The organism is Sinisalibacter lacisalsi (genome assembly GCF_014640115.1).
In the GTDB taxonomy this organism is placed as follows: Bacteria; Pseudomonadota; Alphaproteobacteria; order Rhodobacterales; family Rhodobacteraceae; genus Sinisalibacter; species Sinisalibacter lacisalsi.
On the sequence record NZ_BMGI01000002.1, the window covers coordinates 224384 to 280616 of the forward strand.

Below are 56233 nucleotides of genomic sequence, written 5' to 3' on the forward strand. Positions count from 1 at the left end.
AACAACTGAGACGGCGCTTGCCGCCGAGGTGCTTCACCTGCGGATCGGCGCCGACGTGGCGGCACCCTATTACGGCACCGCGCCGTTGAAGCGGGCGCAGCTCACGGCCGGGTTGCTCCAGGCGGTCGAATCTGCCCTGTCGGAGATCTTCGAGATGGCACCGCTCGGCACGTCCGTTGTGCCGTTTCCCGAAAGCCCTGAAACCGATATGGACGAGCTCGCCCGTGGATTCCGCGGCCGGCGCGGTCGGATTGTGCTTCGCGAAAGCGTCAACGTGACAGCGGCGGGCGGCCCGGCGCCCCAGGCGGATTGGCGGGGCAACGACCTCACGCCGGACCTTCAACGGGCGATGACCAAGGAAACGCTCGACGCGGCTCGCAACGCGATCTCGATGGCCTTCGGTGTTTTGCCTGGTCTGGCGTCCCCCGCCACCACGGGACCGCTCGTGCGCGAGGCACAGCGGCACCTTGCGCAATGGACGCTTCAGCCGATCGCTGCGCTTCTCACCGAAGAGGCGACGCTCAAGCTCGGCTCCGAAGTGAAGATCGACCTGCTGCGCCCGCTTCAAGCCTACGACGCCGGCGGACGGGCGCGGGCGCTCTCGAACGTGATCGGGGCGCTTGCAGCGGCGAAGGGCGCCGGGATCGACCCGGCCGATGTGCAGAAGGCTCTGAGCCTGGTCGACTGGAATACTGGCGAATAGCGAACTGGCAGGCTGGCGCCAGGGTTTGAGATCCCCCGAAGCCAGCCCCGTTACTCGGCGAGTGGGCAAACCCCGAGGGGCTGCGGTCCGACCAGTAAGGGTAGGACGCGGCGGCCAGAGCACGGGCTGGATAGCCCAGGGCCGGGCGGTGGATACTGCCCGGCCGTCGCCCGCCTCTTACAGCGGTCACTTGTGAGGGAGCTTCTTTTCGGCCAATTGGGCATGTTCGGCGGCGAGATCGGAGATCAATTGCCTTTGACGGATAGCATCGAAGAGCAGCTGCCTGAGGTCAATTAGCCGTTGTTCAAGTCGTTTCCCAGACAGTTTGTCGATACCAGTCTTTGCCTTTTCCAGATCCTTATTACAGACCGCAATTTCAACGCGGACCTTATCGAGTCGCATCTCCTTGCCTTGACGGGCGCCAGATTCGAGCATCCCGAGGGCAGCGTATAGCGCATTCCAATTCGCAAGCACCTCAATCCGCTTCGCCTCCAAGCCGTGCAATGCATCTTCAACTTGCAAGACAAGGAGATTCGCGTCGCGGCGCCGGTTACGCTTATCCGTGGCGGCGCTATTCAAAAAGCTGGCTACGGAAATGAAGAGAGCCAGGACGGAAACCGTCGATGTGATTATCTGAGCGGTACTCATCGGCTCCCCCGGTTCCGTTGCACTCTGCATGAAATCAGTAGATCGCCTTTAGCGCAATGAACATCAAAGATGTGCTTCGCTATTAGGGATAAGGTGTCAAATAGACTTGAATTTGTATTCGATATCGCGTATTGAAAAGAAAGTCATTCTATCGGGGGTCTCCATGAAGCCGAGTGAATTCGTGAGCAAGATGGCGCAAGTCCTTGGAATCGAAGAAACTGAACTCACCACCGTGAGCAAGGCGCTTGCGGCCGCTGGGCTTCGGCGCCGTGGTCAAGGTCGCTATCCTCCCCCGATCACGCCGCGCGAAGGACTGCGCATTCTCATTGGCGTTATGGCGGCAAGACGGCTTGTTCGGGCGGCCGATGACGTGGCCCAGATCGAGCGCTTCCGTACTCACACTTCGTTCATCGAGGTCGATGGCGACGAAGTAGTGCTGCCCGATCTCGTCGGACTCACGGTTGATGATCTTGATGGAATGACCTTGATCGACGCCCTCGAACGGATCTCGCGCCAACTCGCTGATGCTACGAGCGCTGACGTTGAGGTACGCTTGATGGTGGGCGCTGGATTGCCTGCCACGGTGGTCATCGAGGGCTTCGGAGCGAGCGTAAGCATGATATTCACGGGCACGAGAGACAATGAGTCGATCGCCGGTGACATGAGGCGGGTCGCTGAGGTTGGCACGCGCACGCTGCGGTTTATCGGCGACATGACGCGCGAGGCGTGATGGCACGGCAACGCGGCATACTCGGTGATCGGCCCCCCTCATATGTCAGTAAGGCCACGCTGGCGGCTGAACTGGATATTTCCGAGACGACCGTTGACACGCTGGTGCAGCGCGGCGTCCTGCCAAAACCTGTCAAGGTGGGTGGTTCCGTCCGCTGGAGTTGGGCGCAGGTCGATGCCTCTCTCGCTGCGGCCAATACCGCGCCTGAGGCAGACCCGTTCATGAAGGGGGTGTCGAATGTCTCCTAAGGTATCGCTTCCGCGGCACGTTCATGTCGTCGTCTCCAGAGGGCGGGAGTATTACTATTTCCAGACTGGGCGCGGCACTCCGCACGCGGGTGAGCGTATCCGCCTTCCGAACGATCCGACTTCGCCAGAATTTTGGAATGCAATACGGCAGGCGCAGGGATTGGCCGGGCCGGTCACGACCGACACCATCGGCGCACTGATAGACGCCTACGAAGCTGCATGGCCCGGCCTGCCTCGCAAGCTGTCCACGGGCACGCAAACCCAATACCGCCGGCACCTCAAGCACGTCCGCACCGCTTGGGGTGATCTGCAAGCGGCCAGCCTGCGCCCGTCGCACGTTCTGGCCTTGATCGAGAAGATCGGCGCGGATCGACCGGGCACTGCGAACAACACACTGGACGCGCTGCGCGCCATGTGCCGTTGGGCCATGGGACCGCGTGAGATGCTGGATCGGGATCCGACACAGGGTGTTCCGCACTTCGATAAGGGTGAAGGGCACAAGCCCTGGACGCCCGAACAGTTGAAGATCGCTGACGAGCATTTCACCGGCACTCTGCGCCGTGCCTACTTGCTGGGCCGATGGACCGGCCAGCGGATCAGCGACGTTGTGCGGCTGGGATGGACCGATGTTGACGAGGGCGGTTTCAATCTGCCTCAAAAGAAAACCGGTGTGCAGCCATGGTGTCCGATTTTCCCCGAACTGGAAGCCGAGATGCGCGGTTGGGAGAAGCGACCCGGCCCGTTTCTGTTGCAAGAGACCGGCAAGAATGCAGGGAAACCTGTCACCACGAACCAGATGTGGAAGATATTCGACAAGGCCCGAGAGGCGCACCCGGAGCTTGAGGGCGCAGTCTGGCACGGACTTCGGGCTAACGCCGTGATCCGCCTTCGGCAGTCTGGATACACGGGCCAACAGATATCCGACATGGTCGGAATGTCGGTCGAGATGATCGAACGCTATAGCCGATACGCAGATCGCAAGGCGGGGGGGCAGGCGGTCCTGCGCGACCTACGGGAACGCAAGCAGGACAAAACTGTAAAACGCTGCAAAACTGGAAAATGAAAGGGATTACAAATCAGATGCTTAGCGCCCGAAAAATTAAGTGCAGGCTTCTGTTGCCAGGTGCCTGCGAACCCCGCCTTACGCGGCTAGGCGCAAGGGCTTAAGTTTCGGTTTTTCGTACCGCTTACGCGGCAAGAGCAACCGGAGCACGATTGTCGTTGGCAATTATGCTTTACGGACCGATAACGGTGGTACCTCACCGGGACAAAGCATACCCTTTTACACGTTCGTCGATCCTGTTTCGGCCCCATGTCCCGCCAACGCCGGGTGTTTGGTGGAGCCGCCGGGTACCGCCCCCGGGTCCGATCCGCTTATTACGAGCGCGTTTATGTCCATAGTCGGTTGCCCGACAGGAACTATATAGGGCCGCCACCGGCGGCTGTGAAGGGGGCGCGGGCGAAATCCGTACGGATTTCGGGGCGATTTCCGTATGGAAATCGGAGCGTTTTCCGTACGGAAAACGTCATCGGTCGCGCGCCGGAGCGATCGGCTGGATCGGGGCGTGGTTGCAGAAGATGATGACCTGGCCGGAGTTCTCGAACGCGCGGTAGCCGCGTCGCGTCAGTTCGGCGGTGAACCTGTCCCAGCCGGCGAAACGCTCAATGTCGCGCACCTTGCGGCGGATCACCAGCCCGTCCCGCGCCGCCTGCGACGAGAACAGCTCGCGCAGCCACAGGTCGGGGTCGCGCAGGGTCGGCACGATCGGGCGGTCGAAGTCGAGCGGCATCTGATCCATCTCATCAAGCTGCCATTGAGATGGTTAACCGGTGGTAAACGGGGTTCAATTCCCGCGCCGCGCGTCCTATCACGGGCGAAACCGCAGGGAGGCGATCATGTTCAAGGCACTCATTCTGGAACAGGGCGACGACGGGCTGGCCGAGGCCGGCATTCAGGAGATCGGCGAGGATCGCTTGCCCGAGGGCGAGGTGACCGTGGCGGTGGAATATTCCACCGTAAACTACAAGGACGGGCTCTGCCTCTCGCCCAAGGGCGGCGGGCTGGTGCGCAGCTATCCCCATGTCGGCGGGATCGACTTCGCCGGCACCGTCGAGGCCTCCGACGATCCACGTTACGAGCCCGGCGACAAGGTCGTGCTCACAGGCTGGCGCGTCGGCGAGGTGCATTGGGGCGGCTACGCCCAGAAGGCCAGGGTGAAGGCCGACTGGCTGGTGCCCCTTCCGGAGGGGCTGTCCACCCGCGCGGCGATGGCGGTGGGCACCGCCGGGTTCACCGCGATGCTGGCGGTCATGGCCCTGGAAGACCACGGGCTCAGCCCCGACAAGGGCGAGGTTCTGGTCACCGGCGCGGCCGGCGGTGTCGGCTCCGTGGCGACCGCGATCCTGGCCCGTCTTGGCTACGAGGTTGCCGGCGTGACCGGGCGGCCGGAGCAGGCGGATTACCTCAAGGGCCTCGGCGCCACGCGGATCGTGCCGCGCGAGGAGCTGGCCGAAACCGTCAAGCGCCCGCTCGAGAGTGAGACCTGGGCGGGCTGCGTCGATGCCGTGGGCGGCGCGATGCTCGCGCGCGTGCTGGGGCAGATGAAATACGGCGCCTCCGTCGCCGCCGTGGGGCTTGCGGGCGGCGCGGCCTTGCCCGCCACGGTGGTGCCGTTCCTGTTGCGCGGGGTGAACCTGCTGGGGATCGATTCGGTGATGCAGCCCTACGAGTCGCGCCAGCGCGCCTGGGCCCGGATCGCGCGCGATCTGCCGATGGACAAGCTCGAGGCGATGATCCAGCCCGCCACGCTGGCCGATCTGCCCCGCCTCGGCGCCGATATTCTCAAGGGTCAGGTCAAGGGCCGGGTGGTGGTGGACGTGAACGCCTGAGCCGGACCGGATGTCGTTTTCGGGCCGCGTAGCGACGCGGCCCTTTGCATTTCCGGTAACATTGCCGTTACGCTCATCGTCAGGGTGGACGTGATGCGGATTCCCCGCATCACCCCCCAAGGCCAAAACGACGCGAGGGCACCGCGCCCCGAGCGACGCTGCGGCGTCTGCTTGGTCCGGGTCACCTCGCGCGAGACGGGAGGGATCATGTTCAAACATCTCATGGTGCCGGTCGATCTGGCGCATACCGAAAGCCTCGGTCATGCGCTCGACACCGCCGCCGACCTTGCCGCGCATTGGGGCGCGAAGGTGACTTACGTGGGCGTGGGCACCACGACGCCGGGCAAACTGGCGCACAACCCCAAGGAATTCGCGGAAAAACTCAAGGCCTTCGCCAAGGCGCAGGCCGTCGCTCACGCGATCGAAGCCGATGCCCATGCGACCATCGCCCACGATCCGACCACGGATGTCGACGACGTGCTGCTGCACGCCATCGACGAGATCGGCGCCGACCTCGTGGTGATGCAAAGCCACCTGCCCGGTCTGCTCGATTATGTCTGGCCGTCGAACGGCGGCAAGATCGCCGGTCACGCCAAGGCCTCGGTTCTGGTGGTGCGCGGCTGATCCGCGCGTCCGCAACGATAACAACGTCATTCCAGGGAGACCGGTATGAGTGACACCGACAACCAGGGCATTCCCGAACCAGAGGGACGTGCCGATATCATCGAGACCGATTACGAGATCGGTCAGGACAATCTAGAAACCAAGCTCGGTCCGTTCCGGATCGACATCCACAACCCCGTGTTCGCGATCTCCGGGATCGCCGTGATCCTGTTCGTCGCCATCGCGCTGATCTGGCCGGAAGGCGCACGCGATACCTTCCTGTCGATGCGCGACTTCGTGAAAAGCCAGTTCGACTGGTTTTTCCTGATGTCGGCCAATCTCTTCGTCATCTTCGCGCTGCTGCTGATCGTGTCCCCCTGGGGCTCGGTGCGGCTGGGTGGCACGGAGGCGACACCCGACTACAGCTACATTGCGTGGTTCTCGATGCTCTTCGCCGCCGGCATGGGCATCGGGCTGATGTTCTTCGGGGTGTTGGAACCGGTCTATTATTTCGGCACGCCGTGGGGCGATCAGCCTCTGGGCGGCGAACTCGGGATCGTCGATGGCGTCGTCGCCAGCGAGGCGGCCGTGGCCGAAGCCCGGCAGCGGGCGATGGCGGCCACGATCTTCCACTGGGGCCTGCACCCCTGGGCGATCTATGCCATCGTGGCGCTGGCGCTGGCTTTGTTCAGCTACAACAAGGGCCTGCCGCTCACCATCCGCTCGGCCTTCTACCCGATTCTCGGCGAACGGGTCTGGGGCGCCTGGGGCAACGCGATCGACACGATCGCCGCCTTCGCCACCCTGTTCGGTCTCGCCACCTCGCTCGGCATCGGCGCGACGCAGGTCGCCTCCGGTCTCACCGAGGTGTTCGGCTCGGGCGAGGCCGCGGACGGCACCCGCAACTTCCTCGGCTTCCTCTGGGGCAACGCGGATTCGAGCAGCGACAGCTCGTTGTTGCTGGTCCTGATCATCGCCTTCATCACCGCGATCGCGCTGGTCTCGGTGCTGCGCGGCCTCGATGGCGGGGTGAAGGTGCTGTCGGAGATCAACATGGGCTTCGCGGCGCTGCTGCTGGTGTTCGTGTTCCTCGTCGGCCCGTCGCTCGACATCATCGGCGATTTCTTCAAGGGGCTCATGGGCTATGCCCGCGATATCGTGCCGCTGTCGAACCCGGTCGGGCGTGAAGACACCGGCTTCCTGCATGGCTGGACCACCTTCTACTGGGCCTGGTGGATCTCCTGGTCACCCTTCGTGGGCATGTTCATCGCCCGCGTCAGCCGGGGCCGCACGGTGCGGGAATTCCTCATCGCCGTGCTGCTGGTGCCCTCGCTGGTCTGCGTGTTCTGGATGGCCACCTTTGGCGGCACCGCGATCAGCCAGGTGGTGGAAGGCGCGACCGAAAGCGGCGTTTTCCAGACCGTGATCGCCAATTACAGCCCCGAGCTTTCGCTCTTTGCGATGCTGGGTGAACTGCCGCTCGCCTCGATCACCTCGATGCTCGCCGTGGTTCTGGTGGTGGTGTTCTTCGTCACCTCGTCGGACTCCGGCAGCCTCGTGATCGACACGATCACCGCCGGCGGCAAGGTCGATGCGCCGGTCATCCAGCGGGTGTTCTGGTGCATCTTCGAGGGCGCCGTGGCCGCCGTGCTGCTCCTGGGCGCGGCCGGAACCGCGGGCCTCGACAGCCTGCAGGCGATGGTGATCTCCACGGGTCTGTTCTTCACCGTGGTGTTGCTGGTGATGTGCTTTTCGATCCTGAAGGGCCTGATCAGCGAGAAGCGCAGCCACTGAAGCCGCGCACAGGCGTGAATGACCCGGCCCCGGCGCGCAAGCGTCGGGGCCGGATGCCGTTGGGCAGGTGCTTGACGCCCCCGGGCTTTGGCGTGATCGTGCCGCCATGACATTGAACACGACATGGGTGCGGGGCCAGTTCCCCGCTTTCGCCGAGCCGTCCCTCGCGGGGCAGGCCTTTTTCGAAAACGCCGGCGGCAGCTATGCCTGCGGGCCGGTGATCGACCGGCTCACGCGGTTCTATCGCAGCCGCAAGGTGCAGCCCTACGCGCCTTACGAGGCCAGCCGGCTGGGCGGCGCCGAGATGGACGAGGCGCGCGCCCGGCTCGCCACCATGCTCGGGGTGGAGACCGACGAGCTTTCCTTCGGCCCCTCGACCACGCAGAACACCTATGTTCTGGCCCGTGCCTTCGCCGGGGCGATGCAGCCCGGCGAGGCGATCGTGGTGAGTAATCAGGATCACGAGGCCAATTCCGGCCCGTGGCGGCGGCTGGCGGAGGAGGGTATCGAGATCCGCGAATGGCGGATCGACCCCGACACCGGCCACCTCGACCCCGAGGCGCTGGAGCCGCTGCTCGACGAGAAGGTGCGGCTCGTGGTTTTCCCGCATGTCTCCAACGTGGTCGGCGAGGTCAACGACGTGGCCACGATCACCGCGATGGCCCAGTCGGCCGGCGCCTTCGTCTGCGTCGACGGGGTGAGCTACGCGCCGCACGGGCTGCCCGACGTGGGCGCGCTCGGCCCCGATATCTACCTGTTCTCGGCCTACAAGACCTACGGCCCCCACCAGGGGCTGATGGTGATCCGCCGCGCGCTTGGCGAGTGGCTGCCGAACCAGGCGCATCATTTCAACGCCGACGTGCTCTACAAACGCTTCACCCCGGCGGGGCCCGACCACGCGCAGGTGGCGGCGAGCGCGGGCATCGCCGACTACATCGAGGCGCTCTCGGCCCATCATGGCGGCCCGGCCCACGGCGCGGCGGCGGCGCGCCGCGCGCATGACCTGATGCGGGGGCACGAAACCGCGCTGCTCCAGCCGCTGCTCGATTACCTCTCGGCGCGCAACGATGTGCGCCTGCTCGGCCCCAACCGGGCCGAAATCCGCGCGCCGACGGTGGCGCTGGAACTGGCCGTGCCCGGTGCCGGTGTTGCCGCGGCGCTGGCGCTCGAAGGGATCATGGCGGGCGGCGGGGATTTCTACGCCGTGCGCCCGCTGGAAGCGATGGGGGTGGACCTCGACAAGGGCGTGCTGCGGCTCTCCTTCGTGCATTACACCAACGAGACCGAGGTGCAGCACCTCATCGCGGCGCTCGACAAGGCTTTGTGATCCAAGGCGAAACCTTCGGCGTATCGGGTGCATGACCGATACAGCACCGATCCTTCTGTGGTTGCGCCGCGATCTGCGGCTGGCCGACCACCCCGCCCTCGACGCCGCCGCCCGCAGCGGCCGGCCGGTGATCCCGGTGTTCATCCGCGACGACAGCGTCGACAACCTCGGCGCGGCGGCGAAGTTCCGTCTTGGCCTGTCGGTTGCGGCACTGGGCAAGGAACTGGCCGACCACGGCAGCCGGCTGGTGCTGCGCAGCGGCCCGGCGTCGGCGGTGCTCGACGCGCTGGTCGACGAGACCGGCGCCGGGGCGGTGCACTGGTCGCGGCTCTACGACCCCGAGGCCATCGTGCGCGACAGCGCGGTGAAGGCGGCGCTGAAGGCGCGCGGCGTGGCGGCCGAGAGCTTCCCCGGCCACGTGTTGTTCGAGCCGTGGACGGTGGAGACGGGGCAGGGCGGGCCCTACCGGGTCTATTCGCCGTTCTGGCGCGGGGTGCGCGGGCGCGAACCGGGGGAGCCACTTGCCCGCCCCGGTCGCCTGCCGGCGCCGGAGGCCTGGCCCGGGGGCGAACGGCTGGCCGACTGGCGGCTGGGCGCGGCGATGAACCGGGGGGCCGAGGTGGTCGCCGCCCATGCCCGCCCGGGCGAGGCCGCCGCCGCCGACCGGTTGGCGGAGTTCATCGAGGAGAAGGCGCAAGACTACAAGGCGAAGCGCGATTTTCCGGGAGTCGACGCCACCTCCAACCTGTCGGAAAATCTTACCTACGGTGAAATCAGCCCGCGGCAGATCTGGGCCGCTGGCCAGCGCGCGATGGAGGAGGGCAAGGCCGGGGCCGAGCATTTCCTGAAAGAGCTGGTCTGGCGCGAGTTCGCCTATCACCTGATGTTCCACACCCCCGGGATCCTCACCGGCAACTGGCGCCCGGAGTGGGACGCCTTCCCGTGGAACACCGACGAGGATGCGCCCGAGGTCGTGGCATGGAAACAGGGCCGCACCGGCGAGCCCTTTGTCGATGCCGCGATGCGCGAGATGCACGTGACCGGGCGGATGCACAACCGCGCCCGGATGATCGCCGCGAGCTACCTCACCAAGCACCTGATGACGCACTGGAAGATCGGGCGCGACTGGTTCGCGGACCATCTCACCGACTGGGACGTGGCAGCGAACGCCATGGGCTGGCAATGGGTGGCGGGCTCGGGGCCGGATGCCGCCCCCTATTTCCGGGTCTTCAACCCGGCGACGCAGCTGGAGAAGTTCGACCCCGCCGGCGCCTATCGCCGCGCCTGGATCGCCGAGGGGCAGGCCCGCCCGCCAGCCACTGCGCGCGCCTATTTCGACGCGGTGCCGCGGGCCTGGGGGCTTTCGCCCGAGATGGCCTACCCGGCACCGGTGGTCGACCTCGCGCAGGGCCGGGCGCGGGCGCTCGCGGCCTTTGATGCGCGGGCGAAATAACCCAAGCCCCCTTGCGCCCGGGGCGCGGGGGTTCGACAATGCCGGGCATGGCCCTCCTTCCGGGGGGCGTGACGACGGAGTGCGTTCATGCCCACGATGGCACGTCTCGTCGCCGCCCTGTTGCTGGCGGCGCTCGGCTGGTTCACCGCCGATCTCGTGAAGCCCTATCTGCCCGAGGCGCGGCCGGTTGGCCTGTTCTCGCCGATCTCGGCGGCGATCGGGTTCGGCGTTGGCTGGATCTTCACCGGCCGCAAGCTGCACGGCGGCGCCGGCTCGGCGGCGGGGATCGGGCTTTCCAGCGCGGCGCTGCTGGTGTTCTGGGTGATCTTCGTCTTCGCCGGATACGACATGCTGGAGCGCGCCCTGCGCAAATCCTACGACGGGCCGATGGAGGGGCTGGTGGATGTGTTCGCCATCGGGCTCGACCATGCCATCCTCGCCGCCCAGGTGGAGGTGATCGCGGTGCTGGTGCTGGGCGGGCTGGTGGTCGGCACGGTGACGCAATGGGTGGCGGCGAGGTTCCGGTGAGCGCACCATTGTTTCTTTATGGCACGCTGTGTCATGCGCCGCTGCGCGAGGTGGTGCTGGGGCTTGGCCACCTGGTGCGCGAGGCGGCGCTGCCGGGCTACCGGGTGCATTGGGCCGAGGGCGGCGATTACCCGGTGATCGTGCCGGGCGCGGGGCAAGCGACGGGGCTTCTCGTCGAGGGGCTCGACGCCGAGGCCCGGGCCCGGGCCGACCTGTTCGAACGCGGCTTCGGCTACGAACTGCGCGAGGTGTCGGTCGAGGTCGAGGGCGGCGGGGCGGTGGCGGCCCTCGCCTACATGCCCGAGGTGGAAATGGCGCCTGGCCCGGCCTGGGACCTCGCGTCATGGGTCGAGAACTGGGGCGCGATCTGGGTGGATGCGGCGCGCGAGGCGCTGGCCGGCGATCACGACGCCGCGGCGCTGGCCCGGCGCTGGCCGATGATGAAGCTGCGCGCCGCCACCCGCCTGCGCGCCGCCCGCGCCCCCGGCGCCGTCCTGCGCGCCGACCACACCGCGGCGCGCGATGTCGAGGTGATCCGCGCGCGCCACCCCTACACCGAGTATTTCGCCCTCGAAGACCACGACCTGCGGTTCCGCCGCTTCGACGGCACGATGAGCGCGCCGGTGCGCCGGGCGGGGTTCATCGGCGGCGACGCGGCGACGGTGCTGCCCTACGACCCCGAACTCGACGCGGTGCTGGTGGTGGAACAATTCCGCGCCGGCCCGTTCCTGCGCGGCGACCCCTGGCCCTGGACGCTGGAGCCGATCGCCGGGCGGATCGACCCCGGCGAGAGCGTCGACCAGGCGCTCCGGCGCGAGGCGCGCGAGGAGGCGGGGCTGAAGCTCGGCCGCCTGCACCACGTCGCCGACTACTACCCGACCCCCGGCGCGGTGAGCGAGTTCCTGTTCTCCTTCGTCGGCGAGGCCCGGCTTTCGGGCCGCGGCGGCGAGATCGGCGGGGCGGACCACGAGGACGAGGACATCCGCGCCCACGTGCTGCCGTTCGAAACCCTGATGCGGCTGATCTCCAGCGGCGAAGCCGGCACCGGCCCGCTTGTGCTCACGGCGTTCTGGCTGGCGGCGAACCGGGGGCGGTTGCGGGGGTAGGGGGTGCGCAGGGAGCAATGCGCAGTTATCGCCATCGCCTCTTCTTCCGCTCACGTTTGATTTTCCTGGGAAGGTTTTTAGCCGGACCGGGCGCAAATTTGGATTCTAAGCCTTGTCGTGCTTCGGCGGCGTCAGGGAATAATTCGATTAGACGATCAACCGCACCGACAAGCAAGCCGTTACAAAACTCGAGCACCATGCATAAGGCATCGCGGTCAAAGTCGTTCTCCAGCCCGGTCCCTCGGCCGTTGGGCTCAATTTGGTAAAACGTGAATGATAGAACGTGCGTGTATTGCGACAGGAAATTCCAGAAAAAATCAAAATCGGATTGGTTGATTTCCAGATTAGAGATTACTTCTTTCTGAGGGGTAATCATTAGCCATTTCCCGGCAAGAAGCTCTTTCTTGAGCTTTGGGTCCAAACTGGCGAAGTAACCGATCCCTTCAAGCCTAGCCTTAATCTCCGTTGCTTGCTTCTGAAAACCATCAATATCTTCGTCCGAAAGCACATGTGGCAGGATCTTGATCCGCTTCATGCAGTCATAAAGGTGCATCACTTGCACATAAGCTCTCTGGGTGTCCAAATCGTCGGGGGCGTCAGCAAGATAACGGAAAAGGAGGTAGCCCTCCAAAATTGAGCGCGCGTGTGAAGCGACTGTGGAGACGTCCCAAATATCAAATTCACGCCTGACCCAGCGCGATTTTGGTGCGGCACACATCATAGCTTGCGCATGCGCGCATACCCTTGTGAATACGTGGGTGGAATATCCGACGGCAGGGGCTTCAAATCGTTCCGCACACGCTTGACTTACGGCTATTGCTTCGCAGACTGCGGCGTCAAATGCTTGTAAGCGTTCCCTGTAGTCTTGAGCGCTAAACGTTCCACTTGGCTTTTCGTGCGTCTCAAGGCTAACGACCATCCACTTTCATCCAATTCTTGCTTTAATGTGCTCTGCACCGCAGAGGAGACGATTTGGCAATACTGATCAAGACTCTGTATTGAACCCTGCGAGCAGCATAGTCATACCAAAGACTCTCCGCGTGAACTCAAAGCTGACAGCCTCCTGCAACGCACATGCATTCGCTCTGGGGACCAGAGCGGTCATTGATTTCGCCATTGCGAACTTACAGATCGTCCTGGATCTTAGCAGTTCGAGACCTGCGCTGTGAAGGTCGACTATCGCTGGCTCAGATCAAGGGCTGAATGTCGCGTTTGGGCTGACAGTACGCTGTCCCCCCCCCCTCACGCGCGCGTTGCTTGAGTTCGCCCCGTGCCGGGCCTACACAGGGGAAAACCGGCGGAAAGGCAGTTCGATGACGATGGCAAGTGATCTCTCCCAGTTGATCGGCAACACGCCACTGGTGCGGCTGCGCGCGGCGTCGGAGGCGACGGGCTGCGAGATCTGGGGCAAGGCGGAGTTCATGAACCCCGGCCAGTCGGTGAAGGACCGCGCCGCGCTGTGGATCATCCGCGACGCCATCGCGCGGGGCGAGCTGGCGCCGGGCGGCACCATCGTCGAGGGCACCGCCGGCAACACCGGCATCGGGCTGGCGCTCGTCGGGGCGTCGATGGGGTTCAGGACCGTGATCGTGATCCCCGACACCCAGAGCCAGGAGAAGAAAGACATGATCCGGCTCGCGGGCGCCCAGCTTGTCGAGGTGCCGGCGCGGCCCTACCGCAACCCCAACAACTTCGTGCGCTATTCCGAGCGGCTGGCGAAGGAACTGGCGAAGACCGAGCCGAACGGCGCGATCTGGGCCAACCAGTTCGACAATGTCGCCAACCGGCAGGCCCATGTCGAGACCACCGGCCCGGAAATCTGGGAACAGACCGGCGGCAAGGTGGACGGCTTCATCTGCGCCGTGGGCTCGGGCGGCACGCTCGCGGGCGTGGCGATGGCGCTGCAGCCCAAGGGCGTGAAGATCGGCATCAGCGACCCGATGGGCGCGGGGCTCTACAGCTACTACACCACCGGCCAGATCGCCATGGAGGGCGGCTCGATCGCGGAAGGCATCGGCCAGGTGCGGATCACGAAGAACCTCGAAGGCCTCACCCCCGACTTCGCCTGCCAGGTGCCCGACGAGGAAGCCTTGCCCTACATCTTCGATCTGGTGGAATCCGAGGGCCTCGTGCTCGGCGGCTCTTCCGGCATCAACATCGCCGGGGCGGTGCGGATGGCGCGCGAGATGGGGCCGGGGCACACCATCGTCACCGTGCTGTGCGATTACGGCACGCGCTACCAGTCGAAACTGTTCAACCCCGATTTCCTGCGCGAGAAGGGCCTGCCGCTGCCGGGCTGGCTCACCCGCGCGCCCGCGGATATCCCGCAGGTTTTCGAAGACGCCGAATGAAGCCGGTCCGCGCCCTTCTTGCCGCGCTGCTGGCGCTGGCGCTGAGTGCCACCCCCGGCGAGATACGGGCCCAGCAGGCCGATGTGGCGCCGGCGCCGGCGCCGGCCGCTCCCGTCAGCGCGCCGGAAGAGGCCGTCGACTACCGCAGCTGGGAGATGGTCGCCGAACGGGCCGAGCGCGCGCTGGAGGCGGGACGGGCCTCGAACCAGGCGCTCGAAGCCCTGCGCAGCGAGCTGGTGAGCTGGCGAGACCGGTTCGCGGGCGCGCGCAGCGAAAACCAGGTGCGGATCAACACGCTGAAAACCCAGATCTCGACGCTCGGGCCGCCGCCGGCCGAAGGCGGCAGCGAACCGGCCGTGATCACCACCCGGCGCGCCGAGTTGCAGGCGCAGCTCGAGGAGCTGGAGGCCCCCGTGAAGGCGGCGGAACTTGCCCATGCCCGGGCCGGGGCGCTGATCGCGACGGTCGACCAGACCCTGCGCGCGCGCCAGACCGACGCGCTCCTGGCGATCGGCCCGACGCCGCTCAACCCGGCGCACTGGCCGGGCGCGATCGAGGACGCCACGCTCACGCTCAAACTGGCCTGGCGCGGCGTGCTCGCGACCTTCCGCACCGAAACCCAGCGCGCCGCGCTGCGCCAGAACCTGCCCGCGGCGCTGCTGCTGCTTGTCATCGCCATCGTGCTGCTCGCGCGCGGCCGGGTCTGGGTGATGCGGGTGCGCTCGCGGCTGGGCGCGCGCGCCACCGGGCCGGGGCGTGGAGTGTGGGATTTCCTGCTGTCGCTGGGGCAGGTGGCGGCGCCGCTCGCCGGGGTCTACGCGCTGGTTGAGGCGCTGCGCCAGGCCGGGATTCTGGGGCTGCGCGCGCAGGTGATCGTCGAGCAACTGCCGCTGCTCGGGGTCGCGCTCTTCGTGGCGCACTGGCTCGGCAACCGGCTGTTTGGCCAGGTCGGCGGTGAATCCGCGATCCTGAACCTGCCCGAGGGCACGCGCTCGGAGGGCCGGTTCGAGGTGGCGACGCTGGGCTTGCTGTTCGGTCTGTCGATGCTGCTGGGGCGGGTGGCGGAGTATGAATCCTATTCCGATGCCACCCGCGCGGTGCTGTCTTTCCCTGTCGTCGCCTTCGCCGGGTTCCTGCTTTTCCGGCTTGGCCAGTTGCTGCGCAACCATGCCCGGGCCGAGGCGCTGGACGCCGAGGATGGCGCGGGCTTCATGGCGCGCACGCTGTCGCTCGCGGGGCTTGCCCTGATCCTGCTTGGCCTCCTGGGGCCGCTGGCGGCAGCGGTGGGCTATGCCCGGCTTGCCGACAGTTTCGTGTTTCCCACCGTGCTCACCGCCGGGCTCGTCGGCGGGCTGCTGGTGCTGCACCGGTTCTTCATCGACCTGCACGGCATGGTCTTCAAGGTCGGCGAGGAGCAATCGGGCGAGGCGCTGCTCCCGGTGCTGGCCTCGCTGGTGGTGACGGCCTTCGGGATTCCGGTCTTCGCGCTGATCTGGGGTGCGCGGACCACCGACCTGACCGAGATCTGGCGGCGCATCGGCGAGGGCGTGACGCTCGGCGAAACGGTGATCTCGCCGGGCGACATCGTTACTTTCGGGCTGGTGTTCGCCATCGGTTTCGCCGCCACCCGGCTGGTGCAGGGCACGCTCAAGACCACCGTGCTGCCGAAGACAAAGATCGACGTCGGCGGCCAGACCGCGATCGTTTCCGGGCTCGGGTATGTCGGGATCTTCCTCGCCGCGGTGTTCGCCATCACCTCCGCCGGGATCGACCTCTCCTCGCTCGCCATCGTCGCCGGTGCGCTCTCGGTCGGCATCGGTTTCGGTCTGCAGAACATCGTGTCGAACTTCGTCTCGGGAATCATCCTGCTGATCGAGCGGCCGATCAGCGAGGGCGACTGGATCGAGGTCGGCGGGCAGATGGGTTACGTGCGCGACATCTCGGTGCGCTCCACCCGGATCGAAACCTTCGACCGGACCGACGTGATCCTGCCGAACTCCGACCTGATCTCGGGCGTGGTGACGAACTACACCCGCGGCAATCTCACCGGCCGGGTGATCGTGCCGGTGGGCGTGGCCTACGGGTCCGATACCAAACGCGTGGAGGCGATCCTGCGCGAGGTGGCCGAAAACCATCCGCTGGTGGCGATCACCCCGCCGCCGACGGTGCTGTTCAGCGGCTTCGGCGCCGACAGCCTCGATTTCGAGATCCGCGCAATCCTGCGGGATGTGAACTTCGTCTTGTCGGTGCGCAGCGACATGAACCACGAGATCGCGCGCCGCTTCGCCGAGGAGGGCATCGAAATTCCCTTCGCGCAGCGCGATATCTGGCTGCGCAACCCCGAGGTGCTGGCTGCCGGTGCCACCGCCCCCAAGCCGCCGAAGAAGGCCGGGAAGGGCGCGGTGGAGACCGACGCCGAACGCGCCGGGGCGCATCTCGACGAGTCGGAAATCGCCGAGGCGCTCGGGTCCGAGGAGGGCGACGACTGAAGCCGCGCAACGCCGTCGCCTTGCGCGTCTTGCCAGAGTAACGGCCAGCTCACGGAACCCACAGCTGGGGCCGACGATCCGCCGGCCCCAGCGATCTTATGCTGACTCGACCGACGGGCCGTCGTCACCAGCGTGGCCCATCAAGGCTTCAATCGTTCGGCTTAAGTTCCGGAGGCTCCTCGTCTGCGGGTTCAGAATCGCCGTTGAAGCCATTCTCAAAGTCATCATTTGGCAGCTTGCCGTTCTCGCGCGGGGCACCCGTGCCACCCGGCTCGACCCGCGGCCAGGTTCCGCAGCTGTCGTAGACTTCCGGCAGCCGCTCGGTCATCGTCTGCGCCACGGCGGGGCAGGTGGCCGCGAGGCCCTCGATCAGGGGCTCGAAGAAGAGCTGGCGGTGGCCCAGTTCGCACAGCATCTCGCCGGGCAGGGTTCCATTCGCCACCGCGTAGCCCTGCCAGTTGATCTCGCAGAGTTTTTCCGGGCAGGTCTTGGCCATCTCCATCGTCGTGTGAGTCAGCAGATCCTGGTCTTTCAACGCGAGGAGAAGTTGCCCGGTCGCCGGGCTGGTCCAGTCCCAGGTGCAGATGTCTGTCGGCACGGTGAAGGTGGTTTGCGCCGACAAGGCCCCGCCCGAGGCGATCAGTGCCGCCACGGCAAGTGCGGAGACGGTTGTGGCCGTTTTGCATGTGTTTCTGTAGGAGCGTTTCATCGATCAATCCTCCCAACTTGATGACGGGACGGCAGGCAATCCTCCATCCCTTGTTATCACTAACAAACCATGGCTCAGAGGAACATGATTTGGGTCAAACCGCGCACCGAAAAGCGCGGTGACCGGCCCCGCCCGGCGCGCTTCGGTGCGATCCATCTGCGGCGCAGTGGCGCTGCTGTGCGCCTTGCCGGCGGCGGTGCAGGACGGGTTCGCGAGGAGCTTGGTCCGGTGCGGCTGACCAATGCGTGCATGAATTACCACATCCTCGTCACCGGCGGTTGGCCCGCGCCCGATGATCCCGATCTCGTGGCGCGCTGCGAGACCAGCCAGCCCGGCGGCACGACGCTGGGGCAGGGTGGGCCCGGCAAGGCACCCGACCTTCCGCCCGCCTGCGCCGGCGCTGGATGCGGCCCTCGATCTCGCCCTCTGGCAGGCCATCGACGGCGGCGACAATCCGGCGCTGTTCGAGGCCTACCTGGCGCAGTTCCCCGCCGGCACCTTCCGCCCGATCGCCCAAGCACGCCTGCGCGCGCTCGCAGGCGTGACCGCCGCGCCGGCACGGGGGCCGGACAATCCGCAGGCGCTCTATTCCACCGCGATGACGCAGCTCGACGCGCTTTTCACCCGCCCGCCAGCCGAATGGAACGCCGCCGCGCGTGAGCCGATCGCGTTGCTCGAGCGCGCGACCGAGCTTGCCCGCGTGGGCTGCTACGCCGGATCGGTCGACGGCAAGTGGGGGCGGGCTCGGCGCAGGCCCAGTTCGCCTTCAACCAGTGGATGGCGCGAACCGCGCCCACCGACCGGCCGACCCGTGCCGCGCGCGACGCGGTTCGCGCCGCCCAGGGACTGGTCTGCGGGGTCGATTGATTTTTGTCGTGCCCCCCTTGCCAGCCGGGTCGCAGCGGGGATAGATAGCGCCCAACGGAGAGGTGGCCGAGTGGTCGAAGGCGCACGCCTGGAACGCGTGTAGGCGGGAAACCGTCTCCAGGGTTCGAATCCCTGTCTCTCCGCCACTGGCTTGCGGTCTTTGATTCGGCAGCCATTTCCAGCAAGTCGGGATGATAATTCGGCGTAGATGTCGCAAGGTGCGGTCGCCGTCCGCATGGTGGTGGCTAGCGCGCGCCGGTCTGCGCATGTCGGGCGAGAAAGCCCTCGACCGCCGCGCGGTCGGGGCAGCCCTCGCGGCCGCCGGGTTGCATGCACTTGAGCGCCGCCGTCGCGTTGGCGAAAACAACGGCCTCGGCCTCGCTCTGCCCCTCCGCCAGCCCCAGCGCAAAGGCCCCGTGCCAGATGTCGCCCGCGCCGAGCGTGTCGACGGCGCGCACCGGGTAGGCCGGCACATGGGCAACACCGCGCGGCGTGGTATACCAAACCCCCTTTTCGCCATCGGTGACGGCCGCCCAGATGTCATGCTCCCGGGCGAGGGCGGCCAGCGCCTCCTCGAGGCCGGTATCGGGCAGGAGCGATCTCAACCCCTGCAGGGAAAACGCCACGTGGCTGGCCTGCGCCAGGATCTCCGGGTCGATCGGCTCCTCGCCGTCGACGATCCCCGGCACGCCGCGAGCCCGCGCGAGCTTGAGGGCGTCGATCGCTGCCTCGACGCGGCGGGTATCGGTCAGCACCGCGTCGAGGCCGTCGAGATCGCCGAACCAGCTCGTGTCGAGCACCAGCCCGGTGCCGCGGAAGTTGACGATCTGCCGCTCGCCGCGGGCGTCGATATACACCGAGGAAAAGGACGAACGCCCGCCCGCGTTGCGGGTGACACGGGTGGTGTCGACCCCTTCGGCCTCGAGATCGGCAAGGATCATGTCACCGATCCGGTCGTCGCCGACCCGGGCGCCGAGCACCGCGCGCCCTCCGAGCCGCGCCACCGCGACGGCGGCGTTGGCGGCGCAGCCCCCGCCCACGACAGCGGCTTCCTCGGTGCCGTATTTGCGGGGTTGGCGCGGCAGGGTTTCGAGGTGGAAGACGAAGTCGATCACGGCGGAACCGACACAGAGAACCTTGGCCATCAGGCACCCTCCTTCTTCGCGGGCGCAGGGGTGAGGCGGTCCGCGCCGCGGGGTTTATCAGCGCAATCCCGGTTGCGGCGCCGCGCAGACCCGTCCCTCTTGACCATCGCCCCGCGGGATCGCTAGTGTCAATTCAAAACTTTACCCGCGACAACTTAAAGCCTGCTTGCGGCCATCGAATGCACGGGACAGATTAGGGTGTTTTGAGGGGGGCAGGGCGCGACGCGCCTCCAGTGGAGTTTGTTCATGGGCGAGAAAAGAATTCGAAACATGGAGGAATTCGCCGCGGTCGTCGGCGTGTCGAGGCCGACCGTGTCGAAATACTTCAACGATCCGGCAAGCGTGCGGAAGTCGACCAGAACCAAGATCGAGGATGCGCTCGAAAAGCACGGGTTCCGGCCGAATATCTTCGCGATGAACCAGAATCGCCGGCTGACGAAGAACATCGGCATCGTGGTTCCCTTCCTCGCCGACCCGGTTTTCGCCGAGATCGCGCGCAGCGTCGAGCGGCGCTGCATCGAGGCGGGATTCCATACCACGCTGTTCAGCTCCCACGGTGAGCGCGAGCTTGAGATCGAGGTGCTCGACAACCTGCGCGCGCTGCGCCCGGCAGGCGTGTTGCTGGCCCCCCTGGGCAGGAAGTCCGACATCGACGAACTGGCGCGCTTTTGCGAAGAAGTGCCCACCGTCCTGCTCGACAGGCCAATCGACGGAATCGGCGAAGCCTTTGTCGGATCAGACAATTTCAGCTTTGTTTCGCAAAGCGTCGAGTATCTCACGCGCACCGGCGAGGCGCCCTGCTTCTTCGAGATGAAGAACCCGTCCCCCCCGAACGCGTTCAGCCGGAGGCGCCAATATATCGAGATCATGGAGGGGCTTGGGCTCGAGCCGATGCTCGTCAGTGTCGACGGCGAGGGCTGGGCATTCGAGGAGATCGGCTACAACGGTGCCCTGCGCGCCTTTGCCGAGCGGCGCTTCCCGACCGACACCATCCTGTGCAGCAATGATCGGCTCGCGATCGGCCTTCTCGCGGCCTGCTACGAGAAGGGCCGAAGGGTGGGGCGGGGCAGCGGCTGTGCACTGCGCGTTGCGTCTCATGACGACCATCCGAATGCGCGCTTTACCTGCCCCTCGCTCACCACCGTGGGGCACGACTACGATGTTCTTGCCGCACGCGGCGTCGAGCGTCTGCTCGAACTGATCGAGTGCGGCGGGCGCTTCGAGATCCGCACGGAGGAGCTTCTTTCGGCTCGTTTGGTCCTTCGGGATTCCGCCTGAGCGATTCCGAAAACTATGCGCGCGTAAAACTTTTTATTGACGCAAAGACATTTTCTCGGTTCACTCGTGCTTGGTACATCTTCGCACCAAGGGAGGAATCAGATGAAACTCAAGAAGACGCTTTTTGCCGCGTCTGCGATGGCGCTTGTCACCTCGACCGGCGCATTCGCGGAAACCATCACCATCGCCACCGTGAACAACGGCGACATGATCCGCATGCAGGGCTACACCGACGACTTCACCGCCAAGACCGGCCATGAAGTCGAGTGGGTGACGCTGGAGGAGAACGTCCTGCGCCAGCGCGTGACCACCGACATCTCGACCAAGGGTGGCCAGTTCGACATCATGACCATCGGCATGTATGAAACGCCGATCTGGGGCGCCAACGGCTGGCTGGTGCCGCTGGACGATCTTTCGGCCGAGTATGACGTGGACGACATCCTGCCGGCGATGCGGGACGGCCTCAGCCACGACGGCACGCTCTATGCCGCGCCGTTCTACGGCGAAAGCTCGATGGTGATGTATCGCACCGACCTGATGGAAAAGGCCGGGCTCGAGATGCCCGACGCGCCGACCTGGGAATTCATCCGCGAAGCCGCCGCGGCGATGGATGATCCGGAAAACGACATCAACGGTATCTGCCTGCGCGGCAAGGCCGGCTGGGGCGAAGGCGGCGCCTTCATCACGGTTACCGGCAACTCCTTCGGCGCGCGCTGGTTCGACGAGGACTGGAACGCACAGTTCGATCAGCCCGAGTGGAAAGAGGCGTTGACCTTCTTCGTCAACCTGATGAACGACTACGGCCCGCAGGGCTATGCCACCAACGGCTTCAACGAGAACCTGTCGCTGTTCCAGCAGGGCAAGTGCGGCATGTGGATCGACGCCACCGTGGCGGCGTCCTTCGTGACCAACCCCGACGAGTCGGCCGTCGCCGATAGCGTCGGCTTCGCGCTGGCGCCGAACAAGGACGGCGTCGAGAAGCGCTCGAACTGGCTCTGGGCCTGGGCGCTGGCGATCCCGGCCGGCACGCAGAAGGAAGGCGCGGCCAAGGCCTTCATCGAGTGGGCGACCTCGAAGGACTACATCGAGCTCGTCGCGGCGAACGAAGGCTGGGCCAACGTGCCCCCGGGTGCCCGGACCTCGCTCTACGAGACGGCCGAGTACCAGGAAGTGCCGTTCGCGAAAATGACGCTGGACTCGATCAGGGCGGCCGATCCGACGAACCCGACCGTGGACCCGGTGCCCTACGTCGGCATCCAGTTCGTCGCCATCCCCGAGTTCGCCGGTATCGCCACCGAGGTGAGCCAGGAGTTCTCGGCGGTCTACGCCGGCCAGCAGTCGGTGGACGAGGCGCTTGAAAAGGCGCAGGCGCTGACCACGGACGCGATGGAAGCTGCGGGCTACTGAGCCCTCCTCCCGGACCGGGGGGCGGCACGCGCCGCCCTCCGGACTTGCCTTGTGTTCCAAAACCGTGATCCTGTGGGCGTGAAGCCACCGTCTTTCGCTCTTCGAGAAGGGATGTCGCAATGGCTACCCAGCATTCCCGATCCGCCGCCCGCCTGATGATGGCCCCGGCCGTGGTGCTGCTTCTTGGCTGGATGCTCATTCCGCTGTCGATGACGGTGTTCTTCTCGTTCAAGAAGTTCCTGCCGATGCGGGGCGACTCGATGGCGAACGGCCTCGACTGGGTCGGCTTCGACAACTACGCCCGCTTCATCTCGTCCAGTGCCTTCTGGCCCTCGGTCCAGGCGACGCTGGTTCTCGTCGGCGGCGTGCTCCTGGTCACCATTGTGCTCGGCGTGGCGCTGGCGATGCTGCTCGACCAGCCGATGTGGGGCCAGGGCGTGGTGCGGATCCTTGTCATCGCCCCCTTCTTCGTGATGCCGACGGTCTCGGCGCTGGTCTGGAAAAACCTGTTCATGGACCCGGTCAACGGGTTCTTCGCGCATGTCTGGCGCAGTGTCGGCGCAACGCCGATCGAATGGCTCAGCCAGGCCTCGCTGCCCTCGCTGGTGCTGATCGTGTCGTGGCAATGGCTGCCCTTCGCCACGCTGATCCTGCTCACCGCGTTCCAGTCGCTCGATCAGGAGCAGCTTGAGGCGGCCGAGATGGACGGCGCGCGCTGGCCGCAACGCTTCGTGTTCATCGTCCTGCCGCACCTCAGCCGCGCGATCACCGTGGTGCTTCTGATCCAGACGATCTTCCTGCTGTCGATCTTCGCCGAGATCTTCGTCACCACCCAGGGTTCGTTCGGCACCAAGACGCTGACCTACCTGATCTACCAGCGGGTGCTGGAGAGCCAGAACGTCGGTCTCGGTTCGGCCGGCGGGGTCTATGCCATCATTCTCGCCAACATCGTCGCGATCTTCCTGATGCGCATCGTTGGCAAGAACCTGGACGCGTGAGGAGGTAACCCCATGGCCCGCGCCGTCACCACCCGCCGCAAGGCACTCAACACCGCCATCGCCTGGGCGATCGGCCTGCTGATCTTCTTCCCGATCCTGTGGATCATCATCATGTCGTTCAAGTCGGAGGGCGACGCGATCAAGGCGCCGCTCGACGTGCTCACCTCGGCCTGGACCTTCGAAAACTACGGCGTGGTGCAGGAGCGGTCGAACTATTCGCGCCACTTCTTCAACTCTGTCCTGCTCGCCTTCGGCTCGACCCTGCTCGGCCTGATCGTGGCGGTGCCGGCGGCCTGGGCGATGGCCTTCGTGCCCTCGAAGCGGACCAAGGACATCCTGCTGTGGATGCTCTCGACCAAGATGCTGCCCGCGGTCGGGGTGCTCTACCCGATCTACCTTCTGTTCATCCAGCTCGGCCTGCTCGACAGCCGCGCCGGCCTGGTGATCGTGCTGATGCTGATCAACCTGCCGATCATCGTCTGGATGCTCTACACCTATTTCAGGGAAATCCCCGGCGAGATCCTCGAGGCGGCGCGGATGGACGGCGCCAACCTGCGCAAGGAAATCCTCTATGTCCTGACGCCGATGGCGATCCCGGGGATGGCCTCGACGGTGCTGCTCAACATCATTCTGGCCTGGAACGAGGCGTTCTGGACGTTGAACCTCACGGCGGCCAAGGCGGCTCCGCTGACCGCCTTCATCGCCTCCTATTCGAGCCCGGAGGGGCTGTTTTACGCCAAGCTCAGCGCGGCCTCGGTGATGGCCATCGCCCCGATCCTGGTGATGGGGTGGTTCAGCCAGAAACAACTTGTCCGGGGCCTGACCTTCGGCGCGGTGAAATAAGGAAACGGTCATGGGACAGATCCAGCTCAACCAGGTCTCCAAGAGCTTCGGCAAGGTCGAGGTCATTCCGCCGCTCGACCTCACCATCGAGGATGGCGAGTTCGTGGTCTTCGTCGGCCCCTCGGGCTGCGGCAAGTCCACGCTGCTGCGGCTCATCGCGGGGCTCGAAGACGTCTCGGGCGGCCACGTGCTGATCGACGGGCGCGACGCCACCGAGACGGTGCCGGCCCGGCGCGGGCTGGCGATGGTGTTCCAGAGCTATGCGCTCTACCCGCACATGAGCGTGCGCAAGAACATCGCCTTCCCGCTGCGCATGGCGGGGATGGACAAGGCCGAGCAGGATCGCCGGGTCGAAAACGCCGCCAGCGTGCTCAACCTCACCGACTACCTCGATCGCCGGCCGGGCCAGCTCTCGGGCGGCCAGCGCCAGCGCGTGGCCATCGGCCGGGCGATCGTGCGCGAACCGGCCGCCTTCCTGTTCGACGAGCCGCTCTCGAACCTCGATGCGGCACTGCGGGTGGGGATGCGGCTGGAGATCTCCGAACTGCACAAGCGGCTGAAGACCACGATGATCTACGTCACCCACGACCAGGTCGAGGCGATGACCATGGCCGACAAGATCGTTGTGCTGCAGGCGGGCGTGATCGAACAGGTCGGCAGCCCGCTGGAGCTCTACCAGCGCCCGCGCAACGTCTTCGTGGCGGGCTTCATCGGCTCGCCGAAGATGAACCTGATCAGCGGCGCGGAAGCGGCGAAGCACGACGCGGCGACGATCGGCATCCGCCCCGAGCATATCGAGATCTCGCAAAGCGAGGGCACCTGGAAGGGCACCGTGGGCGTGTCGGAGCACCTCGGGTCCGACACGTTTTTCCACGTCCAGTGCAACGCCTCGTCCGAGCCGATCACGGTGCGCGCCACCGGTGAGCTTGCGCTGCATTACGGGGCCGAGGTCTGGCTTACGCCGCGCCCTGAACACCTACACCGGTTCGACGACAAGGGGCTGAGGATCGCATGACACGACTGGCGGGCAAGACCGCGCTGATCACCGGCGCGGCGCGGGGCATCGGGCTGGCCTTCGCCAAGGCGTATATCGCCGAGGGCGCGCGGGTGGCGATTGCCGATATCGACATCACCCGGGCCCGGGCGAGTGCGCGGGAACTGGGCGAGGCGGCCTTCGCGGTCGAGATGGACGTCACCCGGCAGGACAGCATCGAGGCGGCGGTGGCCGAAACCGTCGAGGCTTTCGGCCGGATCGACATCCTGATCAACAACGCCGCGATCTTCACCGCCGCGCCGATCGTCGAGATCGAGCGCAAGGATTTCGACGCGGCCTTCGCGATCAACGTGGCCGGCACGCTGTTCACCCTGCAGGCGGTGGCGCGCCACATGATCGCGCGCGGCGGTGGCGGCAAGATCATCAACATGGCCAGCCAGGCCGGGCGGCGCGGCGAGGCGCTGGTGGCGGTCTACTGCGCCACGAAAGCCGCGGTGATCAGCCTGACCCAGTCGGCCGGGCTGAACCTGATCGAACACGGCATCAACGTCAACGCCATCGCCCCCGGCGTGGTCGAGGGCGAGCACTGGGACGGGGTCGACGCCTTCTTTGCCAAGTATGAAAACAAGCCGCTCGGCCAGAAGAAGCGTGAGGTCGGCGAGGCGGTGCCCTATGGCCGCATGGGGCGGGCGGAAGACCTCACCGGCATGGCGATCTTCCTCGCCAGCGACGAGGCCGACTACATCGTCGCCCAGACCTACAACGTCGACGGCGGCCAATGGATGAGCTGAGATGAACCTCTCCGACAAGACCCTCGCGCGGCTGCCCGACGCCGTAATGCGCCCCACCTATGACCGCGCTCGGCTGACGCCGGGCATCGTTCATATCGGTCTGGGCAACTTCCACCGCGCGCACCAGGCGTGGTATCTGCACCGGCTGATGAACGAGGGGCTGGCGCGGGATTGGGCCATCATCGGCGCCGGCGTGCGCGCCTACGACGAGGACATGCGCCGCAAGCTGGCCGCGCAGGACTACCTCACCACGCTGATCGAGCTCGATCCGTCCGGCACCTCCGCCGAGGTGATCGGCCCGATGATCGACTACCTGTCGATCGAGGCGGGCAACGGCCCGCTGATCGCCCGCATGGCCCGGCCCGATATCCGCATCGTGTCGCTCACCGTCACCGAGGGCGGCTATTACATCGACCCCGCCACCGGCGGCTTCGACGCGCACCACCCCGACATCGTCCACGATGCCGCCCATCCCGACAGCCCGCGCACCGCCTTCGGGGCGATGGTGGCGGCGCTGAAACGGCGGCGCGACGCGGGGATCGGCCCGTTCACCGGCATGTGCTGCGACAACCTCCAGCACAACGGCGACGTGTTGCGCCAGGCGGTGGTGTCGCTCGCCCGGCTCTCCGATCCGGAGCTGGCCGGCTGGATCGAGGCCAACTGCAGCTTCCCCAACGCCATGGTGGACTGCATCGTGCCCGCCACCGGGCCGAAGGAGATCGAGCTTGCCCGCGGCTTCGGCATCGACGACGCGGCCCCCGTGACCCACGAGAACTTCCGGCAATGGGTGATCGAGGACAACTTCTGCGCCGGCCGTCCCGACTGGGACCGGGTCGGGGCACAGTTCACCGACAACGTGCACGGCTACGAGACGCAGAAGCTGCGCATTCTCAACGCCGGCCACCAGGTGATCGTGAACGCCGCCGAACTGCTGGGCGTCGAGACGATCTCGGGCGCGATGGCGCATCCCTCGATCCATGCGCTGTTCGGCAAGGTCGAGCGCGAGGAGATCGTGCCGCACGTGGTGCCGGTGCCGGGAATGACGCCGCCGCAATACGTCGACCTGATCGAGCGGCGCTTCGCCAACCCCGCGATCGTCGACACCGTGCGCCGGGTCGCCTTCGACGGCTCTTCGCGCCATCCCGGCTTCGTCCTGCCCACGGTGCGCGATGCGCTGGCCGCCGGCGCACCGGTCGAGGGCCTCGCGCTGGTGCAAGCCGCCTGGGCGCGCATGTGCTTCGGCACCCGCGAGGACGGCAGCACGATCGCGCCCAATGACCCGTTCTGGGACGATCTGCAGGCGGCGGCGCGAAAGGCGAAAACCACGCCCCGCGCCTGGCTCGAACAGCGCCAGACCTACGGCGATCTTGCCGATGCGCCCCGCTTCGCGGATGCCTTCGACAAGTGGCTGAAAATGATATGGGCCAAGGGGGTCGAGGCGGCGATCGGGGCCTATCTCAAGGCATGAGTGAGGCAGGGCCCTGGCCATGATCGCCCTGTTTTCCAACCCGGAACGCGGTGGATCCGGCCGGTTCGTGCGCGCGATGCGCAGGCGCCGCGCCGCATCCGCGGTCGGCGCAAAGATGACGGGAGAGACCGCGTGATGCAGGATGTTTCAACGAGGCTTGCGCAGAACGTGGACCGGATCGTCGCGCGAATCGACGCCCTGCCGGAGCATTCCGGGCGCACGCTTGTCGCCATTGCCGGCGCCCCCGGGTCGGGAAAGTCGACGGTGGCAGAGGCGGTCGTCGCGGCCCTGGTGGCGCGCGGGGAGCAAGCCGTGCTGATGCCGATGGACGGCTTCCACCTCGATAACCGGCTGCTCGATCCGCGCGGCCTGCTGGCGCGCAAGGGCGCCCCGGAAACCTTCGATTTCGGCGGCTTCCTGTCCACCATCCGCCGGGTGCGCGGCGAAGCGTCGGTGGTGATCCCGGTGTTCGACCGGTCGCGCGAGATCGCCATCGCCGGCGCGGCGGAGATCGGGCCCGAAACCGCGATCGTGATCGTCGAGGGCAATTATCTTTGCCTCGATGAAGAGCCGTGGCGCGCCCTCGCGCCGCTGTGGGATCTGTCGGTATTCCTCGATGTGCCGGTTGCAACCCTCGAACAGCGACTTGTCGAGCGGTGGCTGTCGCACGGGTTCGACCGGGCGGCCGCGGAAGCCAAGGCGCGGGGGAACGATCTGCGAAACGCCGAGCGCGTGCAGGGCGCGACCCTGCCGACGGATCTCACGCTGAAGAACTGAGCCACCGCCTCACGGCCTGCGCCGAGGCTCCCGCCCGGTGCCTAAGTGGTCAGATCGTCGACCGGCACCTTGATGGAGGCCTCGAACCCCGAGGACGCGCCGGAGCGGGGCGACCTCAGAACCAGCCGGCTCTCGATACGATCGGCGATGGCGGCGACGATCGCGAGGCCCAGCCCGCTGCCGTCGGGGCTGGCCCCGGCGCGCTCGAAGCGGGTGGTCAGGCGGTCAAGGGTCTCGACGGGCAGCACCGGCCCCTCGTTCGCGACGATCAACTCGCCTTCCTCGGACAGGCGCACCTCGACCGGGGCGGTTTGCGCGCCGTGACGCACGGCATTCTCCACCAGGTTTCGGCACAGGATCCCGAAGGCATCCGGGTCTAGGTCCGACATCACCGGCGCCGGCGGCAGCGACAGCGCGATGCGGCCGGGCGCAAGTCCGCGCGCGATGTCTTCGACCACGATGCGCAGCACGATCCCGAGGTCGGTGCTGCGATCCAGCCGAAGCTGTCCGCCTTCCGCTCTTGCCAGCTGCATGAGGCGTTCGGAGGTCCGGGTCAGTCGCTTCAGCGTGGCCTCGATATCGGCCGCCCGCGCCGCCGCGGCCGGATCGCGGGTTTCCGACTGCAGCCGCTGTGCCTGCGCGATGGCGCCGGCCAGCGGCGTGCGCAGCTCATGCGCGGCGTTCGCGGCGAAGCTGCGTTCGGCGTCGAACGTGGCCTTGAGCCGGTCGAGCAGCCTGTTCAGGGTGGCCGCGACCGGCGCGATCTCGGAGGGGATGTCATCGCCCGGCACGGGCGACATGTCGCGGGCATGGCGCGCGTCCAGCCGTTCGCGAAAACGTCTGAGCGGCGCGAGGCTGGCCCGGACCGCGACGACGATCGACAAGAGCGCCAGCGGCACCACGATCAGCAGCGGCAGCCCGAGGCCCATCTGTATCTCGCGCACGACGGCGGCGCGGTGCTCCAGCGGCTCGGCGACGGTGATCCGGATCGTGCCCTGCAGGGCGTCGTCGTTGTAAATCCGGTGGGTCGCGGTCTGGCGAAAGCCGGGGCCGTCATAGGCGGGGAACACCGCGGGGTCCGCGGCATGGGACTGCAGCAGGATCCGCCCCTCGGCGTCACGCACGATGTAGGTGAAGTATTCTTCATGCGCGCGGATCGCGCCGAGCCGTTGCGTCACGCCATCGTCTTCGCGCCCCACGATATCCACCACCGCCAGCGGCAGCAGGCGCTGCGCGGTTTCCTGAAGCGAGGAATCGAAGACCTCGTCGATCTCGCCGCGCAGGACAAGCGATGTGACCGAGGCCGCGGCGATCCACAGCACGGTCAGCAGAACACCGAGCGACAGCCCGAGCCGGGCCTGCAGGCTTCGCGGCAGCCTCATGGTTTGCCCAGCCGATAGCCCATGCCGCGCTCGGTCTCGATGAACTGCGGCCCCAGCTTCTTGCGTAGCCGGCTGACATGAACCTCGATGGTGTTGCTCTCCACCTCGGCGTTGAACGCGTAGAGCTTTTCCTCCAGCTGCGCCTTGGACAGCAACTGGCCGGGGCGCGACAGGAAGGCCTCGAACAGCGCCCATTCGCGCGCCGTCAACTGCACCGGCTTGCCATCGCGGCGGATGCTGCGCGCCGCGAGGTCGATCTCGAGCGGCCCATGGGTGACGATCGGGTTGGGGTTGCCGCTGTAACGCCGGGCGACCGATCCGATCCGGGCGGAAAGCTCGGCAAGGTCGAAGGGTTTCACCAGGTAGTCGTCGGCGCCCGCGTTGAGGCCCTCGATCCGGTCCGAAACCTGGTCGAGCGCGGTCAGGATGATGACGGGGGTCACCTCGCCGCGCGCGCGCAGGCTTTTCAGAAAGCCGATGCCGCGGCCGTCCGGCAGCATCAGGTCGAGCAGGATCAGGTCATAGGCCGTGCCGCGCACCGCGTCGGTCGCCGAGTCGAGCCGTGTGACCCAATCGACCGACTGGCCATCGCCGGCGATCTGGTCGCGCACGGCGGTGCCCAGAACCGTGTCGTCCTCGATCAGCAGAATGCGCATGGCTGTTCCCGTTCCTTGCTCTGTGCCCCTCCATGAACCGTCAGGCTGACGCGAAACTGACGCCGGCCGGTGCGCCGCTTCAGGCTCCTGTCAGCTTCACCGCGCAGAAGGGGGCTCAAGATGGCCGCAACGAGGAGTTTGGCCCATGAAGAAGACATTGACAATTCTCGGCTTTCTGGCGGTCTTCCCGACCGGCGCGGCGCTGGCCGACGATGATTGCTTCGTTCCGATGGCCGACTGGCAGCCGCGCGATGCCGTTGCGCGCCTTGCCGAGGAGAACGGCTGGGAGGTGCGCCGCATCAAGATCGACGACGGCTGCTACGAGATCGACGGCCTTGATGCCGAAGGGCGCCGGATCGAGGTGACGGTTCATCCCGCCACGCTGGAGGTGATCGAGTTCGAATACGAGGATCACGACGAGGACGAGGAGGACGACGATCGCGGTCACGGGGATCGGGACGAGCCAGAAGATGACTGATGCGCCGGACCAGGCGAGGACCATGCGCCTTGCGTCCGCCGGCCGGCTGATCCCGTGGTTTCCCGCCCTTGGGCGCGGCCTGAACCTGGTTGGTATCCTGCTGGTCGCGCTGCCGTGCATTCTGGCGGGCGGTCTCGGGTTCACCACCTACGCAGCCTACGGATCGGAGGCGGCGATTGGCATCGGCCTGGGGGCCGCCGCCGTGGTGGCCATGGGCCAGACTCTGATCCTCGCGGCACGCCCGCGGCTGCTGGAGCCCCTGTTCGGCGGGCTCGACCGGATCTACCGGATCCACAAGTGGCTGGGCATCTCTGCGTTGGTGCTGATGATCCTGCACCAGCAGGTCGAACCCGATTTCGAGCGCACGGTGCGCGAGACCGGGTTGGGCGAGTTGGCCGAAGAAGCCGGCGAGGTCGCCTTCAACGCGCTGCTGGCCCTGATCGCGATCAGCTGGTTCCGGCGCCTGCCGTTGATCGGGCTGGAGATTCCCTACCAGCTCTGGCGGTTCAGCCATCGGTTCATGGGCGTCCTGTTCGCCATCGTGGTGTTTCACCAGTTTTTCGTCGACATGCCGGCCGGGGCCGACACGTCGCTTTCGCTGCTGCTGAACGGCTTCGGCCTCGCCGGGATAATCGCCTGGGTCCATACCGAGTTCGTCGCCCCGCAGCTGCGGCGCAGGGCGTTCACGGTCAGCGCGATCAGCCGCCACGGCGACACCACCTCGGTGACGCTCAGCCCAAAAGGCCGGGCGATGCGCTGGCGGCCGGGGCAGTTCGCCTTCATGCGCGCGCCGCAGGCGGGTCTGTCCGAGCCGCACCCCTTCACCATCGCCAGCGCGCCGCGCCCCGACGGTGCGCTGACCCTCTCGATCAAGGCGGCCGGTGGCTGGACCCGGCGTCTGCCCGACCACCTGCGCGAGGGCATGAGCGTGCACCTCGAAGGCCCCTATGGCCGGTTCGACTTCCGCAAGGGCGGCGCGCGCCAGGTCTGGCTGGCAGGCGGCATCGGCATCACGCCGTTCCTGGCCTGGGCAGAGAGCCTGGTGGCGGCGGAGCGGCGCGATATTCACCTCGTCTACAGTGTTCGCAACCCCGAGGACGCGATCGGGGTGGAGATCCTGCAAGCGGCCGCGGCGCGCAACCCGCGGTTCAGCTATCAGGTGGTCGCGACCGCGCGCGATGGGCGCCTCACGGCCGAGCACATGATCGAAACGGTCCCGTTCACGATCGCCGAGGCCGATCTGTGGTTCTGCGGCCCGACGGGTCTGAAGGACGGACTCCTCAAGCGGCTGAAGGCCCTTGGCCAGTCGCCGCGACGGGTGCGCTTTGAGCATTTCGACTTCGCTTGAGAAGTGGCGCCCGGCTCGCAAGCTCGCACAGCGCCACGCGCCCCGCCATTGCGGCGGGGCGTTTCGCTTCCTGACAGCAAGCTGAAGAAGGAATCGTCGCGCCGTCAGGAACCACTCAGGTCGACTCCGCAGATTGGGTTCAGCAGATGAAAAAGGAGATCCTGTCATGCGAAAAACCCTCACCCTTCTCGTTGCCTCCACCGCGCTGACGGCCGCAGTCGGACTGCCGGCCTGGAGCGCGATGCACGCGCCCGCCGACGGCAGCCCCCGGTCCTTCACGGCGATCTTCGAAGACGCGGCGCAGGCGCTGCCCTTCGTCCTCGCCAGCGACGACGATGATGATGACGATGACGAGCGCGGCTACCGCGAAAACACGCGGCGTGGTCACGACGACGACCACGATGACGACGACTGCGACGACGACGACGATGATGATGACGACGATGACGACGACGACGATGATGAGCATGGCGAGGATGACGACGATTGTGGCGATGCCGCCGCCAACGCCGCGCCGGCCGGCACCGTCGAACCGCCGCAGAACGGGCTCTTCGCAACCGGCGCCGCGCCGCAGGTTCAGGTGAACTGAGCTTCCCCGACGCACCGCAACGAACAAGGACCGACCCGATGAAAACGCTCCTCTCAACGCTCGCGCTCACCACGGCGCTGACGCTGCCCGGCCTCGCCATGGCGCGGCCGGTCACCCTGACCACGACCCTCAACAATTATGGCGGCGATGGCGCATACCTCGCGCTCTACGTCACCGACGCGTCCGGCGCCTACCTGGGCAGCCTCTGGATGGCCGGCGGCAAATCGAAATACTACGAGCACCTGACCGACTGGCACCGCGCCACCGGCGGCGACACCGCCCAGATCAATGGCATCTCCGGGGCCAGCGTGGGCGCGGGCCGGACGCTCGAAATCACGCTCGACCTCGCCGACGCCCTGTTCGATGCGGGCTACAGCCTGCACATCGACGCCGCCGTCGAAGACATGCGCGACAGCCCCAACGAGGTCGCGGTGCCTCTGACGACCGATGGCGCGGGCAAAGCCGTGGCCGGGCGGCGCTACGTCGCAAGCTTCGCCTACGACATGTGAGGAGACAGGCCATGATCCGCGCTCTTCATCGCTGGCCGGGTCTGCTGGCCCTGGCGCTCATCACCGTGCTCAGCCTGAGCGGCGCGGCGCTGTCGGTCTTCCCCGCCGCCGAGCGGCTTGCCGCGCCGCGCGCCGAGGCGGGCCAGACCGTCGCCGCGCTCGCGACACGCATCAAGGCCGCTTATCCGGGCCTCGAGCAGATCCGCCGCGCGCCCTCGGGGCGGATCACCGCCTACTGGTTCGATCAGGGCGCGCCCGGCGCCGCCGTGATCGACCCCGCGACCGGCCGGGGCGTGGCCTCGGCCGACCCCAACCCGGCGGAACGCTGGCTCACCAACCTGCACCGGTCGCTGTTTCTCGGCGACGGCGGGCGCATCGCCATGGCGGCGGGCGCGGCGGCGATGCTGGTGCTGGCGCTCTCGGGCGCGGCGCTGGTGGCAAGGCGCGCTGGCGGCTGGCGGCACTGGTTCGCGCGGTTGCGCGGGCCGCTTTCGGGCCGGCTGCACGTCGAGATCGCGCGGATTGCGGTGATCGGCCTCGCCCTGTCGTCGGCCACCGCCTTGTGGATGACGGCGTCAACCTTCGATCTCCTGCCCGATGCCGGCGCGACGCCCGCGTTCCCGGCCGACGTGAGCGGTGAGACGGGGGTGGCGCTGAACGACCTTGCCACGCTTGCCGTGACGCCGGTCGCCGAGCTGCGGGCGCTGAGCTTTCCCTATCCCGGCGACGCGACCGACGTGTTCAAGCTGAAAACGGATCGGGGGACCGGGTATCTCGACCAGGGCACCGGGGCGCTGCTGAGCTGGGCCGCGCCGACCGGGTGGGCGCGCGTGTCGGAAACCATCTACATGCTGCACACCGGGCAGGGCGCCGCCACGCTCGGGCTGGTGCTCGGGCTGATGGCGCTCGGCGTGCCGCTGATGGGCGCGACCGGGGTGCTGATCTGGCTCGCCGGGCGGCGCGCCCGGCCGCGCATTCGCGCCAACCAGCCCGCGGGCCGGGCCGATACGATCCTGCTCGTCGGCAGCGAGGGCGGCAGCACCTGGGGCTTTGCCGCCACGCTCCACGCCGCGCTGACGCAAGCCGGGCAGAGCGTGCATGCGGCGCCGATGTCGGCTTTCGCGCCGGACCGCTACGCGCGCGCCGAGCGGATCATCGTCCTCGCCGCAACCTACGGCGATGGCGACGCACCGGCCTCGGCCAAGGGCTTCCTCGACCGTCTGGCGGCGCGCGACCGCGCGCCCGGCGCGGCGCTGGCCGTGCTCGGCTTCGGCGACCGGAGCTTCCCCGCCTTTTGCGGCTTCGCCAAGGCCGTCGCGGCGGCCGCGGAGGCGAAGGGGTGGCGCGCACTCCTGCCGCTCGACACCGTTGATCGCCAGTCGCCGCAGGATTTCGCGCGCTGGGGGCGGGCGCTCGGGAATGCTCTGGGGATCGACCTGAACCTCGACCACCAGCCGGTTCCGCCCGCGACCGAGACGCTTACGCTGGTTTCGCGCCGCGATTACGGCGCCGCGATGCAGGCCCCGACCGCGATCCTGCGCTTCGCCCTGCCGAGGGCGCGCCCCTGGCAGCGTCTGACCGGGGTGGGCTTTGCGCGCTTCAACGCGGGCGACCTGATCGGGATCCTGCCCGAAGGCAGCGCCGTGCCACGGCTCTACTCGCTTGCCTCGGCGCGCCGCGACGGGTTCGTCGAGATCGTGGTGAAGAAGCAGCCGGGCGGGCTCTGCTCGGGCCAGCTCACGGCACTGGAGCGCGGCGACACGGTCACCGCCTTCCTGCGCCGCAACCCGGGGTTCCGGCCGGACCGGGGCCGCGCGCCGCTGATCCTGATCGGCGCAGGCACCGGCATCGGCCCGCTGGCGGGGTTCGTGCGCGGCAATGCGCGGCGGCGGCCCATCCACCTTTTCTTCGGGATGCGCCACCACGACAGCGATTTTCTCTACGGCGAAGAGATGCCCGCCTGGCAGGACGATGGCCAGCTGGCCCGGCTTGTCACCGCCGCCTCCCGCGGTGCCCGGCGGCATTATGTGCAGGACGCGCTGCGCACCGAGGCCAGCGAGGTGGCCCGGCTGATTCGCGACGGCGCGCGGGTGATGGTCTGCGGCGGGCGCGAGATGGCGGCGGGCGTGTCCGACGCGATGGCCGAGATCCTTGCCCCGGCGGGGCTCACGCCCGCGGGGCTGAAGGCGGAGGGGCGATATGTCGAGGATGTCTACTGATTGGGTGCGCCACGCGCTGAACGGCCCGACCATGGGCACGCGCTGGCAGGCCACGGTCTTCGCGCCGCCGGGGTTCGACCCGGCGCCGCTGCGCGCGGCGCTGCAGGCGGCCGTCGACGAGGTGGACGGGCAGATGTCGACCTGGAAGCCCGACAGCGACCTCATGCGTCTCAACGCGGCGCCGGTGGGTGCGTGGCTGGCGGTGCCCGGGCAACTGGGCGCGGTCTTGCGGCGCGGGCTCGAGATCGGGCGCGCCTCGGACGGGGCCTTCGACATCGGTCTGGGCGACGCGGTGACGGCTTGGGGCTTCGGACCGGGCGCGGCCAGATCCGAGCATATTCGCGCCGCGATGACGGCCGAAAGGGTGCCGGCCCATTTCGCGCTGGAGATCAACGCGACGACCGGCCTGGTGCGAAAGACGCGGCCGCTTGCGCTTGACCTGAACGGCATCGCCAAGGGCCATGGCGTCGACCGGCTGGCCGAGACGCTCGGCGCCTTCGGCCTCGACGCCGGGCTCGTCGGCATCGACGGCGAGATGCGCGCGCTCGGGCTTCGCCCCGACGGGCACGCCTGGACCATCGCGGTGGAGGCGCCCGATCCCGACCGCCGCGCGCCCCATGCGGTTCTCGCGCTTGAGGATGCCGCCGTGGCGACCTCGGGCGATTACCGCCACTGGGTCGAGGTGCAGGGCCGCCGCCTGTCGCACACCATGCATCCGCAGCGCGGCGCGCCGGTGCCCGCCGTGCCCGCCTCGGTCACGGTCGTTGCCCGAAGCTGCGCCGAGGCCGATGCCTGGGCGACGGCCCTGATGGTGAAAGGAAGCTTGGAGGGCAGGGCATTGGCGCGTAGACATGGGCTGAACGCGCTCTTCATCGACCGGGAGGGCGACGAGCTTCGCGAAACGCGGGTGGGGCCGCTGTTCGAGACCCACCCCGCCCCCGAGCGCGTGGGTTAACGCCGGGACATGCCCGCCATGATGACGCCCCTCTTTGGTGATCGCCTGCACCTCGCCCTGCTGGGGCTGGCGCTGCTTGGCCTGGTGGCGGGCCTCGTGCTTTGGCTCGTCGGGCCGCCGGGCCTTGCCGGGATCGCCTGGACGGCGGGCGTCGTGCCCGTTCTGGCGGCGCTTTGCGTCGAGATCGTGCGCAGCCTGCGGCAGGGCGAAGTGGGGCTGGATATCGTGGCGGCGCTGTCGATGTCGGCCGCGCTCGTGTTCGGCGAAACGCTGGCGGCGGCGGTCGTGGCGCTGATGTATTCGGGCGGGACATTCCTGGAGAGTTTCGCGCAAGGCCGCGCCCGGCGAGAGATGAGCGATCTGTTGTCGCGCGTGCCGCGCACCGCCACCCGCCACCGCAACGGCGCGCTCGACGAGGTGCCGCTGGACGAGATCGCGCCGGGCGAGCTGCTCCTGATCCGGCAGGGCGAGGTGGCGCCGGTGGACGGGACGGTGGAGAGCGCGCGCGCGATGCTCGACCAGTCGGCCCTGACCGGCGAGTCGATGCCGGTGCGGCTCGAGCAGGGGCAGGAGGTGTTGAGCGGCGCCACCAACGCGGGCGAGGCCTTTGATCTGCGCGTCACGCGGCGGGCGGCCGACAGCACCTATGCCGGGATCGTCCGGCTGGTCGAGGCGGCGCAGAAGTCAAAGGCGCCGATGGCCCGGCTGGCCGATCGCTATTCGCTGCTGTTCCTCGCCGTCACCGTGGCGCTGGCAACGGCCGCCTGGTGGTTCACCGGCGACCCGATCCGCGCGGTCGCGGTGCTGGTGGTTGCCACCCCCTGTCCGCTGATCCTCGCGGTTCCGGTGGCGCTGGTCGCCGGGCTCTCGCGGGCGGCGCATTTCGGAGTTCTCATCAAGGGGGCGAAACCGCTCGAAGCGCTGGCCCGGATCAACACGCTGGTGCTGGACAAGACCGGCACTCTGACCGGCGGGCGGCCGCAGATCGTGTCAATCGACCGGCTCGGCGCGCTGTCCGGGGACGAGGTGCTCTATTTCGCCGCCGCGCTCGACCAGGCCTCGAAACATCCGATCGCGCAGGCGATCGTCGAGGCGGCGGCGGCGCGCGGCATTACCTTGCCGGTGCCCGAAAACGTGGTCGAAACGCCCGGCGAAGGCGTTGCGGGCAGCGTCGACGGGCGAAGCGTTGTCGTCGGGGGCGCCGGGTTCGTCGCCGCGCAGGTGGGCGTTGCCGATCCGGACGGCGCGGTTGTCGACGAGGGGGCGGTGGTCGTGTCGCTCGCGCTGGACGGCAAGCTCGCGGGCCACCTGGTGATGGCCGACACGCTGCGCGCGGGCACGACCGACCTGCTTTCGGGGCTGCGCGGCCTCGGGATCGACCGGATCCTGCTGGCGACGGGGGATCGTCGCGCCGTGGCCGAGGCGGTGACGGAGGGGCTCGGGCTCGATGCCCTGCGCGCCGGCCTGACCCCCGATCAGAAGGTGCTCCTGGTTCTGACCGAGCGCAAGAACGGCCCGGTGATGATGGTGGGCGATGGCGTCAACGATGCGCCCGCGCTGGCCGCCGCCGATATCGGCGTGGCGATGGGCGCGCGCGGCGCTGCGGCGTCGGCCGAGGCCGCCGACGTCGTGCTGCTGGTCGATCACCTCGATCGCCTTCTGCCGGGGATCGAAATCGCGCAACGCGCCCGCCGGATCGCGCTCGAGAGCGTCGTGGCCGGGATCGGCCTGTCGGTGCTCGGCATGATCGCCGCCGCCTTCGGCTACCTGACCCCGGTGCAGGGCGCGCTCCTGCAGGAGGTGATCGACGTGGCGGTCATCCTGAATGCATTGCGGGCGCTGCGGATCGTTCCGGCGCAGGCGGATCAGCTCATCGCCGGCCCGGCCGATTCAGAGCCCCGCCAGTCGGCCGGGCCGACACCCACCGCCGCATAGCCCGAAAGGCCCATTCAGATGAACAAGTTGCCCCACTCAGAAATTCACATGGTGCATCGCATCGGCTGGCTGCGCGCCGCCGTCCTCGGGGCGAACGATGGCCTCGTCTCCACCGCGAGCCTCGTGGTCGGGGTCGCCGCGGCGGGGTCCGGGCGCGAGGAGATCCTGATCGCCGGTCTTGCCGGGCTCGTGGCCGGAGCGATGTCGATGGCCGCCGGCGAATACGTCTCGGTCAGTTCGCAGGCGGATTCGGAGCAGGCCGACATTGCGCGCGAAACCCGCGAGCTGGAGGAAACGCCCGAGGCGGAACTCGAGGAGCTGACGCGGATCTACGTTGGCCGGGGGCTCGATGAAGGGCTCGCCCGCGAGGTCGCGATCCAGCTGACCGAGGCAGACGCGCTCGGCGCCCATGCGCGCGACGAGCTCGGTATCTCGGAAACGGTGACCGCGCGTCCGATCCAGGCGGCCCTGGTGTCGGCGGGAACCTTCGCTGTCGGGGCCGTGATCCCGGTCCTCATCGCCGCCTTCGTGCCGGCCGCCTCGATCACCCTCAGCGTCGCGGTCACGACCCTGGTCGCGCTGGCGGTGCTGGGCGGGCTTGGCGCATCCGTCGGGGGCGCGGGCATCGTCAAGGGCGCCATACGGGTTACCTTCTGGGGCGCGCTTGCCATGGCGGCGACCGCGGGGGTGGGCATGGTTTTCGGCGTCACGCTCGGCTAGGCCGGGGCCGCCGGGGGCCTGCGCAACAACCGCTTCGGTCACCCGGGCAGAGGGCCGGGGCGATCGCCCTGCCGCGAGGGCATGGGGCGCCGGCCCCGGTCGCGCGGCCGCTTTTGTCGGACCGGCACCTTGCGGGCGCGGGCGGGCGTGCACAAGTCGAGCGCGAGGGTGGATCGGCCGCCCGCGCGGGGGTGTCGTGGATTATCTCTATATTCTTGCCGGGTTGATCGGCCTGTTCTTCGGCGGCGAGGCCCTGGTGCGCGGCAGCGTCGGGATCGCCCGGCGCCTCGAGATCTCGCCGCTGCTGATCGGCCTCACCGTGGTGGGTTTCGGCACCTCGACGCCCGAGCTGCTCGTTTCGGTCGACGCGGCGTGGCGCGGCGTGCCCGACATCGCGCTCGGTAACGTGATCGGGTCGAACATCGCCAACTCGCTGCTGATCGTCGGCATTTCGGCGATGGTCTGGCCGATCCGCGTCACCGGCTCGACCCTGCGCCGCGATACCCTGGTGATGATGGCGGCGGCGCTGGCACTGGTGCCGGCCTTCGCCCTTGGGCAGGTGGGCCGGCTCGCGGGGCTGATCCTGGTGGCGGGTCTGGTGGCCTACCTGGTCCGGGCCTACCGCAGTTCCGGCGCGGCGCTGGCGCCGGAGATCGAGATGCCCATCCCGCCTTCCACGCTGAACTCGGTCCTGTGGGTCGTCGCCGGCCTCGTCGCGCTGATGTTCGGCGCGCGGTTCCTGGTCGATGGCGCGGTCGCGGTGGCCCGCGGATATGGCGTTTCGGAAGCCTTCATCGGCCTGAGCATCGTCGCCGTCGGCACCTCGCTGCCGGAACTGGCAACATCGCTGATCGCGGCCTTCCGGCGACAATCCGAGATCGCGATCGGAAATATCGTCGGGTCGAACATCTTCAACCTGCTGGGCATCCTCGGCGTCACCGCGCTGATCACGCCGATCCCGGTGGCGTCGCGGTTCCTGACCTTCGACCTGCCGGCGATGATCGCGGTCGGGCTGGTGCTCACCGTCCTGCTGTTGACCCGACCGGTGATCGGGCGCTGGATCGGGCTGGCGATGCTGTCGGGCTACGCCGGCTATCTCTGGGCGGCGCAGGGGTAGGGCCCGCGATGCGCCCGGGGCGGTGAGCCTTCGACGGCGGCCGCGCGGCGGGACGGGCAGGGCCCGTCAATTCGCGGTGGGCTGGTCGAGGGCAAGATCGGCAAGGGTGGACCGGTCGAGATCGGCGAGAAACGCGGCTTCGGCCGAGCGCAGGCGTGATTTCAACCGGCAGCGGCCGTCAAGCGTGCAGTCGTTGGTGCCGGGCGCGAGGCATTCGACCAGCACCTGGCCCTCCTCGAGCAGGCGGATCAGGGCACCGAGCCGGATCTCCCCCGGCGCGCGGGCGAGCACCGCGCCGCCGCCGCCGCCCCGGCGCGTCTCGACGAGGCCGGCGCGCGCGAGGTGCTGCATGATCTTGGCCAGGTGGTTGCGCGACAGGCCGAACTCGTCGGCCATGTCCGCCGTCGAGAAGGCCCGGTCGGGGTCGCTGGCCATGCGCATCAACATGCGCAACCCGTAATCGGTGAAGGAAGTGAGGCGCATGGTCGCTGGCATCCCGTTGGAATAGGCATTTACAATACTTATTAGCGCCCCTAGACTCGTTTGCAAACAGGTTTTCGCAAGGATCCGGCATGAGACATCCCGCATCAGGCCGGGGATCGCGCCCCGCAGGCATGGCCGCCACGAAAGACCCTCTTGGCAGGGTCCACCGCCGCGGCAAGGCCCGCGCCCTGACCGCCGGTCTCCCTCCGAAAGGCGCGCCCGCATGACCCAGACTGCCGATCGGATGCGGGCCTGGAAAGGTCCGGTGCTTTTCAGCTACGGCTTCCGGCCGTTCTTCCTCGGTGCCGCGATCTGGGCCGTGCTTGCCATGGCGCTGTGGCTGCCGATGCTGAGCGGCGCGGTGACCCTGCCGACGGCCTTCGATCCGGTCAGCTGGCACGCGCATGAATTTCTCTTCGGCTACCTCGGCGCGGTCGTCGCGGGGTTCCTGCTGACCGCGGTGCCGAACTGGACCGGGCGGTTGCCGATCGTGGGCTGGCCGCTGGCGGGGTTGGCCGCGCTATGGTTGCTGGGGCGGCTGGCGGTGGCGGTTTCGGCCTGGTTTGCCCCGGTCTTCGTCGCGCTCGTCGACTTGGCCTTTCCGCTCGCCCTAGCGCTGACCACCGGGCGTGAGATCGTGCTGGGCCGGAATTGGCGCAACCTGATCGTGCTGGGCATGGTCGCGGTCTTCACCCTCGCCAATGCGGTCTTCCACTGGGAGGCGGCGCGGCTGGACTACGCCGCCCAGGGCGCCGGGCTGCGCATCGGGCTGGCGGCCGCGATCATGATGATCGCGGTGATCGGCGGGCGCATCGTGCCGGCCTTCACCCGCAACTGGCTGATGCAGCGGCGCGGCGGGCGGTTGCCGGTGCCGCCGATGCAGGGGTTCGACAAGATGGCGCTCGCGGTGTTGCTGGCGGCGCTGCTGCTGTGGACCGCAGCGCCGGCCCATGCGCTGACCGGGGCGGTGCTGCTGCTCGCCGGGGCGCTGCAGCTCTTGCGGCTGGCCAGGTGGGCGGGGGATCGGACCATGGCCGAACCCCTCCTGACCGTGCTTCATGTCGGATACCTGTTCCTGCCGCTGGGTGCGCTGGCGCTCGGCGCCGAGACGCTCGCGCCCGGACTGGTCGGCATGGCCGCGGCGCAGCATGTCTGGATGGCGGGGGCGGTCGGGTTGATGACCCTGGCGGTGATGACGCGGTCGACACTCGGCCATACCGGGAAGGCCCTCACGGCGGGACCGGGAACCGTGGCGATCTATGCCGCCATCGTCATCGCGGTTCTGGGCCGGGTCGCCGCCGGGCACTGGCCGGAGGCGGCGACGGCGCTGCATGTTCTGTCGGGGCTGGGCTGGATCGCGGCGTTTGGCGGCTATGCCATCGTCTACGGGCGCCTGCTCCTGCTCCTGCGCCCGAGACCGAGACCGGCGGGCTGAGCGGTCGCCCGCGGCGGCGCGCGGGGCTCGGCCTCAGATGATCCCGTCCTCGTCGAACATCGGATCATCTTCCAGCTGGGACGACAGGTATTCCAGGGTTTCCTCGGCCTCTTCGGCATCGGCGACCTGGGCGACGTGGAACAGCGCGTCGCCCTCGTTGATGCTGGGAAACACCGTGCGGCCGACGATCAACCCGGCGAGATCCGTGACCACCGGGATTTCGACCTCGCCGAAGGGATCGGACACGATCGCGAGGGTTTCGCTGGCTTTGACCATGTCGCCCTCGGATTTGAAGGACCTCAGCAACCCGCCCTGCGGCGCGCGCAGCCAATGGCTGGACTTGGAAAGCAAAGGCTTGCGCTTGGGTTTGGAGATGCCCTTGGCCGGCAGCATCCCCTGGTCCCTGAGCACGCGCAGGATGCCGCTGACCCCCGATCGCACCGCCATTTCGTCGAACCGCAGCGCCTCGCCGGCCTCGAACAGCAGAACATCCACCCCGGCCTCCTTGGCCGCGCCGCGCAGCGAGCCCTCGCGCAGCCGCGAGCGCAGGATGACCGGCGCCCCGAACACCCGGGCCAGGCGCAGGGTTTCCCGGTTGTCGGGCGAGATCCGGACCTGCGGCATGTTGGTGCGGTGCACCGCGGCCGAGTGCAGGTCGATCCCGAGGTCGGCGCGGGCGACGATCTCGGTCATGAAGATGCGCGCCAGCCGCGACGCCAGCGAGCCGCCCTCGGTGCCGGGAAAGCAGCGGTTCAGGTCGCGCCGGTCGGGCAGGTAGCGCGAATGGTTGAGAAAGCCGAAGGTGTTGACGATCGGCACGGCGATCAGCGTGCCACGCAGGCTTTTCAGGTTCGGCATCCCGAGCAGGCGTCGCACGATCTCGACCCCGATGATCTCGTCGCCGTGAACCCCGGCGCTGACGAACACCACCGGGCCGTCGCGGCGGCCGTGGATGACATGGGCCGAGATCGTCACCGGCGTGTGGTCCGACAGCACGCTGACCGGCAGGTCGATCGTGCGCCGCGTCCCCGGCGCGACGGTTTGATCGCCGATCTGGAACGGCTTGCGCCTTGCCATCAGCCGCGGCCCTTGGTCCGGGTCTTGCCTGGGATGGCGGTTTTCTCGATGTGCTCGATGATCATGCCGGCGATGTCCTTGCCGGTGGCCTTCTCCACGCCTTCAAGGCCGGGAGAGGAGTTCACCTCCATCACCACCGGCCCGTGGTTCGAGCGCAGCATGTCGACGCCGCAGACGTTGAGGCCCATCGCCTTGGCCGCCCGCAACGCGGTCGAGCGTTCCTCGGGGCTGATCTTGATCACCTGCGCGCTGCCGCCGCGATGCAGGTTGGAGCGAAAATCGCCCTCGGCGCCGGTGCGTTTCATCGCGGCGACCACCTTGCCGCCGATCACGAAGGCGCGGATGTCGGTGCCGCCGGCTTCCTTGATGAATTCCTGCACGAGGATGTTGATGCCGGCGCCGCGGAACGCCTCGATCACCGACCTCGCCGAGCGGTCGGTATCGGCCAACACCACGCCGATGCCCTGGGTGCCTTCCAGCAGCTTGATCACCATCGGCGCGCCGCCGGCGATCCTGACCACTTCGTCGGTCTGTTTCGGATCATGCGCGAAGGTTGTCACCGGCAGGCCGATCCCGTCGCGCGCCAGCAGCTGCATCGAGCGCAGCTTGTCGCGCGAGCGCCCGATCGCCACGCTTTCATTGACCGGGTAGACCCCCATCATCTCGAACTGCCGCAGCACCGCGAGGCCGTAGAACGTGACCGAGGCGCCGATCCGCGGGATCACCGCGTCGTAGAGCGGCAGCTTTTCACCGTTGTAATAGATCTCGGGCCGGCGCGAGGCGATGTTCATGTAACACCGGGTGGTGTTGATGATGTCCAGCTCGTGCCCGCGAGCCAGCGCTGCTTCCTTGATCCGCTTGTGCGAATACAGGGTCGGCGCGCGCGAAAGCATGGCGATTTTCATCTCAGTCTCCTTGTGCGGGTGTGGTGAGCCAGGAGCGGCCACTGTCGACCAGAAGCCGGGCGCGACGCAAGGCGGAACGCCCGATGATGATCGGGAAGGTCATGTCGGCCCGGTCAGCGAGCGACACCTCGATGCGAATCCTGTGCCCGGCGATCAGAAGCCGGGTGCGGATGATAACCCGGTCCTGCGGCACGCCGCTGGTGTTGGTGATGGCGCGCCGGTCATGCAGGCGCAGGCGGCAAAGCCGTGCATCGTCCAGCCGGTCATGCTCGGGATGGAACTCGACCCAAGGCTCACCGTCCCGCTCGAAGATGCGGATGCGGCTGGCGTGCAGCGCGGTGGTGCGCGCGCCGGTGTCGATCTTGGCGTCGATCCGGTCGAGGCCGAGCTCCGGCAGGGCAACGTGTTCCCGCCAGCCTATGACGGTCGGTTTCCTGTGCATCGCTGTGTTCCGCTGCGGGGGGCGAGGAGGGACGCCTTCTGGCCGACCCTGTGACATCCCGAGGGTGCCTGGTGCCGTCGATTTGCGCCGCATACCCCGGAAAAACGACATCGTCGCCTGTTTTCGTGAGGATACCGGGGGTCACCCGCCGGCCCGGCCGATCGGTCGCGGCCGGGTGGGCCGCGGCGCCGCCGCCGCGCGAAGCACTTCGCGAGGCTGTTCAAGATCAAGTCCATGGTGCCTTGTCGCCCGAATCTGCGTTATCGTCATCTCATGAAAGAACTTCATCGCACCATTCGCCTTCTCTACAAAGGCCAGAGCCAGCGCGCCCGCAGGTTCCGCTATGGGTTGATCGCCTTCGATGCCGTGACGATCCTTTATTTCATCGGCACGGCGGCGCTGCCCGCAACAGACTACATGATGGCGGTGAACATCGGTCTGGGCCTGCTGATCCTGCTGGATCTCGCGGCCCGGTTCTGGATTTCGGAAAACCGGCGGCGCGAATTGACCCGGATCTACAACATCGCGGACCTGATCGTCATCACCTCGCTGGTGCTCGGCCCGTTGCTGGCCGAGAGCCTCGGCTTCCTGCGGGTGCTCAGGGGGCTGCGGCTGATCCATGCCTACCACCTCTTGCGTGACCTCCGGCGCGAGAGCCTGTTTTTCCGGCGCCACGAGGACGCGATCCTGGCCGCGGTGAACCTCTTCGTCTTCCTCTTCGTGACGACATCTCTCGTTTTCGTCCTCGCCTTCGAGGAGGAGTCGGGGCTGGAGGGCTATATCGACGCGCTCTATTTCACCGTGGCGACGCTGACCACGACGGGGTTCGGCGATATCACCATGACCACGCCGCACGGCAAGTTGCTGGCCGTGCTCATCATGGTCGTGGGGGTGGCGCTGTTCGTGCAGCTCGCCCGGGCGATCTTCCAGCCGTCGAAGATCAAGTACAAATGCCCCGAATGCGGGCTGAACCGGCATGAACCCGACGCGATTCACTGCAAGCACTGCGGCGAGCCGCTGAAGATCGAGACCGAGGGCAGCGATTGATCGCGCCGCGGTGGCGGCGCCGGCTCATTCTGCTTGCACCTCGTCGAGGCCGCGCGCCAGGCCTGCGCCGAGCGCGGCGATCACCGCGAAGGCGAGCAACACCGGGGCCGGGCCGAACAGGTCCGCGGCCAGCCCGAACAGGCCACCGGCCAGCAGCGCCGCCCCGATCAGGGTGTTGGACAGGGCGGTATAGCGGGCGCGGAAGGAATCCTCCGCCATGTCGGTCAGGTGCAGCTTGCGGCCGGCGCGCACGCCCTCGTAGGCGATCTGCGCGGCGAAGATCGCGGCGGCGGCCCCGAGCGCCCCGCCAAGGCCGTCGAACGCCAGGCCGAGCCCGCCGATCACGGCGAAGGCCGCCGCTCCCAGCCCGCCCGCCGCCATCAGCGTCTGCCGGCTGGAGCGGTCCGAGAACCGCCCCCAGATGTAGGACGCCAGCACCGAGGCGGCGGTCGAGGCCATCACCAGCGGGCCGAGTTCGTCCAGCGCGGTGCGTCCCGAGGCGGTGGACAGCATCACGATGAACGGCGGCGCCAGCGCGGTGACGGCGAGGGCGGCGCGCGCGGCGACGAACAGGCGCAGTTGCGCATCGGTCCACAGCGGCGCGACCAGCGCGGCGAACGAGCCGTCATCGTTGCCGGTTGCGGCGCCGTTCCGCGGTTCGCGCAGGGCGATGAATATGGCCGAGGCGAACAGGAAGGCGGCCCCCGCGATCGCGATGATCGCGGCGAGCGGCGCGACGGCGATCTCGAAAATCCCGGTCGCCATCAGCAGGCCCACGCCGAAAACCGAAACCGAGGCGACCGAGGCGGCGAGCCCGGTGATCGCGCCGCGCCGGCGCTTGGCGATGGTGCGCGCCAGCGCGTCCTTGTAGCTGACCGAGGCGGCCGAGCGCGCCACCGCCAGAACCGCGAGCGAGGCCAGGATCAACCCGCCCGCGAGCGCGCCCTCGAACAACAACGCCGCCGCCGCGATTCCCAGCGCCGCCAGCCCCTGCACCGCGCTGCCCACGGCCCAGAACCGCTTGCGCTGCGGGCTGGCCTCGACCCGGCGCGCGAGCGCAAGTTGCGGCAGCAGCGCGCCGGCTTCGCGCACCGGCACCAGCGCGCCGATGATCGCGCCCGGCGCGCCCAGCGCCGTCAGGAGCCACGACAGCACAAGCTTCGGGTCGATCAGGGCGTCGGCGGTCTTGGTGAGGGTGAGCGCCGCGACGTGGATCACCCCGTTGCGCGCCTCGCCGGGGCGGATGTCGTCGGCATCGGCCCCGGTGACCACGGAAAACATCTGTTTCATCGCCATGTGACGGGCTCCAGTCTCGATCGGTGCGGGCGGCCGGTGGCGCCCCGCGCCGCGCCGCCCGTGCGGGTTTCCGGCGAGCATCGGCGAAAAGCGCCGGGAATGCCATCGGGATCATTGCCGCGGCCGCGCGGGGCTTATCCCGACAGGATTTCCGCCAGCAAGGCGTTGGGAAAGCGGCGCGCGCGGGTGATGGCGAGGAAGGTTTCCTTGATCCCGTCGAGTTGCGCGGCCTCGACCAGCACGCCCGCCGCAAGCTCGTCGCGCACGACGATCGGCGGGATCACCGCGAGCCCGGCGTTCTCGCGGGCAAGCAGGCGCAGCATCGCCATGTCGTCGGCCTCGGCGGCAATGGCGGGAGAGACGCCGAGCCGGGTGGTCAGCGCATCGAAACCGGCGCGGATCGCGGTTTCCGGGGTGGGCAGGATCAACGGCTCCTCGGCGAGCAGGTCGGGCAGGGCACGCGGGGCCGGGCCAACCCGGGCGGGCGTGCCGATCAGGCTGACCGGCTGCTCGGCGATCGGATGGATCAGCCAGGGACTGGCGGCATCGCGCGCCGGGGGCAGGTTGGTGAGGATCACGTCGAGCGCGAGCGCGTCGAGCATGCGCAGCAGCTCGCCCTGCGAGCCCGAGCGCAGCACCACCTCGACATCGCGCCGGCCGATCAGCGGGCGCAGGAACTGCATCTGGAAGTTGCGCGAGAGCGTGGCCAGCGCCCCGACGCGCAGGGCCTGCCGGCCGCCGCCGGTCTCGCGCAGGGTGGCGGTGAGGTCTTCGGCGGTGCGGAAGATCGCCTCGGCATGGTCGAGCGCGATGCGCCCGGCCTCGGTCAGCAAGAGGCCGCGCCCGCGCCGCTCGAACAGGTCGTGACCGAGCGCGGCTTCGAGCGTCTTGATCTGGGTCGACAATGCCGATTGCGACAGGTTCAGCCGCCGCGCCGCGCCGGTGAGGGTTCCGTCCATCGCAACGGCGCGGAACAGCCGCAGGTGGTGGAGATTGAGACGGGACATACTTCTAGCCAGTAGAACGATTGGTGATAATATATGTAATTTTATAGAAGGAGCGCAACCGGTATCTCCGCGGCAACCCGCCCGAACCGGAGATTGCGCGATGATATCCCTTCCCCCCCTCGGCCTGATGGCGCCGATCCTGTTTCTCGCCCCCGCGGCGCTGGCGATGGTTCGCCCCGGCCCGCGCCCGAAGCATCTGCCGCGCCTCGCCGAAACCGCCGCGCTGGCGGCGCTGGCGCTGGCGCTGGCCGGGGTGGCGCAGCTCCTGCTCGCCGGGCCCTCCACCGTCGCGCTCGGCGACGGCGCCCTGCGGCTCGCGATCCGGCTCGACGCGATCAGCGCGACGATGACCCTGCTGGTCGCCTTCGTCGGCTGGGTGGTGATGCGCTACGGGCGCAGCTACCTCGACGGCGCGGCGCGCGAGGGGGCGTTTCACGGCTTCATGTCGCTCGCGCTGGCGGCGGTGCTGGTGCTGGTGCAGGCGGGCAGCCTCGCGGTGCTGATCCTGGCCTTCTTCGCGGTCGGGCGCGCGCTGCGGCGGCTGCTCCTGTTCCACGGCGAGCGGGCCGAGGCGCGGCGGGCGGCGGCGAAGCTGGCGCTGGTCTGGGGCATGGGCGACGTGGCGCTGGTGCTGGCCTCGGCGCTGCTGTGGTGGGCCTTCGCTACCGCCGACCTTGCCGCCCTCGGCGCCGCCGCGCGCGACGGCTTGCCGCTCGCGGCGCAGGTCGGGGTGGTCTTGCTCGTAATCGCGGCGCTGCTCAAGACCGCCTCGTTCCCGATGCACGGCTGGCTGACCGAGGTGATGGAGGCGCCGACGCCGGTCTCGGCGCTGCTGCACGCCGGGATCATCAACGCCGGCGGCTTCCTGTTGATCCGGCTCGCCGAGGTGGTTCAGGCCAGCCCCGGCGCGATGGCCGCCCTGCTCATGCTGGGGGGGATAACGGCGCTGTTCGGTGCGGTGGTGATGCTGACCCAGAGCGCGGTGAAAACGGCGCTGGCTTGGTCGACGGTAAGCCAGATGGGCTTTCTGTTGATGCAGATCGGGCTCGGGCTGTGGCCGCTGGCGGTTCTGCATATCGTCGCCCATTCGCTCTACAAGGCGCATGCCTTCCTGTCCTCGGGCGGGGCGGTGACGGCGGTGGCGCAGCTGCGGCGGCCCGGCCCGGTCGCGGTGCCGGGGATCGCGGCGGTGATCCGGGCCTTCGCGCTCGCGCTGGTGCTCTACGCGGTCGTTGCCACCGGGTTCTCCGTGCTGGTCGGACCGAAATCGGCGCAGGGGCTCAGCCTTGGCGCGATCCTTATCTTCGGCGTGGCCTACCTTGTGGCACAGGGGCTTGCCGATACCGCGCCGCGGGCACTGACCCGGCGCACGGTCAGGGCCGCCTTCGCCGCGGCAGTGGCCTATTTCGGCTTCCACGCCGCCGCCGGGGCGCTCTGGGGGCCGCATCTGCCCGCCCCGCCCGCGCCCGGACCGCTGGAATGGGCGTTGATCGCGCTGGCGGTGCTGTCCTTTGCCGTGGTCGCCGTGGGGCAGGCGCTGTTTCCGCTCTGGGCGCATCACCCGTCGACGGCCGGGATCAGGGTGCACCTGGCCAACGGCCTCTATCTCAACGCGGTCTTCGATCGTCTGATCGGCGGGCTGCGCGTCGTGAAATCGCGCTGAACGAAAGGGTTCTGCCATGTTCCTCAAGCACAAGACGATCGCGCCCGCCCGGGTGTCGAGCCTGCTGGTGGCCGCCGAGGCCGCGGCGCGGGCGATCCCGCCGGCCTTCCCGCTGGATGCAACGGTGGCGGTCAACCCGTTCCTTGGCCAATCGGGGGTGGATCTCGCCACCGCCTCGGCCCGGCTTGCCCGCGTGGCCGGGGTGCGTCTCACCCGGCCGCGGTCGGACTACGCCGCCGAGGTGGCGGCGGGCCGCATCACCGACGATGATCTCGCCGCCGCGCTGATCGCCAGCACGTCGCCCCTCAAGCCGGTGGACCTGGCGCTGCTGAAGGCGAAGCTGGCCCGCGAACGGCCGGCGCCACGGGCCTTGCCGAGCATCGCCGATCTCGCCGCCGAGGCGACCGGGATCGACTGGCCGGCGATCCTCGCGCGCGCCTTCGGGCTTTGGGCGGCGGGGCATTTTGACCGCGGCCAGGCGCTCTGGACGCCGGCGCCGGGGCGCTCGGCCTTCGCCGCCTGGCGGGAATGGGCGACGCATGATCTTGCGCCCGAGATCGCGGGGCTCACCGGGTTCTGCGCGCATGTGGCGGCGGCCCCCGACACCGCAGAACGGACGATCCTGCGCGCGGCGGAGGGTCTCGGCATCACCGACGCGGCGGCCGAAACCGCCTTTCACCGGCTGTTGATGGATCTCGGCGGATGGGCGCAGCACGCGCGCTGGCTGCTCTGGCAGGCCGAGCTTGCGGGCCGGTCCGACACCACGATCACCGACCTGATCGCGATCCGGCTGATCTGGGAGGAGGCACTGCTGGAGCACTGCCCGGACGTTGCCGAGGCCTGGGCCGACGTGTGCGCCGCGCATGCCGAACCGGTCGCGCCCGGACCCGACGAGGCGCTCGACGCGATCCTGCAGGATGCCGCCGAGAGGGCCGGGCAACGGCGGCTGGCGGCGGCGCTGCCCGGCGCGGGGGGGACGAACGATCGCCCCGCCGTGCAGGCGGCGTTCTGCATCGACGTGCGCTCGGAGGTGTTCCGCCGCGCGCTGGAGGCGCAGGATGCGGGCGTGCGCACGCTCGGCTTCGCCGGGTTCTTCGGCCTGCCTGTTTCGCATCGCGCGCATGGCTCCGATATCGCCGAGGCGCACCTGCCGGCGCTGCTGACGCCGGGCCTTGCCACCTGCAGCCACGCCGCAGCGGAAGCCGAGCAGGGGGCGCGGATCGCCGCGCGCGCCGCCCGCGCCTGGGGCCGGTTCCGGCAGGCGGCGGTGTCGTCCTTCGCCTTCGTCGAGGCAGCGGGGCCGACCTATGCCTGGAAACTGGTGAAAGACGCGCTCGGGCGCGGCGGCAAGGGGCTGGCGACCGGCCCCGCACCCCGGTTCGAGACCGGGCTGAGCCCGGCCGAGAAAGCCGCCACCGCCGCCGCCGCGCTCAAGGCGATGAGCCTGACCCGGGGCCATGCCCGGCTTGTCCTGCTGATCGGGCACGGCGCCCAGCTGGTGAACAACCCGCATGCCAGCGCCTATCATTGCGGCGCCTGCGGCGGGCATACCGGCGAGGTTTCGGCCCGCCTGCTCGCCAACTTGCTCAACGATCCCGAAACCCGCGCGGGATTGCCCGCCGAGGGGATCGACCTGCCGGCCGACACGCGCTTCGTCGCCGGGCTGCACGACACCACGACCGATGCGGTGGCACTGTTCGCCGACGATCCCGCGCCCGAACACGCGGCCGACCTTGCCCGGGTGCGCGGCTGGCTCGCCCGCGCCGGTGAACAGGCCCGGGCCGAGCGCGCGCTTGCTCTGCCGGGGGCGACGCCCGGGAGCATCGCGGCGCGCGCCACGAACTGGGCCGAACTCAGGCCGGAATGGGGGCTGGCGGGCTGTGCCGCCTTTGTCGCGGCGCCGCGCGCGGTCACTGCCGGGGTCGACCTGGGGGGCAGGGCGTTCCTGCACTGCTACGACTGGGCCGAGGATGCCGATTTCGCCACGCTGGAGCAGATCCTGACCGCGCCGGTGGTGGTGGCGAGCTGGATCAGCCTGCAATACTACGGCTCGGCGGTGGCGCCCGAGGCGTTCGGCGGCGGCAACAAGCTGATCCACAACGTCGTCGGCGGCATCGGCGTGGTGCAGGGCAACGGCGGCATCCTGCGGCCCGGTCTGCCGTGGCAGGCGCTGCACGATGGCGAGAGCCTGGTTCACGAGCCCCTGCGCCTGTCGGTGATGATCGCGGCGCCCCGCGACGCGATCGCCGGGGTGCTGGCGCGCCACGACGCGGTGCGCGCGCTGTTCGACAATGGCTGGCTTCATCTCTTCGCGCTGGAGGAGGGCCGCGTCGCCGCGCGCTATCGTCCGGGGTTGACCTGGCAGGCGGAGCGCGGCGCGCAACCGGCGGGGTGATCGTGCGCCCCGCGCCCGACGCGGGCGTCTGGCGGGGCCTCGGCCGCGCGGTCAGCCGAGCGTTTGCGTCCGGCGCTTCATCCAGGCGGCGATGCTGGCGCGCGAGCTGCCGACGATCGTGTAATGGTCCAGATCACGGGCGCGGCCGGCGATATCGCGGGCGCGAATCGGGCGTGGGTATCGCGCGCCTGCGGATCTGATCCAGACGCAGGCCAGTTCGCCGTTCTCGTCGATCTCGGCGAACAGCATGCCTTGGCTGTCAAGTTTGGCCATCGCCAAATCCCCCTCAACTCCAGCAGTCGATCAATCGTTAACGCTGCAGCCAGCGGCGGGCAAACGAAATCCTGTCGCACCCCCAGGCGGCGCATCTGGCGGCGCCGAGGGGAGCTCATGTCATAAAACTTTTCGCGAAACGTCACGAAAGGGTGATCCTCACGGGGTCTTGTCGCGGCGACAGAACCGAGGGGGCCTTATGCTTGTCGTTGAAGACCTGACCAAGACGTTCGGGGCGAACATCGCCGTGGACGCGGTGTCGTTCACCGTGGAAAAACCGATGATGATCGGCGTCATCGGCCGTTCCGGCGCTGGCAAATCCACCTTCCTGCGGATGATGAACCGGCTCACCGATGCCACCTCGGGGCGGCTCGCCTTCGAGGGCCGCGACGTGCTCGGGCTGACCGGGCGGTCCCGTCGCGACTGGCAATCGGACTGCGCGATGATCTTCCAGCAGTTCAACCTCGTGCCGCGCATGGACGTGGTGTCGAACGTGCTGCACGGCACCCTCGGCCGCCGCTCGACGCTGGCGACGATGTTCAACCTGTTCCCGCGCGACGACATTCACCGGGCGATCGACATCCTCGAACGGCTCGGCATCGCCGGACACGGACCGAAGCGGGCCGAGGCCCTCTCGGGCGGCCAGCAGCAGCGCGTGGCGATCGCCCGCGCCCTGATGCAGGACCCGAAGATCATCCTCGCCGACGAGCCGATCGCCTCGCTCGACCCGATGAACGCCCAGACCGTCATGGAGGCGCTGCGGCGGATCCATGAGGAAGACGGGCGCATGGTGATCGCCAACCTGCACACGCTCGACACCGCCCGGCGCTACTGCGACCGGGTGATCGGGATGCGCGACGGGCGGATCGTGTTCGACGGCACGCCCGACCAGCTCACCACCGGCGCCGCGCGCGACATCTACGGCGCCGGCGCGGATTTTTCCGAAGCCGCGACCAGCACCAGCATCGACGCCATCGAAACCCCCGCCGCCCGCGCCTTGCACGAGGCGGAGGCGATCGTCTGAGTTTCCATCCCCGCCGCCACCCCGCGCCGGGCCCAACCACCGAAGAGAGAGAAACGATGAAAACCACCCTTGCGGCCATCCTGGCCACCACCGCCCTCGCCACCCCGGTTCTCGCCGACAACCACGGCGGCGGCATCACCGAATTCCGCATCGGCATCCTCGGCGGCGAAAACGCCCAGGACCGGATGACCTCGAACGAGTGCTTCCGCGCCCACACCGAGGAGCTGCTCGGTGTGCCCACCAGGCTGTTCACCCCGGCCGATTACGACGGCGTGATCCAGGGCCTGCTCGGCGGCACCATCGACATGGCCTGGCTCGGCGCCTCGGCCTATGCCAAGACCTTCCTGACCGATCCCGAGGCCGTCGAGCCGGTGCTCGTGAAGGTCAACGTCGACGGCTCCTACGGCTATCACTCGATCGGCTTCGCCCGCGCCGACAGCGGCATCACCTCGCTCGAAGACATGCAGGGCAAGGTTTTCGGCTTCGGCGACCCGAACTCCACTTCGGGCTTCCTGATCCCCTCGATCGAGATCCCCGAGATCACCGGTGGCTCGATGGACTCGGGTGACTACTTCGGCGAAGTGAAGTTCACCGGCGGTCACGAGCAGACCATTGTCGCGGTGTTCAACGGCGACATCGACGGCGGCGTGACCTGGGCCGACGGCCTCGGCGAATGGGAAGAGGGCTACAACTCCGGCGCGCTGCGCAAGGCCTCCGACGCCGGCATCGTCGACATGAACGAGCTGGTCGAGATCTGGAAGTCGAAGCCGATCCCGGAAGGCCCGATCGTTCTGCGCAAGGCGCTGCCCGAGCGCGTCAAGGTCGACATGACCGCGCTCATGGCCTCGCTGCCTTACATGGACGCCGACTGCGCCTACAACTTCATGGCCGGCGATGCGCTCGGCATGATGCCGATCAACCACGACGCCTATGAATCGATCATCGGCGCGCGCCTCGCGGTGCAGGATAACTGATCGCAACCAAAGACCGAGGCCCGGTCCCCGCGCGGGGGCCGGGCCGCTTCATGAAGACGCCGGAATACAAGGGGTATCGCCATGGCGGACACCACGCTGAACCAGGGTTCGCCCGAGGGCACGGCCGAGATCCGCGACGCCTACATGGCGATGACGCGCACAAAGCGGATGTATGGCGGCATCATGCTGGTGGTGTTCATTGCGCTGATGACGTCGGGCTTCATGCTGGCCGACAGCCGCAACGCGGGCGGTTTCTGGGACGGTATCCTCAACATCTTCCAGTTTCCCGGTGAGGTGCTGGCCGAGGCCAGCGCCAAGGCCGCGAACCTGCCCGCGCTGATGGTGAAGTTCTTCCCGTCGCTGCTGGAGACGGTGAATATCGCCGCCGCCTCGACGCTGGTGGGCGGTTTGCTCGCGATCGTGCTGTCGCTCCTCTCCACCCGGGGGCTCGCGCGGTTCCCGCGCCTGATCGGGCTGTTCCGGCGGATGATGGACATCATGCGCGCGGTGCCCGAGATCGTCATTGCGCTGGTGCTGATCTTCATCCTCGGCGGCGGCCCGGTTCCGGCGATGATCGCCATCGCCTTCCACACCGCCGGCGCGCTCGGCAAGCTGTTCTCCGAGGTCAACGAGAACGCCGATCTCAAGCCGGTCGAGGGGCTGGCTTCGGTTGGCGCGAACTGGGCGCAGCGGATGCTGCTCGGCGTGGTGCCGCAGGTGGCGCCGAACTGGCTGAGCTACGCGCTCTTGCGCTTCGAGATCAACATCCGCGCTTCGGCAATCCTGGGTTTCGTCGGCTCCGGCGGGATCGGCTACGACCTGAAAAACGCCTTCAGCTGGGGGCAGGGACGATACGACGAGGTGGCGGCGATCTTCATCCTGCTGTTCCTCACCATCGTGTTCTTCGACCAGCTTTCCAGCCACTACCGCAACAAGCTCGTGGGAAAGGCCTGAGCCATGACCGCCATTGCCGACATGCCGCAGACCGAAAGCCTGCATGACACCGCCACCCGGCTGATCGCGCGCAAGCGCATCCTCGCCTTCGCGGTGCCGGGGGTGATCCTCGCCTATTTCGGCTACCTGTTCTTCGCTTTCGACATCCCCGGCCTGATGGACCGCGCGCGGATGGATAACGCCGCGATCCTCGTCGCCGACAGCTACAGCTACAAGACCCACGTCACCCACGACAACCGGAACGGCGGGCTGAGCTTTGCCGTCGAGGGCGAGGCCAAGGGCACCTACCCCGAAGGCATGGTGCCGGAGTTCGTGACGATGAGCGGTGACGATGCCGTCCGGATCGAGTTGAAGGCAGGCGAGAGCGCCGAGATCAACGGCTCGACCTTGCGCTATATCGTGCCCGACTACGGCACCGTCACGGTGCGGATGGAGGGGCGCGAGATCCTGCTCGATACCCCCGATGGCGCGGTGCCCGACTGGATCAGCGCCAGTTCCTCGCGGGTCAACATCACCGGCGCGGGCGGCCGCGCCAGCGTGACCCGCGCGCGCACCGAGGTGTTTCGCTACTCCTTCGGCTGGGAGCTGTTCTGGTTCACCCTCGACAGCCCGTTCCACGGCAAGACGCCCGTCGAACTGGCCGGGCTGGTGCTTTCCGGCGACCGCGTCGTCGAGGGCAAGAGCAACCTGGCCGCCATCGTGCAGGATGTCTGGACCAACAAGATGTGGCGCCACAGCGACGTGCTCTGGGCGATCTTCGAGACCGTGCTGATGGCCTTCCTCGGCACCATGGGCGCGGCCCTGGTGGCGCTGCCGATGGCCTTCCTCGCGGCGAAGAACTTCAGCCGCCTGATGAGTGTGCGTTTTGCCATGCGCCGGCTGTTCGATTTCGTGCGCGGGGTCGACGGGCTGATCTGGACGATCATCCTCAGCCGCGCCTTCGGCCCCGGCCCGATGACCGGCGCGCTGGCGATCCTGATCACCGACACCGGCTCTTTCGGCAAGATGTTTTCCGAGGCGCTGGAGAATGTCGACGACAGGCAGATCGAGGGCGTCGCCTCGACCGGGGCCAAGACGCTGCACCGCTACCGCTTCGGGGTGATCCCGCAGATCACGCCGGTGCTGCTCAGCCAGGTGCTCTACTACCTCGAATCCAACACCCGCTCGGCCACCATCATCGGCGCGATCACCGGCGGCGGCATCG

The 56233-nt window shown here is 68.0% G+C and carries 52 protein-coding genes, 1 tRNA gene and 1 other RNA gene (2 of these 54 cut by a window edge); 39 read left to right on the forward strand and 15 right to left on the reverse strand.

Going from position 1 to position 56233, the window contains the following annotated elements; all coding sequences use genetic code 11:
* Nucleotides 1–703, forward strand: the 3' portion of a protein-coding gene (locus IEW01_RS06905) for a phage portal protein (RefSeq protein WP_188526889.1). The gene continues 371 nt to the left of window position 1, outside the view; only the last 703 of its 1074 coding nucleotides appear in the window; the start codon falls outside the window, past its left edge; its stop codon occupies nt 701–703.
* Nucleotides 704–889: 186 nt separating this feature from the next.
* Here IEW01_RS06905 and IEW01_RS06910 read toward each other — a convergent pair whose 3' ends face one another.
* Complete coding sequence (locus IEW01_RS06910; RefSeq protein WP_188526890.1) at nt 890–1351, reverse strand: hypothetical protein; 462 nt, start codon at nt 1349–1351, stop codon at nt 890–892.
* Between the two features lie 106 nt (nt 1352–1457).
* Between IEW01_RS06910 and IEW01_RS06915 the strand changes: the two genes are divergently transcribed.
* Genes IEW01_RS06915 through IEW01_RS06925 form a run of 3 tightly spaced genes read left to right on the forward strand, consistent with a single transcriptional unit; the run spans nt 1458 to nt 3392 of the window.
* Nucleotides 1458–2081 carry a hypothetical protein gene (locus tag IEW01_RS06915; RefSeq protein WP_229738129.1) on the forward strand — a complete coding sequence of 208 codons (624 nt, stop codon included), beginning with the start codon at nt 1458–1460 and terminating at the stop codon, nt 2079–2081.
* Nucleotides 2081–2329: a helix-turn-helix transcriptional regulator gene (locus tag IEW01_RS06920; protein WP_188526892.1), complete on the forward strand. Its 249-nt coding sequence runs from the start codon at nt 2081–2083 to the stop codon at nt 2327–2329. Before IEW01_RS06915 ends, IEW01_RS06920 begins: the two co-directional genes overlap by 1 nt.
* Nucleotides 2319–3392, forward strand: coding sequence for a tyrosine-type recombinase/integrase (locus IEW01_RS06925; protein WP_188526893.1), 1074 nt, complete (start codon nt 2319–2321; stop codon nt 3390–3392). The genes IEW01_RS06920 and IEW01_RS06925 overlap by 11 nt, the downstream gene beginning before the upstream one ends.
* 39 nt (nt 3393–3431) lie before the next feature.
* Here IEW01_RS06925 and ssrA read toward each other — a convergent pair.
* Nucleotides 3432–3782: a transfer-messenger RNA gene (gene ssrA / locus IEW01_RS06930) on the reverse strand.
* Nucleotides 3783–3855: 73 nt separating this feature from the next.
* The gene (locus IEW01_RS06935) at nt 3856–4128 is read right to left on the reverse strand and encodes an N-(5'-phosphoribosyl)anthranilate isomerase (RefSeq protein ID WP_308418944.1); all 273 of its coding nucleotides are present in this window, start codon (nt 4126–4128) and stop codon (nt 3856–3858) included.
* Between the two features lie 97 nt (nt 4129–4225).
* On the opposite strand from IEW01_RS06935, the gene acuI reads away from it, so the two are divergent.
* From acuI to IEW01_RS06970, 7 genes are all read left to right on the forward strand, one after another.
* A complete protein-coding gene (gene acuI / locus IEW01_RS06940; RefSeq protein WP_188526895.1) occupies nt 4226–5218 on the forward strand; it encodes an acryloyl-CoA reductase in 993 nt (330 codons plus the stop codon).
* Nucleotides 5219–5425: 207 nt separating this feature from the next.
* Nucleotides 5426–5842 carry a universal stress protein gene (locus IEW01_RS06945; protein WP_188526896.1) on the forward strand — a complete coding sequence of 139 codons (417 nt, stop codon included), beginning with the start codon at nt 5426–5428 and terminating at the stop codon, nt 5840–5842.
* Between the two features lie 45 nt (nt 5843–5887).
* A complete protein-coding gene (locus tag IEW01_RS06950) occupies nt 5888–7615 on the forward strand; it encodes a BCCT family transporter (protein ID WP_188526897.1) in 1728 nt (575 codons plus the stop codon).
* Between the two features lie 106 nt (nt 7616–7721).
* Nucleotides 7722–8942 (forward strand): aminotransferase class V-fold PLP-dependent enzyme, encoded by a 1221-nt coding sequence (locus IEW01_RS06955; protein WP_188526898.1) that lies wholly within the window; start codon nt 7722–7724, stop codon nt 8940–8942.
* 31 nt (nt 8943–8973) lie between these two features.
* Nucleotides 8974–10395: a cryptochrome/photolyase family protein gene (locus IEW01_RS06960; RefSeq protein ID WP_188526899.1), complete on the forward strand. Its 1422-nt coding sequence runs from the start codon at nt 8974–8976 to the stop codon at nt 10393–10395.
* Between the two features lie 87 nt (nt 10396–10482).
* Complete coding sequence (locus tag IEW01_RS06965) at nt 10483–10923, forward strand: TrgA family protein (RefSeq protein ID WP_188526900.1); 441 nt, start codon at nt 10483–10485, stop codon at nt 10921–10923.
* On the forward strand, nt 10920–12029 hold the full coding sequence (locus IEW01_RS06970) for a gamma-glutamylcyclotransferase (protein ID WP_188526901.1): 1110 nt from the start codon (nt 10920–10922) through the stop codon (nt 12027–12029). The genes IEW01_RS06965 and IEW01_RS06970 overlap by 4 nt, the downstream gene beginning before the upstream one ends.
* A gap of 25 nt (nt 12030–12054) precedes the next feature.
* Here IEW01_RS06970 and IEW01_RS06975 read toward each other — a convergent pair whose 3' ends face one another.
* Nucleotides 12055–12948 carry a DUF5677 domain-containing protein gene (locus IEW01_RS06975; RefSeq protein ID WP_188526902.1) on the reverse strand — a complete coding sequence of 298 codons (894 nt, stop codon included), beginning with the start codon at nt 12946–12948 and terminating at the stop codon, nt 12055–12057.
* A 394-nt stretch (nt 12949–13342) separates the two neighbouring features.
* On the opposite strand from IEW01_RS06975, the gene IEW01_RS06980 reads away from it, so the two are divergent.
* Entirely contained in the window at nt 13343–14380 is a 1038-nt protein-coding gene (locus IEW01_RS06980) for a cysteine synthase A (RefSeq protein ID WP_188526903.1), read from the forward strand.
* On the forward strand, nt 14377–16869 hold the full coding sequence (locus IEW01_RS06985; RefSeq protein WP_188526904.1) for a DUF3772 domain-containing protein: 2493 nt from the start codon (nt 14377–14379) through the stop codon (nt 16867–16869). The genes IEW01_RS06980 and IEW01_RS06985 overlap by 4 nt, the downstream gene beginning before the upstream one ends.
* Before the next feature lie 148 nt (nt 16870–17017).
* On the opposite strand, the gene IEW01_RS06990 is transcribed toward IEW01_RS06985, so the two are convergent.
* On the reverse strand, nt 17018–17578 hold the full coding sequence (locus IEW01_RS06990; RefSeq protein ID WP_188526905.1) for a hypothetical protein: 561 nt from the start codon (nt 17576–17578) through the stop codon (nt 17018–17020).
* 923 nt (nt 17579–18501) lie between these two features.
* Between IEW01_RS06990 and IEW01_RS06995 the strand changes: the two genes are divergently transcribed.
* Nucleotides 18502–18591 (forward strand) — tRNA-Ser (locus IEW01_RS06995).
* Nucleotides 18592–18690: 99 nt separating this feature from the next.
* Here IEW01_RS06995 and IEW01_RS07000 read toward each other — a convergent pair.
* On the reverse strand, nt 18691–19590 hold the full coding sequence (locus IEW01_RS07000; RefSeq protein WP_188526906.1) for a PfkB family carbohydrate kinase: 900 nt from the start codon (nt 19588–19590) through the stop codon (nt 18691–18693).
* A gap of 246 nt (nt 19591–19836) precedes the next feature.
* Between IEW01_RS07000 and IEW01_RS07005 the strand changes: the two genes are divergently transcribed.
* From IEW01_RS07005 to IEW01_RS07040, 8 genes are all read left to right on the forward strand, one after another.
* Entirely contained in the window at nt 19837–20868 is a 1032-nt protein-coding gene (locus tag IEW01_RS07005; protein ID WP_188526907.1) for a LacI family DNA-binding transcriptional regulator, read from the forward strand.
* Nucleotides 20869–20970: 102 nt separating this feature from the next.
* Nucleotides 20971–22275, forward strand: coding sequence for an ABC transporter substrate-binding protein (locus IEW01_RS07010; protein WP_188526908.1), 1305 nt, complete (start codon nt 20971–20973; stop codon nt 22273–22275).
* A gap of 119 nt (nt 22276–22394) precedes the next feature.
* Nucleotides 22395–23273 carry a carbohydrate ABC transporter permease gene (locus IEW01_RS07015; protein WP_188526909.1) on the forward strand — a complete coding sequence of 293 codons (879 nt, stop codon included), beginning with the start codon at nt 22395–22397 and terminating at the stop codon, nt 23271–23273.
* A gap of 12 nt (nt 23274–23285) precedes the next feature.
* The gene (locus IEW01_RS07020) at nt 23286–24116 is read left to right on the forward strand and encodes a carbohydrate ABC transporter permease (protein WP_188526910.1); all 831 of its coding nucleotides are present in this window, start codon (nt 23286–23288) and stop codon (nt 24114–24116) included.
* Nucleotides 24117–24126: 10 nt separating this feature from the next.
* Entirely contained in the window at nt 24127–25131 is a 1005-nt protein-coding gene (locus tag IEW01_RS07025) for an ABC transporter ATP-binding protein (RefSeq protein WP_188526911.1), read from the forward strand.
* Nucleotides 25128–25901: an L-iditol 2-dehydrogenase gene (locus IEW01_RS07030; RefSeq protein ID WP_188526912.1), complete on the forward strand. Its 774-nt coding sequence runs from the start codon at nt 25128–25130 to the stop codon at nt 25899–25901. Before IEW01_RS07025 ends, IEW01_RS07030 begins: the two co-directional genes overlap by 4 nt.
* A 1-nt stretch (nt 25902) precedes the next feature.
* The gene (locus IEW01_RS07035) at nt 25903–27369 is read left to right on the forward strand and encodes a mannitol dehydrogenase family protein (protein ID WP_188526913.1); all 1467 of its coding nucleotides are present in this window, start codon (nt 25903–25905) and stop codon (nt 27367–27369) included.
* A gap of 135 nt (nt 27370–27504) precedes the next feature.
* On the forward strand, nt 27505–28146 hold the full coding sequence (locus IEW01_RS07040; RefSeq protein ID WP_188526914.1) for a nucleoside triphosphate hydrolase: 642 nt from the start codon (nt 27505–27507) through the stop codon (nt 28144–28146).
* Between the two features lie 41 nt (nt 28147–28187).
* On the opposite strand, the gene IEW01_RS07045 is transcribed toward IEW01_RS07040, so the two are convergent.
* Together IEW01_RS07045 and IEW01_RS07050 are read right to left on the reverse strand one after the other, a co-directional pair.
* Nucleotides 28188–29528: an ATP-binding protein gene (locus IEW01_RS07045; RefSeq protein ID WP_188526915.1), complete on the reverse strand. Its 1341-nt coding sequence runs from the start codon at nt 29526–29528 to the stop codon at nt 28188–28190.
* Nucleotides 29525–30184 carry a response regulator transcription factor gene (locus IEW01_RS07050; RefSeq protein WP_188526916.1) on the reverse strand — a complete coding sequence of 220 codons (660 nt, stop codon included), beginning with the start codon at nt 30182–30184 and terminating at the stop codon, nt 29525–29527. Before IEW01_RS07050 ends, IEW01_RS07045 begins: the two co-directional genes overlap by 4 nt.
* A 145-nt stretch (nt 30185–30329) precedes the next feature.
* Here IEW01_RS07050 and IEW01_RS07055 point away from each other — a divergent pair, with 145 nt between their 5' ends.
* From IEW01_RS07055 to IEW01_RS07095, 9 genes are all read left to right on the forward strand, one after another.
* Entirely contained in the window at nt 30330–30662 is a 333-nt protein-coding gene (locus IEW01_RS07055) for a PepSY domain-containing protein (protein ID WP_188526917.1), read from the forward strand.
* A 22-nt stretch (nt 30663–30684) separates the two neighbouring features.
* On the forward strand, nt 30685–32010 hold the full coding sequence (locus IEW01_RS07060) for a ferredoxin reductase family protein (RefSeq protein WP_229738130.1): 1326 nt from the start codon (nt 30685–30687) through the stop codon (nt 32008–32010).
* Nucleotides 32011–32176: 166 nt separating this feature from the next.
* A complete protein-coding gene (locus IEW01_RS07065; RefSeq protein WP_188526919.1) occupies nt 32177–32599 on the forward strand; it encodes a hypothetical protein in 423 nt (140 codons plus the stop codon).
* Nucleotides 32600–32637: 38 nt separating this feature from the next.
* Nucleotides 32638–33108 carry a DUF2271 domain-containing protein gene (locus tag IEW01_RS07070; RefSeq protein WP_188526920.1) on the forward strand — a complete coding sequence of 157 codons (471 nt, stop codon included), beginning with the start codon at nt 32638–32640 and terminating at the stop codon, nt 33106–33108.
* 11 nt (nt 33109–33119) lie between these two features.
* Nucleotides 33120–35327, forward strand: a complete 2208-nt coding sequence (locus IEW01_RS07075; RefSeq protein ID WP_188526921.1) for a PepSY domain-containing protein — start codon at nt 33120–33122, stop codon at nt 35325–35327.
* Nucleotides 35308–36282 carry an FAD:protein FMN transferase gene (locus IEW01_RS07080; protein WP_188526922.1) on the forward strand — a complete coding sequence of 325 codons (975 nt, stop codon included), beginning with the start codon at nt 35308–35310 and terminating at the stop codon, nt 36280–36282. The genes IEW01_RS07075 and IEW01_RS07080 overlap by 20 nt, the downstream gene beginning before the upstream one ends.
* Nucleotides 36283–36303: 21 nt before the next feature.
* Nucleotides 36304–38217, forward strand: a complete 1914-nt coding sequence (locus IEW01_RS07085; RefSeq protein WP_188527392.1) for a heavy metal translocating P-type ATPase — start codon at nt 36304–36306, stop codon at nt 38215–38217.
* An 18-nt stretch (nt 38218–38235) separates the two neighbouring features.
* Nucleotides 38236–38937: a VIT1/CCC1 transporter family protein gene (locus IEW01_RS07090; RefSeq protein WP_188526923.1), complete on the forward strand. Its 702-nt coding sequence runs from the start codon at nt 38236–38238 to the stop codon at nt 38935–38937.
* Between the two features lie 196 nt (nt 38938–39133).
* Nucleotides 39134–40054, forward strand: coding sequence for a calcium/sodium antiporter (locus tag IEW01_RS07095; RefSeq protein WP_188526924.1), 921 nt, complete (start codon nt 39134–39136; stop codon nt 40052–40054).
* Nucleotides 40055–40120: 66 nt separating this feature from the next.
* Here IEW01_RS07095 and IEW01_RS07100 read toward each other — a convergent pair whose 3' ends face one another.
* Nucleotides 40121–40537: an RrF2 family transcriptional regulator gene (locus IEW01_RS07100; RefSeq protein ID WP_188526925.1), complete on the reverse strand. Its 417-nt coding sequence runs from the start codon at nt 40535–40537 to the stop codon at nt 40121–40123.
* Between the two features lie 223 nt (nt 40538–40760).
* On the opposite strand from IEW01_RS07100, the gene IEW01_RS07105 reads away from it, so the two are divergent.
* Nucleotides 40761–41972, forward strand: a complete 1212-nt coding sequence (locus IEW01_RS07105; RefSeq protein WP_188526926.1) for an NnrS family protein — start codon at nt 40761–40763, stop codon at nt 41970–41972.
* Between the two features lie 33 nt (nt 41973–42005).
* On the opposite strand, the gene IEW01_RS07110 is transcribed toward IEW01_RS07105, so the two are convergent.
* Genes IEW01_RS07110 through IEW01_RS07120 form a run of 3 tightly spaced genes read right to left on the reverse strand, consistent with a single transcriptional unit; the run spans nt 42006 to nt 44396 of the window.
* The gene (locus IEW01_RS07110) at nt 42006–43049 is read right to left on the reverse strand and encodes a succinylglutamate desuccinylase/aspartoacylase family protein (protein ID WP_188526927.1); all 1044 of its coding nucleotides are present in this window, start codon (nt 43047–43049) and stop codon (nt 42006–42008) included.
* Nucleotides 43049–43954, reverse strand: a complete 906-nt coding sequence (gene rimK / locus IEW01_RS07115) for a 30S ribosomal protein S6--L-glutamate ligase (RefSeq protein ID WP_188526928.1) — start codon at nt 43952–43954, stop codon at nt 43049–43051. The genes IEW01_RS07110 and rimK overlap by 1 nt, the downstream gene beginning before the upstream one ends.
* 1 nt (nt 43955) lies before the next feature.
* Nucleotides 43956–44396: an ATP-dependent zinc protease family protein gene (locus IEW01_RS07120; protein WP_188526929.1), complete on the reverse strand. Its 441-nt coding sequence runs from the start codon at nt 44394–44396 to the stop codon at nt 43956–43958.
* A gap of 273 nt (nt 44397–44669) precedes the next feature.
* Between IEW01_RS07120 and IEW01_RS07125 the strand changes: the two genes are divergently transcribed.
* On the forward strand, nt 44670–45443 hold the full coding sequence (locus IEW01_RS07125; RefSeq protein ID WP_188526930.1) for an ion channel: 774 nt from the start codon (nt 44670–44672) through the stop codon (nt 45441–45443).
* A 24-nt stretch (nt 45444–45467) separates the two neighbouring features.
* Here IEW01_RS07125 and IEW01_RS07130 read toward each other — a convergent pair whose 3' ends face one another.
* Nucleotides 45468–46739 (reverse strand): MFS transporter, encoded by a 1272-nt coding sequence (locus IEW01_RS07130; RefSeq protein ID WP_188526931.1) that lies wholly within the window; start codon nt 46737–46739, stop codon nt 45468–45470.
* Nucleotides 46740–46873: 134 nt separating this feature from the next.
* Nucleotides 46874–47746, reverse strand: a complete 873-nt coding sequence (locus IEW01_RS07135) for a LysR family transcriptional regulator (RefSeq protein ID WP_188526932.1) — start codon at nt 47744–47746, stop codon at nt 46874–46876.
* A 100-nt stretch (nt 47747–47846) separates the two neighbouring features.
* On the opposite strand from IEW01_RS07135, the gene IEW01_RS07140 reads away from it, so the two are divergent.
* A complete protein-coding gene (locus IEW01_RS07140; RefSeq protein ID WP_229738132.1) occupies nt 47847–49409 on the forward strand; it encodes a proton-conducting transporter transmembrane domain-containing protein in 1563 nt (520 codons plus the stop codon).
* Nucleotides 49410–49425: 16 nt separating this feature from the next.
* Nucleotides 49426–51804, forward strand: a complete 2379-nt coding sequence (locus IEW01_RS07145) for a YbcC family protein (protein ID WP_188526933.1) — start codon at nt 49426–49428, stop codon at nt 51802–51804.
* Nucleotides 51805–51855: 51 nt separating this feature from the next.
* Here IEW01_RS07145 and IEW01_RS07150 read toward each other — a convergent pair whose 3' ends face one another.
* Entirely contained in the window at nt 51856–52077 is a 222-nt protein-coding gene (locus IEW01_RS07150) for a hypothetical protein (RefSeq protein ID WP_188526934.1), read from the reverse strand.
* Between the two features lie 199 nt (nt 52078–52276).
* On the opposite strand from IEW01_RS07150, the gene phnC reads away from it, so the two are divergent.
* The 4 genes from phnC to phnE (IEW01_RS07170) form a co-directional block, all read left to right on the forward strand.
* Nucleotides 52277–53101, forward strand: coding sequence for a phosphonate ABC transporter ATP-binding protein (gene phnC / locus IEW01_RS07155; protein WP_188526935.1), 825 nt, complete (start codon nt 52277–52279; stop codon nt 53099–53101).
* A gap of 56 nt (nt 53102–53157) precedes the next feature.
* Entirely contained in the window at nt 53158–54075 is a 918-nt protein-coding gene (gene phnD / locus IEW01_RS07160; RefSeq protein ID WP_188526936.1) for a phosphonate ABC transporter substrate-binding protein, read from the forward strand.
* 81 nt (nt 54076–54156) lie between these two features.
* Entirely contained in the window at nt 54157–55029 is an 873-nt protein-coding gene (gene phnE, locus IEW01_RS07165; RefSeq protein WP_188526937.1) for a phosphonate ABC transporter, permease protein PhnE, read from the forward strand.
* Between the two features lie 3 nt (nt 55030–55032).
* Nucleotides 55033–56233: the 5' portion of a phosphonate ABC transporter, permease protein PhnE gene (gene phnE, locus IEW01_RS07170; RefSeq protein ID WP_438810816.1), read on the forward strand. 140 nt of this gene lie beyond the right edge of the window; only the first 1201 of its 1341 coding nucleotides appear in the window; the start codon lies at nt 55033–55035; the stop codon falls past the right edge of the window.

Coding starts and splice junctions, on each gene's coding strand:
- IEW01_RS07125 (WP_188526930.1), top strand. CDS start 44,670: ATGAAAGAACTTCATCGCACCATTCGCCTTCTCTACAAAGGCCAGAGC.
- IEW01_RS06955 (WP_188526898.1), top strand. CDS start 7,722: ATGACATTGAACACGACATGGGTGCGGGGCCAGTTCCCCGCTTTCGCC.
- IEW01_RS06965 (WP_188526900.1), top strand. CDS start 10,483: ATGCCCACGATGGCACGTCTCGTCGCCGCCCTGTTGCTGGCGGCGCTC.
- phnC (WP_188526935.1), top strand. CDS start 52,277: ATGCTTGTCGTTGAAGACCTGACCAAGACGTTCGGGGCGAACATCGCC.
- IEW01_RS07000 (WP_188526906.1), bottom strand. CDS start 19,590: ATGGCCAAGGTTCTCTGTGTCGGTTCCGCCGTGATCGACTTCGTCTTC.
- IEW01_RS06910 (WP_188526890.1), bottom strand. CDS start 1,351: ATGAGTACCGCTCAGATAATCACATCGACGGTTTCCGTCCTGGCTCTC.
- IEW01_RS07010 (WP_188526908.1), top strand. CDS start 20,971: ATGAAACTCAAGAAGACGCTTTTTGCCGCGTCTGCGATGGCGCTTGTC.
- IEW01_RS07060 (WP_229738130.1), top strand. CDS start 30,685: ATGCGCCTTGCGTCCGCCGGCCGGCTGATCCCGTGGTTTCCCGCCCTT.
- IEW01_RS07020 (WP_188526910.1), top strand. CDS start 23,286: ATGGCCCGCGCCGTCACCACCCGCCGCAAGGCACTCAACACCGCCATC.
- IEW01_RS06980 (WP_188526903.1), top strand. CDS start 13,343: ATGACGATGGCAAGTGATCTCTCCCAGTTGATCGGCAACACGCCACTG.
- IEW01_RS07015 (WP_188526909.1), top strand. CDS start 22,395: ATGGCTACCCAGCATTCCCGATCCGCCGCCCGCCTGATGATGGCCCCG.
- IEW01_RS07080 (WP_188526922.1), top strand. CDS start 35,308: ATGTCGAGGATGTCTACTGATTGGGTGCGCCACGCGCTGAACGGCCCG.
- IEW01_RS07050 (WP_188526916.1), bottom strand. CDS start 30,184: ATGCGCATTCTGCTGATCGAGGACGACACGGTTCTGGGCACCGCCGTG.
- IEW01_RS07025 (WP_188526911.1), top strand. CDS start 24,127: ATGGGACAGATCCAGCTCAACCAGGTCTCCAAGAGCTTCGGCAAGGTC.
- IEW01_RS06990 (WP_188526905.1), bottom strand. CDS start 17,578: ATGAAACGCTCCTACAGAAACACATGCAAAACGGCCACAACCGTCTCC.
- IEW01_RS06950 (WP_188526897.1), top strand. CDS start 5,888: ATGAGTGACACCGACAACCAGGGCATTCCCGAACCAGAGGGACGTGCC.
- IEW01_RS07045 (WP_188526915.1), bottom strand. CDS start 29,528: ATGAGGCTGCCGCGAAGCCTGCAGGCCCGGCTCGGGCTGTCGCTCGGT.
- IEW01_RS07135 (WP_188526932.1), bottom strand. CDS start 47,746: ATGTCCCGTCTCAATCTCCACCACCTGCGGCTGTTCCGCGCCGTTGCG.
- rimK (WP_188526928.1), bottom strand. CDS start 43,954: ATGAAAATCGCCATGCTTTCGCGCGCGCCGACCCTGTATTCGCACAAG.
- IEW01_RS06925 (WP_188526893.1), top strand. CDS start 2,319: ATGTCTCCTAAGGTATCGCTTCCGCGGCACGTTCATGTCGTCGTCTCC.
- IEW01_RS07110 (WP_188526927.1), bottom strand. CDS start 43,049: ATGGCAAGGCGCAAGCCGTTCCAGATCGGCGATCAAACCGTCGCGCCG.
- IEW01_RS07065 (WP_188526919.1), top strand. CDS start 32,177: ATGCGAAAAACCCTCACCCTTCTCGTTGCCTCCACCGCGCTGACGGCC.
- acuI (WP_188526895.1), top strand. CDS start 4,226: ATGTTCAAGGCACTCATTCTGGAACAGGGCGACGACGGGCTGGCCGAG.
- IEW01_RS06920 (WP_188526892.1), top strand. CDS start 2,081: ATGGCACGGCAACGCGGCATACTCGGTGATCGGCCCCCCTCATATGTC.
- IEW01_RS07150 (WP_188526934.1), bottom strand. CDS start 52,077: ATGGCCAAACTTGACAGCCAAGGCATGCTGTTCGCCGAGATCGACGAG.
- IEW01_RS07030 (WP_188526912.1), top strand. CDS start 25,128: ATGACACGACTGGCGGGCAAGACCGCGCTGATCACCGGCGCGGCGCGG.
- IEW01_RS07085 (WP_188527392.1), top strand. CDS start 36,304: ATGACGCCCCTCTTTGGTGATCGCCTGCACCTCGCCCTGCTGGGGCTG.
- IEW01_RS07040 (WP_188526914.1), top strand. CDS start 27,505: ATGCAGGATGTTTCAACGAGGCTTGCGCAGAACGTGGACCGGATCGTC.
- IEW01_RS07005 (WP_188526907.1), top strand. CDS start 19,837: ATGGGCGAGAAAAGAATTCGAAACATGGAGGAATTCGCCGCGGTCGTC.
- IEW01_RS06935 (WP_308418944.1), bottom strand. CDS start 4,128: ATGGATCAGATGCCGCTCGACTTCGACCGCCCGATCGTGCCGACCCTG.
- IEW01_RS07055 (WP_188526917.1), top strand. CDS start 30,330: ATGAAGAAGACATTGACAATTCTCGGCTTTCTGGCGGTCTTCCCGACC.
- IEW01_RS06985 (WP_188526904.1), top strand. CDS start 14,377: ATGAAGCCGGTCCGCGCCCTTCTTGCCGCGCTGCTGGCGCTGGCGCTG.
- IEW01_RS06960 (WP_188526899.1), top strand. CDS start 8,974: ATGACCGATACAGCACCGATCCTTCTGTGGTTGCGCCGCGATCTGCGG.
- phnE (WP_188526937.1), top strand. CDS start 54,157: ATGGCGGACACCACGCTGAACCAGGGTTCGCCCGAGGGCACGGCCGAG.
- IEW01_RS07120 (WP_188526929.1), bottom strand. CDS start 44,396: ATGCACAGGAAACCGACCGTCATAGGCTGGCGGGAACACGTTGCCCTG.
- IEW01_RS07145 (WP_188526933.1), top strand. CDS start 49,426: ATGTTCCTCAAGCACAAGACGATCGCGCCCGCCCGGGTGTCGAGCCTG.
- IEW01_RS06945 (WP_188526896.1), top strand. CDS start 5,426: ATGTTCAAACATCTCATGGTGCCGGTCGATCTGGCGCATACCGAAAGC.
- IEW01_RS07075 (WP_188526921.1), top strand. CDS start 33,120: ATGATCCGCGCTCTTCATCGCTGGCCGGGTCTGCTGGCCCTGGCGCTC.
- IEW01_RS07090 (WP_188526923.1), top strand. CDS start 38,236: ATGAACAAGTTGCCCCACTCAGAAATTCACATGGTGCATCGCATCGGC.
- IEW01_RS07035 (WP_188526913.1), top strand. CDS start 25,903: ATGAACCTCTCCGACAAGACCCTCGCGCGGCTGCCCGACGCCGTAATG.
- IEW01_RS07105 (WP_188526926.1), top strand. CDS start 40,761: ATGACCCAGACTGCCGATCGGATGCGGGCCTGGAAAGGTCCGGTGCTT.
- IEW01_RS06975 (WP_188526902.1), bottom strand. CDS start 12,948: ATGGTCGTTAGCCTTGAGACGCACGAAAAGCCAAGTGGAACGTTTAGC.
- phnD (WP_188526936.1), top strand. CDS start 53,158: ATGAAAACCACCCTTGCGGCCATCCTGGCCACCACCGCCCTCGCCACC.
- IEW01_RS07140 (WP_229738132.1), top strand. CDS start 47,847: ATGATATCCCTTCCCCCCCTCGGCCTGATGGCGCCGATCCTGTTTCTC.
- IEW01_RS07100 (WP_188526925.1), bottom strand. CDS start 40,537: ATGCGCCTCACTTCCTTCACCGATTACGGGTTGCGCATGTTGATGCGC.
- IEW01_RS07130 (WP_188526931.1), bottom strand. CDS start 46,739: ATGGCGATGAAACAGATGTTTTCCGTGGTCACCGGGGCCGATGCCGAC.
- IEW01_RS07070 (WP_188526920.1), top strand. CDS start 32,638: ATGAAAACGCTCCTCTCAACGCTCGCGCTCACCACGGCGCTGACGCTG.